This window comes from Megasphaera vaginalis (ex Srinivasan et al. 2021) (assembly GCF_000478965.1).
GTDB lineage: Bacteria > Bacillota > Negativicutes > Veillonellales > Megasphaeraceae > Megasphaera > Megasphaera vaginalis.
In genome coordinates this window covers 1-57,671 of record NZ_AWXA01000062.1, presented here as the reverse complement: position 1 = coordinate 57,671, position 57,671 = coordinate 1, and the positions used below count along the sequence as shown (strand labels likewise).

Sequence of the window (57,671 nt, the reverse complement as noted above, 5' to 3'; positions counted from 1 at the left end):
TTGATAGACTTCCGTATTCGGATATGGTTCGGCTTTATCGACCCCTTTGTAGTACGGACGAACGGTAGCCCAGTAACGGGACATTTCTTCCATGGCATCGACATTCATAACCGGCTGCCGGTCTTTGCCGCTCAAAGCATAATACAGCGTGCTCATGCTCGGCTGGCTCGTGCCGCCGGCAAAGGCGGAATAGGCGACATCGACAATATCAACGCCGGCGTCGACGGCGCGGCAATAGGTCGTAATGGCATTGCCAGAGCCATCGTGCGTATGCAGGTGAATCGGCAATGTAACCGCGTCTTTCAAGGCGGATACAAGGCGGTACGCGGCTTCCGGCTTCAAAAGGCCGGCCATATCTTTAATCGCGATAATATTGGCGCCGGCATGTTGCAACTCCTTGGCCATCTTCACATAGTAGTCCAAGTTGTATTTGGAACGGGATGCGTCAAGGATATCCCCTGTATAACAGAGCGCCACTTCGGCAATCTTACCTGTTTCGCGAACAGCCTGAACGGTACCGTACATATTGTCAAGACTGTTTAAACTGTCAAAGACCCGGAAGACATCGACACCGTTCTTCGCCGAAAGGTCGACAAAGTTTTTGACGACGTTATCCGGATAACTCGTATACCCGACTGCATTAGCTCCGCGAATCAGCATCTGCAAAAGGATATTCGGCGCTTTTTTGCGCATCTGACGGAGGCGTTCCCACGGATCTTCGTACAGGAATCGATAGGCTACATCAAAAGTTGCGCCGCCCCAGCATTCATAGGAGAAGAAATTCGGCAGTTTTTTCGATGCGCTTTCCAACACCCGCAGCATGTCTATCGTGCGCACGCGCGTCGCCATCAGCGACTGGTGAGCGTCACGCATCGTCGTATCGGTAAAAAGGACCTGCTTCTGAGCCAATATCCACTGTGAAAACTTTTCCGGTCCCATGGAATCGAAGAGCTGCTTTGTCCCGGACGGAAAATCACCTTTTACTGCAGACGGCAATTCAAGGGGGTCAAATTCCGGTTTTTCCTGATGACCTAACCCGCTGTACCCGTTGATCGTCGTATCGCCGATGTATTTCAAAAGCTTCGTGCCGCGGTCCTGAATAACCGGTAAATGAAACAGTTCCGGATGTTCGTCGATAAAATTGACATCGTAATCACCGCTGACAAAAAGCGGATTACTCAAAACGTTAATCAAGAATCCGATATTAGTCTTGACGCCGCGAATTCGGAATTCTTTTAATGTACGCAGCATCTTCTGAACTGCTCCGGCATGTGTCAGACTATATGTCGTAGCTTTCACGAGCAAGGAATCATAATACGGCGTAATGATCGAGCCCGTATAAGCATTGCCGCTGTCAAGGCGAACGCCGAAGCCGCCGCCGCTACGATAGACCATGATCTTACCGGAATCAGGCATGAAATTGTTCATCGGATCTTCCGTCGTAATACGGCATTGGATGGCGTTACCCTGGCAACGTACCGATTCCTGCGATGGAATCGCAATTTCATCACTCGTCAGCGCGTATCCTTCGGCGATCTTGATTTGCGTTTGAACGATATCGATGCCTGTAACCATTTCCGTTACCGTATGTTCAACTTGGACACGGGGATTTACTTCTATAAAATAGAACTGATGATCCGGCGTTACCAGAAACTCAACGGTACCGGCATTGACATAGCCGACGTTTTTCATCAGCTTCAAGGCAGCGTTGCAAATATCGCGACGCAGTGATTCGGGCAGCGAAAAAGCCGGCGCTATTTCGACTACCTTCTGATGACGGCGCTGAATAGAACAGTCCCGTTCAAAAAGATGCATGACATTGCCGTGTTCATCACCGATAATCTGTACTTCAATATGTTTCGGATTAATGATGCACTTTTCCAAATAAATCTCATCGCTGCCGAAAGCCAATTTGGCTTCCGATTTGGCGCGATCGTAAGCTTCCCGCAAGTCCGCCATATGATCGACCATGCGCATCCCGCGGCCGCCGCCGCCGTTGACAGCCTTAAGCATAATCGGGAAGCCGACTTCTCTGGCAAATTTTTCGACCTCTTCATAATTCATGACCGGGCCGTCACTGCCGGGAATATACTGGATATCGGCCTTTTTGGCTTGAATGCGGGCATTGATCTTATCGCCGAACATGATCAGGTGTTCAACGTGAGGGCCAATAAAAATAATGCCTTCTTCGGCACAACGCTTCGCCAAATCGGCATTTTCCGACAAAAAGCCATATCCGGGATGAATGGCATCAACATCATGTTCATGAGCAATGCGGATAATATCTTCAATATCTAAGTAAGCATCAACCGGTTTTTTTCCCGCTCCGACCAGGTAAGATTCATCGGCACGGAAACGGTGCAACGAGAGTGAATCTTCCTTTGCATAGACAGCAACGGTGCGAATCCCCAGTTCATTGCAGGCGCGAAAGACGCGAATAGCAATTTCGCCGCGGTTGGCAACTAAAACCGAATTTATTTTTTTCATACAATAACCCCCTACAAAAATGTTAGGAACCATACCAATCTGTCAGCACAATAGCTGACACACTGTACTTTTATATTATATCAAAAAGCCGCATGAATACAAGGATATCCGCTCTCGGAAAGGCATAAATACTGTATACAATTTATTTTTGTATAAGCCATTTGACCAACACAATACTGATCTCATAAAGGAGAATCATGGGTACGGCAATCATGCATTGTGTAAAAATATCCGTCGTCGGGGATACGACAGCGGCAAAAACGAAGGCGAAAACGATAAGGAGCCGTCGCTTTTGCCGCAACATTGCCGCCGAAACAATCCCCATTCTGGCCAGAAAAAGAAGCAACAACGGCAACTCAAAGACGATACCAAAGGGTAATACCAACGCGACGAAGAAAGATAAATAGGATTCAAGGGAAAACATAGGCTGCAACGTTTCCGTCGCAAACCCCATAAAAAAACGTACCGCCGCCGGCAGAACCAAAAAATAGGAAAAAAGGAGACCGCCATAAAACAAAAAGACGCCTGCCGGCAACAGTCTGCAAAGCAATTTCCGCTCAGCAGCACGAAGTCCGGGACGTACAAACGCCCAGAGTTCATAGAAAATAAAGGGAAATGCCGTCAGCACACCGGTGAACACGGCCACTTCAAGATAAGAGAAAAAGACTTCCGCCGGGTTCATAAAATAGAGCTTTCCTGCCGGCTCCGAAAGCAAGGCGATCAGTTCGTCGACATAAGCGTAAGCAATGGCGCTTGTTACGGCAACGACGGCCAGACAAGCCAGGAGCCGGCGTCGGAATTCCTGCAGATGATCGACTAAAGGCATCTCATCATTTACCGTATTTTTCATCATGGCTCCCTTCTTTCTGCGCGCTTCCCGCGATACGTTCCTTCTCCTCCGTCATGATTTCAGCATCAATCGTGATCGCTTCTTTAGCCGTATGCTTCGTTTCGTCTGCCATATCCTGCATTTTTTCGGTAGCCTCCATCACTTCCCGTCCGGCACGGCGAAATTCCGTAAAACTCTTTCCTAAAATTTTGGCTATTTCCGGCAGCCGCTGCGGACCGAAAACCAGTAATGCCACAATCAATACAACGACCATTTCACTCATTCCGATATTAAACATGATATCCTCTCATTTCCGCTGATCAGCAAAAATGACTCCTGCCGGAAACAGGAGCCACCATTATATCCGTTTTCATACATAGTGAACGCGGGAAGCGTCGTAGCGGTCTTCACCGCCGCGACCGTCTTTATTATCGTTGGCATACCCGAAGGAGACGATGGCAAACGCCGTATATCCCTGAGGCAACATGATGGCACGCCGCACATTGGCTTCACGGGCCTTATACGGTGTGACCCCGAGCCAAACGGCGCCTAAGCCCTGATATACCGCTTCAATGAGTATATTTTCCACACAAGCGCTCAGATCCAATCCGATAAACGCCGGAAAACGAAGATTTTCATCACGGCTGCAGACGACGATCGCAGCCGGCGCTTTCGCTGCGCAACCCGCATACGGACTGATATGAGATAAAGTCTGTAAAACGCGCTTGTCACGTACGACATAAAATTCCCACGGCTGCTGATTTCCCGCAGAAGGGGCTGCCATACCGGCGCGAAGCAAGGCTTCAATTTTCGCATCTTCCACCGGAGTCGGTAAAAATTTCCGCACGCTCCGTCTTTCAAAAATTTCCTTCATTTCTGATCGACTCCCTCCACATACACTATATGTTATTATTATATCACAATGGGTGCCTGATAAAAAAGTAGCGGCGTCCATCTCGTCTGCGGAAAACACCGCAGTCCGGCCATTCAACTTGCCGCCGCATCACTTTCCTAATCACTCGGAAAAATCACCGACAGTTCTGGCATCTTTTTCCTCTATGATCTATAATGTAATATATTTTACACATCCGTACCGGACCGTCCACGTGCCTGGCGGCATACCCGTATATGTGGGAGGAATAATATTGGCTCTGTTGACTTTACTTTTATTCTGCAGCGGACTCCTGCTCTGTTTGCATTTTGATCTGTCCATTCTCTACGCACTGTCATTCGGATATATCATCTTTTTTCTCTATGGTCTCCATTACGGTTGCCGTATCCGGCAACTGCTGTCCATGACTGTAGAAAGCCTGCTGACCGTGCGCACTGTCTTGACGGTATTCGTCTTAATCGGCATGATCACCGTATCATGGCGGGCATGCGGTACGATTCCTTACATCGTTTCTCTCGCCGGGGATATGATAAGACCCGACCTTTTCCTTATCGCCGCTTTTCTCCTCAACGCATTGCTGTCCGTATTGATCGGAACTTCTTTCGGCACGGCGGCAACGATGGGCGTTATTTGCATGTCCGTCGGCCATGTGCTGGGAGTTTCGCCACTCTTTACAGGCGGGGCCGTCTTCAGCGGTATTTTTTTGGGAGACCGCTGTTCGCCGCTGTCAACGAGCGCCCTCGTCGTTTCCTCCATTACGGGAACCGTTTTTTATCATAATCTTCGTCTCATGGCTCGCAGCGCTGTCATCCCTTTTTTCGTGACCGCCGCACTGTATTTGCTGCTGGGACGATACGCCAATACGGATGCGTCCGTCACCTTACAAACGTCATCGCTGTTTGAAGATTCATTTGCCCTGCATAGTATGACGTTGCTGCCGGCTGCCGCCGTCATCCTTCTTTCCTTCTTACGGATTGATGTTCGTGTAACGATGACGGTCAGCATCGTAATCAGTCTGTGTCTCTGCGCGCTGCTGCAACATGAAGCGCTTCTCACGATCATCCCGATGCTGTTATGGGGCTATGCCGCACCGACAGCGCAGTTGGCCCCGATGATGAACGGCGGCGGTATAATTGCCATGGCAAAACCCGCCGCCCTGGTGGCCTTATCCTGTTCGTATGCCGGTATTTTTCGGCATACCGATCTGCTCCGTGGGATAAAGAAATACATCCGCAAAAGAGCCGCACTGGTATCGGCCTACGGCTGTACTGTAATCGTTTCGATCCTGACTGCCATGATCGCCTGCAACCAGACCCTCTCCTCTATCCTGACAAAGCAACTGTGCGAAGAGATTATTCCCGATAAAACACGAATGATGCTGACCTTGGAAGACACGATCATCGTAATTGCCGCCCTCATCCCCTGGAGCATCGCTGCCGCCGTACCGCTGGCAACGCTGGATGCTCCTGCTGCCTGCCTGTACTTCGCTTTTTATTTATATCTGCAGCCCCTATGCGGTTTGATACAAGATCGGTACCGCAATATACACGGTTAACGATCTGTTCCTTCATACGAACCCCCCCACCTTGCGACATCTCTCCCGATGAAGATTGTCCCATTCGTCTATGCGCAAGTATTTTCGTAAAAAATCTGTAAAAAATAAGCACCCTCTACGGGTGCTTATTGATGAATCGATCATGGTGCCGGGGGTGGGACTTGAACCCACACGGTGTTACCCGCCTGATTTTGAGTCAGGTGCGTCTGCCATTCCGCCACTCCGGCATAGTCTAAGAGTTCTTCAAGACAAGATTTATTATATCATATTATCATCAGCAGTCAAGCAATAAGTTTTCCATTCGTCCATGTCCTATCATTCGGAATGGATTACAACGAGAATCTGTCCATCCGAATATATTTTCTGCCATCAATGACGGCCCCGCGCTCCCTGCCTCGTAAAAACGGAATGCCCGCCTCAGCCGAAACTTTTTATGTCTTCTTAATCAATGGCCGTCAACGGGATCGACAAGTATATTTTCTTCTTGTTCTTCCTCTTTTACCTGCGCAAGATATGCCTTGGTCTCGGCAACGACAACACCGCTCAGCCCGATGAGTGCAATCAGGTTCGGAATAGCCATCAACCCGTTCACGATATCAGCCAAGACCCAAATAACTTCCAGTTTTAAAAATGCCCCGCAGGCAACAAGAATAATGAAGGTAATACGATAAGGCATAATTCCCTTGACGCCGGCCAAATACTCAACGCATCGTTCACCATAGTAGTTCCAGCCGAGAATGGTCGTAAACGCAAATAGCGTTAACCCGATACAGAGAATAATACTGCCTGTATTCGGAAAGGCCTGCAAGAACGCAACGTTCGTCAGTGCGGCTCCGTTCAGCTCCCCCATCCAAGCGCCGCTGATAACCAGCACCAGCCCGGTAAGCGTACAAATGATAATCGTATCAATAAACGTGCCCGTCATGGAAATCAAGCCTTGTTCCGCAGGCCATTTCGTTTTTGCCGCGGCAGCGACAATCGGAGCGCTGCCCAACCCGGATTCATTGGAAAAAACGCCGCGGGCCACACCGTTGCGCATGGCAACCAGAACTGTCGCGCCGAGGAACCCGCCTGCCGCAGCTGTCGGATTGAATGCATCATGAATGATTTCGGCAACGGCCGCCGGAATCTGTTCATAAAAAACACCTAAAAAAGCAAGGGTGGAAAGCACGTAAATAACTGCCATGGCCGGTACGATCTTTGAAGCCGCTCTGGCAATGGACTGCAGGCCTCCAATCGTTACGGCAGCTACGACAATGGTCAGTACGACGGCCGTATAGGTGACGGGAACGTCGGCCGCAAGCTGTGTGATCTCAACGATGGCATTGACCTGGGCAAAAGTACCGATACCGAAAAAAGCGACGAGTACGCCGAAAAAAGCAAAAAGCGTAGCAAGGGGTTTGTATTTTTTCCCGAGACCATTTTCAATATAATACATAGGGCCGCCGGAAATTTCCCCGTTTTTATCGATCGTTCTGTATTTGACGGCCAGACAGCCTTCCGCGTATTTAGTGGCCATACCGATCAACGCGGCCATCCACATCCAGAATACGGCGCCGGGGCCGCCGGCATGAACAGCCGTGGCAACACCGACAATATTACCGGTACCGACAGTAGCAGCCAACGCTGTGCATAAGGCTTTAAAACTGTCGATATCCCCTTCGCCTTGATTTTTCGCCGTAAAAATCAACTTCAAGGCACGCGGCAACTGCGTGATCTGTAACCCGCGAAGCCGGAACGTAAGCATAATGCCCGTGCCGATAAGCAGAAAAAGCAACGGCGGTCCCCAAACAAAGCTGTCAATCGCATTCAACATGTCCAAATTCATAAGTGCATTCTCCTTTAACTATAAATTAAAAACCCTATCATCAGCATGACGCTCTGAAGATAGGTTGAGAAAACACGCGCATAAAAACAAGGAGCATGTTTATCGCTGTCTCTGTCCTTTTGCCTGAGAGATAAGGAATCACAGATTCCGTGCACCTTCGGCGCCCAATGGGACTCTCCAGAGTTGTGTCCGTATACGGTCCCGTCTTGCGACACCTGAGAGTTTAACTCCTTCGGTAGACTGTAAAGCCTTCTCCCGTATATTTCATTCACTCGCTATGTGATTATATTATCATTATAGACTTTTCATTCGCAAATTGCAAGAGGTCGAAAAATCGTTTCTTCCGACCTTTCAGGAAATATATTCTCTGATCGTATCCATAACGGCAAAAGCCGTCTGCTGCCACCGCAACGGCGTAAGAGCCACATGACCTTGGCGGATACAAGCCACATCGGTATTTTCCGGAGCCGTCTCCATGTCGATGTCACCGACAATGCGATAACAAGCGCTGCCGTCGATATCCTCTTTTTCCGCAATGATATTATGATATATCTGTACCGTTTGCGGTACAACGCGGGCATTCTTCAAGGAAATTTCTCCTGAAGGGGGAATATTTACGTTGAGAACGCCGGGAAAATTCCCCTTTACAAAGACGGATTCAATGACCGCAATAACCAGACGAGCCGTCTGCGTACAACGCTCATCCGTCATATCCCGCATGGAAACCGCCATTGCCGGCACCTGGTAATAGGGTCCTTCCATCGCTGCCGAAACAGTTCCCGAATAAAGGACGTCACTGCCCAGATTATACCCGTCATTGATGCCGGAAATAATCAGATTCGGGTGCTTGTCGACTAAAAAATACTCCATCGCCATCTTTACGCAATCGACGGGCGTGCCGCTGACTGCGATTTCGCGCACATGCGGCAGCGTCTGCTCTGCTTCCCGACAGTACAAATCCCTATTGATGGTCATCGAATGAGATGCCGCACTGCGCTGCCCCGTCGGCGCCACCACAGTGATTTGTTCGGCAAAAGCCGCCAACTCCCGTTTCAGGACTTGCAACCCCCTGGCCTGCAGGCCGTCATCATTTGTCAAAAGAATATGCATGAATTACTCCTATCTCTTGTTCTCTTTTCGCAACAACGCCGCCGAGTCATAGGAAACGGCGCGCGTATGAAGCGTATGGCTCCATTGCATTTTGTGCCGGTCGATGAAGCCCAAAAAATTAACAGGAATCCAACTGTACATGAATAATGGATATACGATCAAATAAAGCCACGATTTTAACGGTACTTTAATCTGCAATAACACAATAACGGGAATAAGATACTGCCCTATTGCCAAGATAGTCCAAATTTGTACCGGTACAAGTTGGTTCAAAATGTTGGTGTAAAAAGGGATGTATGCCGCATTAATATAGGCCAGACAGGCATATATTGTCGACATCATCATAAAAAACGGCTGTGATAAGGTAATAATGCCATCCAACATCCGAATGTTCCCCGTACGGATGCCGCGGGCAAACAGCTTCGGTATAAACCGTTCACCGCAGTCACACTGCCCTTGGGCCCAGCGCTTCCGCTGTCTGCAGGACTGCATAAAACCAAGGGCCTTTTCATCATAAATAATAGCGTCATGGGCCCAACAAGTACGTACGCCTTCAAGCAGAATCTTCATGGAAAACTCCATGTCTTCCGTCAGACAGTCGCAGCCCCAGCCGTATTTACGCACAATATCGGTAGCAATGCACATGCCGGTACCGCCGAGCGCCGTGGAAAGGCCGACATTATATTTTGCCAGATGCCACATATGATTGATCAGCCAAAATGCAATGGAAAAAGTTCCGGCAATCCACGTATCCGTAGGATTCTTCGAATCCATATATCCCTGAATAACCTGTTCCCCTTTGCAGAGATGATTGTTCATTTCGCGCAAAAACTCGGGATGAACCAAGTTGTCGGCATCAAAAACAACAAACGCATCATATTGCTTTTCCTGTGCCAACAGTCGGTTAAACATCCAATCCATAGCATATCCCTTGCCGACTTCTTCCTTGTTGACACGAGTCATCACCGTTGCGCCGTGCTCTTTGCAGATGGCTGCAGTGTGATCGGTACAATTATCGGCAACGACATAAATGTCATACATCTGACGGGGATAGTGAAGTTCCTGCAAATTATCGATAAGCTGCCAGACGACCTTTTCTTCGTTATGAGCGCAAATAACGGCGGCAAACGTATGCCGCGGCGCTGCCGTAATATGCTCTTGCCGCTTCATCAGGCCAAAAACAGCCAAAACAAAGTAATATAGGGTGTAGAAAACAATAATCACTTGTATGGGTACCATGATGATATCCAGAAAATGTTCCATACGTTACGTTCTCCTCGGCAATACTATCTAGCCGGTGAAACTGCATTCATCGCCGTATTGACTAAACCGAAAACAATATACAGTGCGAAAGGCATACAAATAACCAAGCGCCAATCAACAAAATAAAGCGCCGCAGCGCCCAACACGAGTGCTACTACAAGAGCCGGCACGTGCAACACATCGGCGCTTTGCCCTTTAAAGTCGGGATGATGGATCTCGCTGACCAGATCATACCCCACAAGCAGCACGATAATAGCAGCCAGAACAGGCGAAATGTGAACACCGGACATGACAAAAGTAGCAAAAAGACAACCACCGTTCGGAATCGGCATCCCCATAAAGTAACCGTGCACAACAGTCGTATTCAAATTGAACCGGGCCAGACGCAGACCACCCAAAGCAGCATAAAGAGCCGCCGGAACGACCCCGATCCAGCCCAAATCCTGCAGCGCATAGGAATAGATCAAAAAGGCCGAAGCGGCACCGAAAGAAACACAGTCCGACAGGGAGTCCAATTCCTTGCCGAATTCACCGCTGACCCCCAGATAACGCGCGCTTCTGCCGTCGCAGGCATCGCAGAGCGTAGCTAATAAAATACAAACGCCGCCCCAGAAAAAATTCCCCTGCGCCGTCAGCACGATAGAGATAAATCCAAAAATCAAATTTCCCGATGTAAAGCAGCATGGGATTACTTTTTTCATTCTACAATCCTCCCTATGATCGTTTCTCCGCCACGAACAAAATCGCCCTTTTTGACATAGATGTCGACGTTATCTTCTACAAAAACTTCAATGCAGGAACCGAATTTGATCATGCCGTAAAGTTGACCGTGAAGCAGCGTATCGCCCAATGTGACCCAGGAAACGACGCGCCGCGCCAAAACGCCGGCAATAAGGGTAACCAAAATGCGGGTTCGTTCATTTTCGATGCCGAGAGAATACCGTTCATTCTCAAACCCGACGCCATCCTTATAAGCAGGCCGAAAACGGCCGCACGTATATTGCTGGAACTTGATGGTTCCGGCCAAAGGCGTCCGATTGACATGAGCGTCAAAAATGGAAAGAAATATGACTATTTTCCGGCATCGCGCATTTAAATACAGGTCGTCCTCCACCTCTTCCACGCTCATCACCTTGCCATCTGCCGGCGACACCAGCGCCGACTCGTCACGAGGAACGCACCGCTTCGGATTGCGAAAAAAATAGGTGAAATAGACGGCAAGAAGCGCCGGTACCGCCGCGACATAGAGATTCAGAAACATACCGGCCAATACCGCCAGAATCAGGGGAACTGCAATAAAGACATAGCCGTCTTCAATAATATAGGGCTTCGTCATACTACCCCCTCCCTTCAGGACCGCCGCTGCGCTTTGACGGCTGCCACGAAACGCGGCAGTGCCAACATCCGTTTAAAGCGAGTCGGTTCCTTGTACAGCCGGAAAAACCATTCCAGACGGTGCTCTTGCATCCATTTCGGAGCTCTCAGCGCCTTGCCGGCCAACACATCGAGGGAACCGCCGACGCCGATACAGACGCAAGGCCCCAATTCATACAAGTGCTGCGCTATCCATTTCTCCTGTTTCGGCACGCCAAGCGCTACCAGCAGTATCTGCGCGCCTGTATCGCAAATCTCACGGATAATGTCCGTCTCGTTTTCGGGAGAAAAAAATCCCGAATGAACGCCGGCAACGGAGATGGGACCATACATTGCAGCAACCTTTTGAGCCGCCGCCGCCGCAATCCCTTCCGCGCCGCCAAAAAAGTAGACTTTCGTACCGCGTACCGCCGCCTCCTGTAAGAGACGGCACGACAAGTCAAGGCCGGCGACCCGTTCTTTGAACTTTTTCCCCTGCTGCTCTGCCGCCCAAAGAACGCCGGCTCCGTCAGGAACGACCAAATCCGCATGCCGCAAAATATTCGCCAATTCCTCATCTTCCTTCGCCCGCATCAGCATTTCCGCATTTGCCGTGGCAATGGAAGCCGCTTTCCCCTCTTCAATCCACTGAAAGACGAGATCTTTCGCTTCTTCCAGTGTCAGGTTCCATATGGGAACAGACAATATGTCAATTTTACTTTCCACAGTACTCCTCCGACGTAATACTTAGTTCACACTGTAATTGGGCGCTTCTTTCGTAATACTGATGTCATGAGGATGGCTTTCGCGCAAACCTGCACTGGTGATCTGGATAAATTGCGTATTTTCAATCATATCCCTGATAGTCCGACAACCGCAATATCCCATGCTGGCGCGGAGACCGCCAACCATTTGGAAGATCGTATCGGCAGCAGCGCCTTTATACGGTACGCGCCCTTCAATGCCTTCAGGTACCAGTTTTTTCGCATCTTCCTGGAAATAGCGGTCCTTGCTTCCCTTATCCATAGCGCCGAGAGAGCCCATGCCGCGATATACTTTGTAGCTTCTGCCTTGATAAATGATCGTTTCGCCCGGACTTTCTTCCGTACCGGCCAGGAGATTCCCCATCATGACGACGTTACCTCCGGCAGCAATAGCTTTCGCCATATCGCCGGAATATTTAATACCGCCGTCGGCAATAATGGGAATACCGAAACGCTGCGCCGCCTGCGCACATTCGTAAACAGCCGTGATCTGCGGCACACCGATACCGGCAATGATCCGAGTCGTACAGATTGAGCCGGGTCCGATACCGACCTTGACAGCGTCAACGCCGCATTCGATCAACGCTTCCGTAGCAGCGGCAGTAGCCACATTACCGGCAATAACCGGCAAGTTCGGATAGGCCTTCTTAATATCTTTCAGCGTATTCAGTACGCCCAACGAATGGCCGTGAGCCGTATCGATGACGACAACGTCCACCTTAGCGGCAACCAAGGCGTCCAGACGATCGATCATGTCATGCGTTACGCCTACGGCAGCGGCAACGAGCAGACGTCCGTTGTCGTCTTTGGCCGAATTCGGATATTTTGTAGCTTTTTCAATATCTTTGATCGTAATCAGCCCTTGCAGATTGCCTTCTTTATCGATTAACGGCAATTTTTCAATGCGGTGTTGGCGCAAGATTTCCTTAGCCTCGGCAAGCGAGGTGCCCACAGGCGCCGTTACCAGATGTTCCTGCGTCATGATGTCGCCGATACGCCGGCTCATATCTTCTTCAAAACGCATGTCACGATTGGTGATAATCCCGACAAGCTTGCCGTCAACAGTGATCGGCACTCCGGAAATGCGGTATTTTCCCATCAACTCATTGGCATCGGCCAAAAGATTATCGGGGTGCAAAAAAATCGGATCAATAATGATGCCGTGTTCGGAACGCTTTACTTTGTCGACTTCACGAGCCTGCGCCGCAATGGACATATTCTTATGAATGACGCCGATACCGCCTTCACGGGCAACGGCAATCGCCATCGGCGCTTCCGTGACCGTGTCCATACCGGAGCTCATGATCGGAATATTCAGCTTGATATCGCGCGTCAGATTGGTCGTTACATCGACATCTTTCGGCAAAACATCGGACTTCGCCGGCACCAGCAATACATCATCAAAGGTCAGCCCTTGCATACCAAATTTATCAGATCTCATATTTGCACCTCTTGTAAAAAAATATAAGAATGAAGAAAGTATCTCCAACAGATTTAACCCTTATTATAACGGAATTTCTTATTTATGTACACACAGAAAGGTAATTTTATCGACCGACGCCTGCTCCAGTCCGGCGCCTTACACTGCGCGAAAGATAAATCGTTTTAGCTATCTTAATTTTGCAACAATCCCTCAAAGCTTCGTGCAAAACGCACATTCAACTGCCGCAACACAGTGTCTCGCGAAAATCCGCTTTGCCCGATATAGCGTACCGCTTCATCCCGAGCCCGGGTCAGCAAATGAATATCGGCAACGATATCGGCAACTTTCAGATCGGGAAGACCATGCTGCATCAGCCCGAAAAGGTGTCCGGATCCGCGCAGCAGCAGATCTTTTTCAGCCAGGAGAAACCCGTCATGAATCGTTTCCATCCATTGCAGCCGCTGTCTGGTATCGTCATTTCCGCCTTTGGCCAAAAGGATACAATAAGCCTGCATATTGCCGCGTCCGACGCGGCCGCGCAGTTGATGCAGCTGTGCCAGGCCGAAACGCTCGGCGCCATCAATAACCATGACCGTGGCATTGGGCACATTGACGCCTACTTCGATAACGCTCGTCGACACCAAAAGCCGGATCTCACCGGACTGGAACGCCTCCATCACCGCTTCTTTGTCTTTTCCCGCCATTCTGCCGTGAACCAAACCGCAACGGTATGAAGGGAAAACGGTGGTACAAAGTTCTTCGTACAGCGCTGTCGCCGCCTGCAAGTCGCTCTTTTCCGACTCTTCCACCAGCGGACAGACGATATAGCACTGCTGTCCCTGCGCCATCGTCTTCGCCAAAAAACGATAGATGCGTTGTCTCATGCCTTCTCCGACAGCGTACGTCTTGATCTCCTTTCTGCCTGGCGGCAGCTCGTGAATGGAAGAAACATCCAGATCGCCGTATACGGACAGCGTCAACGTCCTCGGAATCGGCGTTGCCGTCATAAAAAGCGCATGGGGAGAACTGCCTTTCTCCTGCAACGCAGCCCGCTGCTGTACGCCGAAACGATGCTGCTCGTCAGTCACGACCAACGCCAGGGAACGGAAGACGACATCGCGCTGAATCAAGGCGTGCGTCCCAATCAGGATATCAATGGAACCGTCGGCCAGGTCTTCCAGTATGACCCGCCGTTCTTTCACGCCTGTCCGGCCCGTCAACAAGGCGATACGAACAGGCAATCCGTCAAAAAAGGCACGAAACGCCTCCGCATGTTGTGCCGCCAAAATTCCCGTAGGCACCATCAAAGCGCCCTGATATCCGTTCTCGACGATTTTCGCCAGAGCCATTGCTGCAACGACAGTTTTACCGGAACCGACGTCGCCTTGAATCAGGCGTTGCATCGGCGTCTCTCCTTCCAAATCGCCGGCGATGTCCAAAAAAGCCCGGATCTGCCCTTTCGTTAACGCAAAGGGCAATCGTTCGATAAACCGTTTCAGCAACCTGCCGTTGGGGCTGCATTTAATGCCTTGCGCCCGCTTGACATACTGGCGCCGCAAAAGCAACCCCAGTTGCATGGCAAAAAGCTCGTCAAAAGCAAGAAGTGTTCTCGCCTCCTGCTGCAGTGCCAGATTATCGGGAAAGTGCATCGCCTTATATACAGATAGTAATCGTGTGGAATCCGCAGCCGCCAACTGCGGCGATAATGCGACAGGCAGCAAAGACCGCTCCGCTCCGGCTGCAGCAAGAGCCTGACAGACGGCATGACGCACATCAGTCTGATAAAGTCCGTCCGTAAGGGCATAGACCGGTACGAATCCGTCGGCTTCAACGTGGCCGGCCTCCGTTTCCGGGTTATTCATTTGCCTGTGGCCGTAAGCCCACTCCATTTTGCCGAACGCCGTCACGGTCATATCTTTTTTAAACTGCTTTCTTTTGAACGGCTGATTGAACCAAACCAGTTCCACGGCGCCGCTGCCGTCGGTCAGAACGACTTTCAGGATCGTCATCCCGCGACGCGGCCTGATCTCTTGAACGGACAACACCGAACCGGACACCAGTACCGGATCTTCCTTCGCCGTATCGGTCTGTCCGATCGGGACAATCGTACTGCGATCTTCGTAAAAACGCGGAAAAAATTGCAGTAAGTCGCCTATAGTATAGATGTTCAGCCGGTTGAAAAGGATTTCCTTTCTGGACCCGATTCCCTTTAGTTGTCGAATGGACTGGCTCATGCTCATGCTCCTTGTTGCTGTATCTCTTTCTTTTTTATTATACCATACTCGTTTTCCGCCGCTTAAAAGCTGACACACACATGCAAAGCTTGAGGTCCAAGGCCCGGCACACCGATTCATGGTCCCTCGGCCAGGCATTCGATAACCATTCACCTGCCGAATCCGTTCGCCAGTGTCTCATTCGGAAAAAGGAAATGAGTTTTTCAGTAGAGCGCCCTGCGCATCCTTTTCTCGAAAACCCTGACAGTCATGAACAGCGCGGGCATCTCCCGAAAATCCGGTTCCATGGCAAAGTCTGCTTGTACGAGCAGAAAAGGATTCCCGAAATAAACCTTGCTTTACCGCTTTTTTTGTGCTATTATTTTTATGTTGTACTGTGGCAGTATGCAAGGAGGTGTATGTCATGGCAAATTATTGTGAAGTGTGCGGCAAAGGTACAGTTACCGGCATGAATGTCAGCCATTCCCATTTGAAAACGAAAAGAACCTGGAAGCCGAATATCCAAAGAGTACGTGCAGTTGTAGACGGCGAAGTGAAACGCATCAACGTTTGCACTCGTTGCCTTCGTTCCGGCAAAGTACAGCGTGATGTTTAATCCCCCATAAAAAGAGATGATTCTCATGAGTCATCTCTTTTTATGGTTTATACCCGTCCTTTCTATGACAACCAAAAGGACCGATCAACTGATCGGTCCTTTTTATATTATTCATCTTCATACAGATCGGCATTGCGTTTGACTATATCCATTATCAGATTCGCCGTTTCCTCAATGGCCTTTGAAGAGACATCGATAACCGGACAATGTAACCTGCGCATAACGCCTCGCGCATACTCCAGTTCCTCATTGATACGTTCGACATTGGCATAGCTGGCGTTCGGCTCCAATCCCATGGCCCGCAGCCGTTCGGAGCGAATAAAATTCAGCTTGAAAGGATCAATAACGAGGCCGACGATTTTCCGGGCCGGGATTTCAAACAATTCCTGCGGCAAGGCTACTTCCGGGACCAACGGCAAGTTGGCGGCTTTGATCCGTTTATGCGCCAAATACATGGAAAGCGGCGTTTTTGACGTACGCGACACGCCAATGATAACGACGTCGGCCTTCAAAAATCCGAGGGGATTCTTACCGTCGTCGAATTTAACGGCAAATTCAATGGCATCGACGCGACGAAAATATTCTTTATCGAGTTGGTGAATCATTCCGGCACGCAACGTCGGTTCCGTTCCGGCAATACTGCCGACACCGGCTAACATCGGCCCGATGATATCAATAACGGGAATATCCAAATTGGCCGTCATATCCTGCAACTTGCGACGCAATGTCGGGGAAATAACGGTATAACAAATCATGGCATGCGCTGTCGCAGCCTTTTTGACCAGTTCTTCGATTTGCTGTTCCGACCGGATATAAGGAACTCGTATGATATTGAATTTCTCCTGGTCATATTGACTGGCCGCCGCTCTGGCAACACGTTCGGCCGTATCGCCGAGCGAATCGGAGCAGGCGTAAATAATCGGTAATGGCAATTTAAGCTCTCCTTCCCATACCGCAGTCCACAAACAGACGGGTAATGTTCGTTTTGGAAATCCGCCCGATGATCTGCAGATCTTTTTTCTTTCCTTCGGTACTGGGCAGCACCCGCACGACAGGCAGACAATCAATTTCATATTCGATCATGCGTTGCGCCGCAAAGAGCGCCTTGTCATCGCCTTCGACATAAATTAATTTGCTTACAGGCGTCATGACCATGCGCACAGGCAAAGATTGCAGATCGTTATTTCCCATTGCCGTTTTCAACAGATCCTTACGGGATACGACGCCGAGCAACATGTTCTCATTGCCGACAAAAACAGTGCCCACATCCTCCGTAAACATGGCGATAATAGCATCATAAGCACTTGTATGCTCGCCGACGATAACGGGCTGTGACAAACAGGTACTGACGCGAATGTCCGTGATAACACGAGAGAGCAGATCTTTTTCTTTATTTCCCGTAAAAAAATACCCCAATTTAGGTCTGGCATCAATCAGCCCCAGCATCGTCAATATTGCCAGATCCGACCGCAGCGCCGCCCTGGTCACGTGGAGCCTGTCGGCAATATGCTGTCCCGTAATCGGGCTGTTTTCTCTGACGATCTGCAATATCGTCTCTTGACGTTCCGATAACATTATTTCCTTGTCACCTCCTGTTTTTCGCAGATTTCCACCAAGCATATTTTATACTATTATAAACAGTATACACAATATACAGGAAAAAGGCGAACCGAAAAGGGAAACCCCTTTCGGCATCGCCTTTTTTCCGCAACAGATTACCACGTATAATCTTCTGTATCGACGCGACCCCTTCCGGTTAAGGAATCCATCAAAATCCGCTGTTCAATCTGCGCGACGCTCTTGCGCGTAGAGATGACGGCATCGGGATTGACCGAAACCGAATCGATGCCGCTCTTGACCAGAAATTCCGTAAAATCAGGATATACGCTGGGAGCCTGCCCGCAGATGGAGACAGTCTTGCCGTCTTTATGAGCGACGGAAATCAAATGTCTGATGGCACGCTTCACAGCGAGATTTCGTTCGTCGAAGAGAGGAGCCACCGTATCATTATCGCGGTCGCAGCCCATGATCAGCATCGTCAAATCATTGGAGCCGATGGAATAGCCGTCAACGAACCGGTTAAACTGATCTGCCAAGATGATATTGGAGGGAATTTCAGCCATGAGCCATACTTTAAAATCCGGCCCGCGATGCAATCCTTCTGCTGCCATGAGCGCGACGATTTTTTCCATTTCATCGACGCGGCGGCAGAAAGGAATCATGACATTGAGATTTTTGAAGCCATATTCTTCACGAACTTTTTTAACGGCTTTCAGTTCCAATTTGAAAGCTTCCGTATATTTCGGGTCGTAGTAGCGGGAAGCGCCGCGCCAGCCCAAAAGCGCGCTGCTTTCCTGCGGCTCATACTTATCCCCGCCCTTAAGATTACGATATTCGCTCGATTTAAAATCGCTGAAGCGAAGCGTTACGGGGCGCGGAGCCAGCGCCTGGCATACCTTGCGCATACCATCGGCCAGCTGATCGACAACGCGTTCGGGATGGCCGATTTCAATCAAATACAACGGATGTTCATGAATGAATGTCGTCCAGATAAACTCTTCACGCATCAAGCCGATACCGTCACACGGCAGCTTCCCGTGTTTTTCAGCCAGATCCGGATTGCCCAGATTCATATATATTTTCGTTCCCGTAACGGGCACCGGTTCGGCTGCGACGACAGTTGCCGCAGCGCCGCTCGCAGCGACCGGTTTGACGATATCCGCCACGATCCCTTCATAGACGATGCCGTTCGTAGCATCTACCGTAATATCCATGCCGTCAGCAATCGTCGTCGTCGCTTCTACACTGCGGCTCTTCGTTCCGACAATACACGGAATCCCCAATTCACGGCTGACAATGGAAGCATGGCAGGTCATCCCGCCGGCATCGGTAACGATGGCTTTTGCTTTTTTCATGGCCGGAACCCAATCCGGCGCCGTCATGGTCGTAACAAGTATTTCTCCGTCTTTAAATTCGCCGATCTGTGCCGGATCCAAAATGACATGCGCTTTGCCGGCTGCGTTGCCGGGGCTGGCGGGGAGTCCCTTCACAATGACGACACGATTCGACGTTACGGCGGAAGCATCCGATGCGCCCTTCTTTTCACTGTTCTTTTTCGACCAGACCGTTTCCGGCCGTGCCTGAAGCAACCATACCTTGCCGTCCCGTTCATCGACGCCCCATTCCATATCCATATAGCAGCCGTAATGGGCTTCAATCGCTTTTGCGTACGATGCCAGTTCCTTAATCTGTTCTTCCGTAATGACCTGTTCTTTCTGCTGTTCCCTCGGCACGACCACTTCTTCGCAATCGCCGCCTTCTTTACGAACCAGCATAACCGGCTTCGTATTGACCATTTTTGATAAAATGGTCAAATCATCTTTCTTCACTTTAAAATTATCCGGCGTAACCGTGCCCTGTACGACATATTCACCAAGGCCCCAGGCTCCTTCAATAGTGATCGTCGAATCATCGCCCGTAACCAAATCGACAGTAAACATAACGCCGGCGGCTTTAGAGAACACCATCATCTGTACGGCCGCGCTGAGGGCAACTTCCAGGTGGTCAAACCCCTTCTTTGTCCGGTAATACGTCGCGCGATCGGTAAAAGTGGAAGCATAGCATTCTTTTACTTTTTGAATGACCATGTCGGCGCCTTTAACATTCAGATACGTATCTTGCTGACCGGCAAAACTGGCATCCGGCAAATCTTCCGCCGTCGCACTGGAACGAACGGCAACATACGGGTCCGCCTGCCCAACCTTTTCCCCCAATTCAATATAGCTCTGGCGAATCGAATCGGCCAAATCACGCGGCATATCCGCATCACAGACGGCTTTCCGGATAGCTGCCGTAACATCGCGGAGTTGTACCGGATCTTCCACATCCGTAAGGCCTGTCAGGAGTTCTTTGATCTTGCCGTTAAGGCCTGTGGCTTCCATAAAATGCCTGTAGCCGGCAGCCGTCGTGGCATAACCGTACGGAACGGGAACCTTCGTTTGCGATGTCAATTCGCCTAACGAGGACGACTTTCCTCCTACCAGATCAACATCTGAACGCCGTAATTCATCAAACCACAGTACAAAAGCCGTATTTCTATCCATCCCCATACCTCCTGATGATAAACTGCATATACTAAATTAAATATATTTGCCATTATAGTACATCATTAATCCTAAGTTGTCAACAAAATATCCCGACTTGTCTCGGTTATATTGTGATATTTATTTTACATATAACATACGCTATTAAACAAATCCCGCTGCAAGCAGTGCCTGCTGTTTTCCTCTCGTACGGACTTGCTCTTCCTTCGTTTTTTATGAGTATGACCTGCCCGGCAGGCACTCATTTTCCTCTCATAATTTTATGACTTTTTATATGTGACGATGCATTTAATTGTGATATAATAAACAATAGTAATTATAATTCATGATACCGCAAAAGGTATAAACAACTAACGGAGAGGCACCAACGCAGCCCCACACAGGAGGATTTATGTATACACCAAGACGCCGGGCAAAACACGTGAAGAAACGCAGTTCAACCCATTTCTTACGCGTCCTCGTAGCGCTATGTATCGTCATTGCTGCCGGTATCGGCTTCGGTTATATTTTCGCAGCCTATCAAAGTCTTCCGGCTGTCGGAAATAATATGAGACCTGCCGTTTCGTCACAAGTATTCGACAACAAAGGACGCCTGATCACTACGCTGCACTCCGATCAGAACCGCTTGCCTATTGATATCAACAAAGTTCCTCAGAATTTGCAGAATGCCTTTATTGCCGCTGAAGATAACCGCTTTTATGACCATATCGGCATTGACCCCATCGGCATCGTTCGTGCCGTCATTACCAATGTGACCAACAGAGGCATCGCCCAGGGCGGCAGCACGATAACGCAGCAGCTGGCAAAAAACGCTTTCCTGTCGCAGGAGCAGACGTTGAAGAGAAAAATACAGGAAGCCATGCTCGCGTTGGAAATCGAACGGAAATACAGCAAAAAAGAAATCCTCGAAATGTATATGAATCAGATTTATTTCGGGCAAGGTGCTTACGGTATCCAAACGGCGGCACAGACGTATTTCGGCAAAGATGTAACGGAATTGAATTTGACGCAATGCGCTATGCTTGCAGGTCTGCCGAAAAGCCCGAATTATTATTCGCCGCTGACAAATCTGAATGAAGGGATCGCCAGAAGGAATGTCGTTCTCAGCCAGATGGTAAAATACGGCTACATCAGCGAAAGCGAAGCAACGAAAGCAAAAGACGCCGATCTGGAACTGGTTAAGAAAAAATCAACAGTTGCCAACAACGAGACTGCTGCTTTCATTGATTACGTATCCCAGGAAATTGCGAAGAAATACGGCGACGACGCTTTGTATAAAGAAGGGTTGAAAATTTACACGACTTTGGACACGGAAAAACAGCACGCCGCCGTAAAAGCCTTGGCAGACCTTCCCGATAATTACGAAGATGCCAACGGCTTGACGCAACCGCAGTGCGCGATTGTATCTCTAGACCCTCATACCGGCTATATTCTCGCCATGGTCGGCGGCCGCAACCAGGACAGCTTCAACCGCGCCACGATGGCCGTTCGCCAACCCGGTTCCGCCTTCAAGCCTTTTGTTTACGCTACGGCGCTGCAACATGACATGAGTCCCTCTACACACATAAATGATGAAGAAATATCATACGGCAATTGGCATCCGCAAAACGCCGACAGGCAATATCGCGGTTCCGTTTCCTTGCGTACGGCATTAACGCTTTCGATTAATACCGTTGCCGTTCAAGTTGCCGATAAAGTCGGCACGGATAATATTATCTCCAACGCCCGCAAGATGGGCATTACCACGCTGGAAAACGGCGACTCCAACCTGGCCATGGCCCTCGGCGGCCTGACGCACGGCGTAACGCCGCTCGAAATAGCCGGCGCTTACGGCACCTTTGCCAACAAAGGCGTATTCATAAAGCCGACGGGAATCGTCAAAATCCTCGACCGCAACGGCAATGTTATTGAAGACAATTCCCTCGAAAGCGAACGGACAAAAACACAAGTCCTTACGGAAAAAGAAGCCTATATGATGACTGATATGCTTTCTGACGTCATGACCTCCGGCACGGGCACAACAGCCGCCATCGGCAGACCTGCCGCCGGCAAGACCGGTACGACGGACGACAATAAAGACGCCTGGTTCGTCGGATATACGCCGAATATCGTTACGGCAGTCTGGATCGGCGATGATACCGGCTCGGAAACGCTGGGTGAAGTGTACGGCGGCACAATACCGGCTCAAATCTGGCATGACTATATGTCTGCCGCTGTCGCCGACGAATCGGTGAAAGACTTCGACGTGCCTGCCGGCATGGCGCCTATCCGGGAAGAACCGGAAGAAGACAACACTGCGACAGAAAAGAGCAAAACCGATAAGAAAGCCGACAAGAAAAACGTAAAAACGGATAAAGGAAAAACCGACAGCGAACAAAGCGACACGACCAAAGACCGCACACGTAATACGGACGACGAATCGGACCAATCGAAAGAATCGCCGTCTCGAAACAATAAACGAGAATAATAACCTACTAAAAAATGCAGCGTCTGTACCGCTGCATTTTTTATATCGTAAGCTGTAAAGGAGACCGTATTACCATGCATAATCGCAGACTCTTCTTTCGTAATATCGCCGTCTTAACGGCAATCGGTTCCGCTGCCGCCTGGCTGATGTACGGCACCGCATTTCCCGGCGTATCCTCCGTTCTGTTCTTATGGCTGTTTCTGGCTTTATCCGCAGCTTTTGCCGTCTCTCACAACGCGATGGACAACCTGCCCGTGCTGCCAATAAAAATTCTCGCTTGGATCGGCGGCTACTGGTTGATTTTCAGTCTCTATTCGTTTCTCCTTTTTCTCCTGTTCACCGTTTCCTTTCTCCTTTCCTTCCTGTCGGGCATGCTTCCGCAATGGCGGGAATGGCTTCCCTCTTTCGGCATCTGCAGCCTTACGGCCATCGTGTGCCTGCTTCTCTACGGCACGTATCTGGCGCTGCAGATCAAAATAAAAAACGTCATCATCCCCTCTGCCGTTATTACAGCGGACATAAAGCTTATCTTCGCGACGGACATTCATCTCGGTCCGCTTCTCAGCAAAAAATATAGCCGCCGCCTCGTACAGCAATTGAACAGCCTGCATGGCGACATCATCATTTTCGGCGGCGACATGATCGACGGAAATCTCGATTTTGTTTTACGTGATAAAAGTTATGCCGCCTTTCGACGCCTGGAAGCGCCTCTCGGAATATACGCCGTCTATGGCAACCACGATTATTTCTTCAGTGATATACAGGAAGAAGCCGACGCTTTTTCCCCGATTCGTTTCCTTCGAAACGAACAACTTTCCGTCAGGGAAGATATTTCGCTGACCGGCATGGATGACTATCTGCACAGCCGCGCCAAGGCCGTCATGGCTGCCGCAAAAACGCCGCTGAATATCCTTATTGATCATGAACCGCTGCGTATCGAAGAAGCATATCGCCGAGGATACGATCTGTATTTGGCCGGCCACACTCACGGCGGCCAATTTTTCCCGGCCACCTGTGTGACAAACCGATTATATACATTGAACTACGGCTGTAGAACATTCGGCCCCATGACGGCCGTCGTTTCCTGCGGCTGCGGCTTTTGGGGCATGCCGTTCCGCCTCGGAACAAGAGCGGAAATCCTCTGTATAACGATAAAGGCGCAGAAAGATTGATGCCAAATCCGTCTCATTTCTTATGCAGTTGTCAGCAGAACGGCTGTCGGGACGTACATATTTTTCCTATTTTTTACATTATTCGATAAAAACACTCTCTATAAGACGGTAAAATTTGCTAAAATAATTAGATAAACCATGTATTTCAGATCGGCGGCAAGGAGGAAAGAACATGACAGAAGACAATGGACGGCAATACTATTTAAACCACTTATATGATCGTTTATATGCGCTGCGTCACGATGTGCTCAGCGACGGTCTGGACCTGTTCAAAACCTGGCGACCGTATATTTACAGAAAAACATTTCTCTACAGTGCTTTAAATTTGGCCTTTTATTTGGCTTTACGCAGCCGTGATCTGCAAGATCTGCAAAGTAATCTCCTTTCCCTTGGCCTCTCCTCACTCGGCAGAAGTGAAGCCAGAACGATCGTCAATCTCGACGCCGTCATGGCCTCTTTAGGGCGTATCTGCGGCAAAAGCGATCAGGAGTTAATCGACTATCCGCCGCAAAAAATGTTTTTTCACGGTGAAAAACTGCTGCGCCATAATACCTCCGCCCTTTTCGGCGGCAGCCAAGGCGAACCGTATACACATATCATGGTAACACTGCCGACAGAAGCCGCCGACGACTATACGCTGATTGACGACCTCATCCGCTCGGGCATGAACACGGCCCGTATCAACTGCGCTCATGATGACAAGGAAATCTGGCAGCGCATGATCGACAACGTCCGCCGCGCCGCCGCGGAAAACCGGCGCCCCTGCAAGATTTACATGGATCTGTCGGGGCCGAAAATACGTATTGACGAAATTCTCATCAAAGGGTTGGACACCAAACTGTTTATTGGCGATACAGTATTTCTCGCCGCCCATTCCATTGACAGCTATCCTGCTGACTATGCAGGCGACATCGTCATTACCTGCAAAATTCCCGAAATCTTTAAAACCTTGAAGATCGGCGATCCCGTCTTAATCGATGAAGGAAAAGTACAAGGCCGCATCAGTGAAATTACGCCGCAGGGGGCATACATACGCCTGACCTATGCTAGGCCGACGGGAAGTAAACTGAAAAATCAAAAGAGTCTGAATTTCCCGGAAACGCCGCTGCCGATTTCTCCGTTGACGGAAAAAGATCTGGACGACCTGGATTTCATCGCCGCCCGCGCCAACCTTGTCGGCTATTCCTTCGTAAAATCGGCCGCCGATGTCCGTCTCCTCCAACAGGAACTGCAAAAACGCCGCGGCGACGACGCGCGCAAGATCGGAATCATTGCCAAAGTGGAAACAAAAGAGTCGGTCCAGCACTTGCCTGAGATTATCGTGCAGGTAGCTTCAAGCCATCCGTTCGGCGTTATGATCGCCCGCGGCGATCTGGCGGTGGAAGTCGGCTACCACCGCCTTTCGGAATTGCAGGAAGAGATTCTCTGGATCTGCGAAGCCGCCCACGTCCCCGTTATTTGGGCCACGCAAGTATTGGAAAATATGGTCAAGACCGGTTTGCCGTCACGGGCGGAAATCACCGACGCGGCCATGGGTGAACGGGCGGAATGCGTCATGCTCAATAAAGGGCCCTACATCGTGGAAGCCGTCACCTCCCTGGGAGACATCCTGCGCCGTATGGAGTCGCATATGTATAAAAAAGCTCCTCGCCTGAAAGCCCTTCACATTGCAATGAATGCGCTTTCTTCGAGAAGCTTTAAAAAATAATTTTATCGCCGCAGCGCCTTGTGGCATGCTGCGCTGACAGCCATAATGATGATGACGACAGGAAATGTTATGCCCAACGGCGTTTCCACGTCAAGGAAAAAACGGTAAAGAAAGAATCCGCCTGCCCAGAGAACGAGATTCAGCCAATTCACAGCCGAAGCCCCGTGATCTTCTTTGAGAAGAAAATAATCGGTCAGCAATATGGCCGTCATCGGAGCAAAGACCGATCCGATGAGGTAAAGAAAATCCTGAAACCGTTCTGCATCAGCCAAAATGGCCAAGACCACGCCGGCAACACAAGCGATCAAGGCCAACCCCTTTTCCGAAAACTGCGGCAGCAATCGCCGGCCGCTGACACCGGCGGAAAAGGCATCCAGAAAAGTCGTCGTAACCGTCGACAGCAAAACGATCAAAATCCCCGCCGCACCTAATCCGGCTTCAACCATGACTGCGGCAATATCCTCCTGTCCGGTGTATAAAGCCGCACCCATACCGATCAGAAACATCCAGCAACTGGCAACAAAATATGCGCCGCAGCTTGCCGCCGTAGCTAGCTGCGGCCGTTTTGCCGTCCGCGTATAATCGGAAATGACCGGCAGCCATGAAAGCGGCATGGCAACAGCCAGCTCGACGGCGCCTCCAAACGTCATATCACCTGCAGACGGCGACACATCGCCATGAAAAACGACACCACTCAAAACGATCGTGAGCAACAATAAAGCGGCCATGACCACCCCGTTGAGTTTTCCCAGGTTCTTCAAACCCAAAAGAATCCACAAAGCGATGAACGCGCCGATGATCACACTCCAAAACGAAGTTCCCGTGCCGGCGATTGTATTCGCGGCAACGGCGGCACTGGCCACCATGACGGCAGTCCAGCCGACAAGCTGAATGACATTGAGTCCGGCAAAAAGAAGCGCCCCCTTTTGCCCGAAGGAAATTTGCACCGTTTCCATCGCACTTTTGCCGGTACGTGCACCGATAAGTCCGGCATAATACATAACGGCGCCGCCGATAACATGTCCAATCAAAATTGCCGCGCTCCCTTCAGCAAACCCTAAAGGAGCCAACAGCATTCCCGTTAATATTTCGGCAATGGAAATACCGGCGCCGAACCATAAGAGCCCATTATTCCAAACTGAAGTCTTTTCTGTTTCCATGACACATGTTCTCCTTCACAAAAAAAGAGCATCACAGAGATGCTCTCACTAAGTATACTTACTGTTCCTACGGCGGCATTATCCGCATCAGGTTCTAGGGTCGAAGTTCGTCTTCCTCTCAGCAGTGATCGCGCTCCCCTTAATCGTCACTCACAGTATAAACCGACTGATATTCATTGTCAAATAGATGTCTATGCTTTAAAAATACATCTTTCATGTACAGTGACCGTACAAAAAAAACAACCTCGTAAGCTTATACGAGGTTGTTTTTCATATTATTTACAGGTCCTGTTACGTCAGGCAAAAAACGCCGCTGCGGCAGCCGTATTCCCCGCGCATGGCAACACCACGAGCAGCACGATGGCGACGTTTTCATCATACCTCTTTTTCATGATTAACGATGGTTTCAATCTTATCCTTCGGCATCGCATCTGTTTCCCGTCATTTTGTTACAGTTTGTTGTAAATATCCGCTCCGACGCCTGTCGAATCTTTCACGCCTGCCCGATTCATGGTATACTGAGTTGCAACTGCGAATTCTTTAAGATTCGCGTTATATCCATACTCAATTACAACATAAAACGATCAGGTGATGACATGACAGTAAACAGTAAAGTGAAAATGGCGATTGCCGCCATTATCATCGCGGCGTGCGCCTTCGGCGGCTATGAATACTACCAGGCAAAAGAAGCGGCAAGCCAGGCTTCGGCAGTGGAGACGGCCGAGGTATCCCGCATGAATTTGAAATCCACCGTTTCCGCCACCGGTACGATCAGCCCCGTAAATTCCGTCGAAGTATCCCCGAAAATCACGGCTCGCATCAGTTCCGTTCTGGTTAAAGAAAACGATACCGTAACCAAAGGCGAAACGGTCGCCACTTTGGACGGCAAGGATTATGAAGCAAAACGCGACCAGGCGCAGTATAAGGTAACTAACACGCAATTAGCATATGAACGGGCCAAATCCCTTTACGAAGCCGGCGCCGGCGCCAAGCAGGATCTGGATAACGCTGCTTATGACTACGATACGGCTGTCAGCAGTTTAACGGCCGCTGAATCGGATGTCGCCGAAACGGTTATTACGGCGCCCATGGACGGCGTTGTCGTCGGCGAACCGAAATCGGCAGGCACGATGGCCGTCCAGGGCAACAGCAGCCCGACAGTCATCATGCGTATTGCCGATACTTCGCAAAAACAGATCCTCGCGAAAATAGATGAAACCGATATCGGCAATATCAAAGTCGGCCAGACGGCAACCTTTACGGTTGATACGTATACAGGCCGCACCTTCACGGCCCGCGTTTCAAAAATATCGAAGACGGACACGAGCAACACCTGGGATACGACATCCAGTTCCTCTTCGTCCTCTTCATCCTCTTCAACGGCCAGCGTCATCTACTATTATGTCACGCTGGACGTCGACGACCCGAACGATGAATTGCGGCTCGGCATGACGGCCCGTGTCGACATCAACACGTCAGAAAAAGAAAATGCGCTGGCCATCCCCATTGCCGCCTTAAAAACCAACAATGACGGTTCCTACGTATTGCGCGTCAATGCTGCCGGACAAACAGAGCAAGTCCCCGTCAAGACGGGCATATACAGTGATGAATACGTCGAAATTACCAGCGGTTTGGAAGATGGCGATAAGGTTTCCATTTCGTACACGGCTTCCAAATCATCATCATCTTCTTCGTCTTCATCAAAGAGCAGCAGGCAAGGGCCTCCGCCAATGTAGGTAAGGAGCGGACTTATATGGATCAAGCAATGATAAAGCTTACAAATATACGGAAAATATATCACATCGGCAGCGAAGACTTTGCCGCGTTGGCCGGCATTTCGTTGGAAATCAAAGAAGGCGAATTCGCCGCGCTGATGGGACCGTCCGGCTCCGGCAAGTCGACATTGATGAACATCCTCGGCTGTCTCGACAGACCGACGGAGGGTTCGTATGTACTGGGCGGTCAGGAAGTCGCTCATCTGACTGATGATAAATTGGCCGAAACAAGAAACAAACGAATCGGCTTCGTTTTTCAAAATTTTAACCTCTTAGGCCGCATATCTGCCCTTGAAAATGTTGCGCTTCCCCTGGTGTATGCCGGTGTCGGTCATAAAGAACGAACGCAGCGGGCCAAAGCCAAGCTGGAAGCCGTCGGTCTCGGTACTTGGGCCGATCACAAGCCGAATGAATTATCCGGCGGACAGCGGCAGCGCGTCGCCATTGCCAGAGCGCTGGTCAACAACCCGCATATTATCATGGCCGACGAACCGACGGGTAATCTCGACACCAAATCGACGCGGGATATTATGGGCCTTTTCGAAGAGCTCCACAAAGATAAAAAGACGGTCATCCTGGTTACGCACGAACCGGAAATAGCAGCTTGCGCCAGCCGTCAGCTGTTGCTTGCCGACGGTCTGATCACGAAAGATGCCGGAAAAGGGGTGGTCATGGATGTTGTTTAGTGAAAGCATACGCATTGCCATTTCCGCCCTGCTCTCGAACAAACTTCGCTCCATTCTCACCATGTTGGGTATCATTATCGGCGTCGGCGCCGTTATCGTCATGATTTCCATCGGCATGGGCGTCAAGCAGAATGTAACCAACTCCATTGCCAGCTTAGGCAGCAATATGCTGATCATCATCCCCGGCGCCACAAATTCCGGCGGCGTCCGCACGGCCGCCGGGTCCGGCGAAAAACTCAAACTGGATGACGCCGATGCCATTAAGAAAAAAATCAAGGACATCGACTACGTCTCTCCGACAGTCAATAAATCCTACCAAATCGTCTACGGCAATGAAAACTGGAATACGACGGTCTACGGCGTCACGCCGGAATACCTCAATATTCGTTCACTTTCCGTCACCTCCGGTTCCTTCGTCAGTCAAGCCGACCTGGATTCGCGCAACCGCGTCGCCGTCATCGGCCCGACCGTCGCCGGCAATCTTTTCGACAGCGTCAATCCCGTCGGCCGTTCGATCCGCATCAACAATCAACCGTACCGCGTTATCGGCGTCCTGGAATCGAAAGGCCAGTCGTCAATGGGGCAGGATCAGGACGACGTCGTCATCGTTCCCTTGACGACGGCGCAAGAACGACTGCTCGGTATTACCTACGTTAAGACCATTAATGTGCAGGTTTCCAGCGCCGATAAAATCGAAAGTGTCCAGAGCCAGATCGAAACGTTGCTGCGTCAGCGTCACCACATTATCGGCACCAAGGAAGATGATTTCACCGTTCGCAACCTGACGAGCCTCATGGAGACCATGACCAGCACGACGACGATGCTGACGCTCTTCTTAGGCAGCATTGCCGCCATATCGCTGCTCGTCGGCGGCATCGGCATTATGAATATCATGATGGTTTCCGTTACGGAACGAACTCGTGAAATCGGTATCCGCAAAGCGCTGGGCGCCACCTTCCGCACGATCATGCTGCAATTTCTGATCGAATCCGTCGTCATCGGCGTCATCGGCGGTCTGCTCGGCGTCGCCATGGGCGTCGGTCTCGCCGAAGCGATCCGCATGAGCGGCAAATTTACGCCCGTCGTCACAGCCGCTCCGATCATCGTCTCCTTCTGTTTTTCCGTCGGTATCGGCCTCTTCTTCGGCATTTACCCCGCCCGGAAAGCAGCCCGGCTCGATCCGATCGAAGCGCTCCGCTACGAATAACAACGGAAATAAAAAAAACGTTCTTTCCAACACTCCCGAAAAAGGGGGATCGGAAAGAACGTTTTTTTCATTTATTCCCGGTATAGCCAGTGCCGGATATCACTCTCGGCGTCACCGACAGTCGTACCGAAAAGAGCCAGCCCCTCTTCCAGTCGGCACGACGGGCAAAGGGCCAAGATGTCTTGAAGGCTCGTACCGAAGCCGCTGCCTTCATGCGTGCAAAACGGTTTGATCGTCATGCCGGAGAAATCATGACTTTCCAAAAAGGCGGCGACAGCCATCGGAATCGTGCCGCACCAATTGGGATACCCGAGAAAGAGAAGATCGTAATCCGCCACATCAAGGTCGTTATGGCGCAGCGCCGGACGGGCCTGCGTCTTTTTCTCCTCTTTGGCCGCCGCTACCGTTTCCCTGTACTCATAGGGATATTCCGCTTCCGTTTCGATGCGAAATGCCGTACCGCCGGTCAACTGTACAATGATTTCCGCAGCCCGTTCCGTATTACCGCGCTGCAGATCGACAATCTTACCGCTCATATAATTCATGCCCCGATGAGAGAAATAGGCAACCAGACATTTTTTCGCCGTATATTCGTTCATAATATCTACCTTTCTGCAATGATAATTCGTGTGATCCTTGGCATCCAAAAGACGCCGGACGATTACCTCAGCCAAGTGAACAGGCTTGCACCATGTCCCGCGCAAATTGCCGCGCGTGGTCCGCTTTTTTTTCATCCATAAACACCGTGTTGTAGCCTAAATGGCGCTCTGCAAACAAGCCGACATAGGTGAGCTTGGAATGGTTGCAGTAACGGCGCATCCCTGCAACGAACAGGTCGGCTCCATGTTCCGGCTTATACCCGCACGTCGTAAAAACGGCCAGACGTTTTCCGGCCCACAGCGACGGCCCCACTTCCTCGCCATAATACTTGTTCAGTCCATAGACCAAACGGTCAAGCATTGCCTTCATCGGCGCCGTACAGTACCATGAGTAAATCGGTGTCGCCAAGACGATCAGGTCGCTGTCCATAACCTGGACGGCAATATCCTGCATATCGTCGGCAATCACGCAGTTAAACCCGGACCAGTCCTTTTGACAGCCGCGACAGGCGATACAAGGAGAAATAGTTTTATCGTAAAGCCAGGTCACCGTATATGCGGCGCCGCTGCGAGACAATTCTTCACAAAAAGGCGTAAGACATTGTGCCGTATTCCCCTTTTTCCGCGGGCTCCCCATGAAAATTGCTGCTTTCATCTGCGCGTCCTCCTCTATAAACAGCTTTTCGAATGATTATTATTTTATTTTATCATAACCAGGGACGAAAGGGAAAACTTTGCAATACGGTCCCCTTGTAGTACAATAAAAGTTGTTACTTACACAAAACGGTATGTGAATTTAAGGAGGGCATTGCATGGCTCATGTAAATGAACATTATCTAAAACTCCCCGGCAATTATCTCTTTGCTACAATTGCCAAAAAAGTGGACGCCTTTTCCAAGGCACATCCCGACGCTTCCATCATTCGCCTCGGTATCGGCGATGTCACGCGCCCTCTGGCGCCGGCAATCATTGAAGCGATGCATAAAGCTGTCGACGAAATGGGCCAAGCGGAAACGTTCCGCGGTTATGGTCCCGAGCAGGGTTACGATTTTCTCCGTCAGGCCATCATCAAGGGAGATTACGAAAAACGCGGCGTTACGCTCGATCCCGATGAAGTGTTTGTCGGCGACGGCGCCAAAACGGACGTTGCCTGTATTCAGGAAATTTTCGGCAATGATATGCGGTTCGCCGTAGCGGACCCCGTCTATCCCGTTTATCTCGATTCCAATGTCATGCTCGGCCACACGGGCGCTTTTGACGCCGACAAAGGCATTTACAACGGCGTCGTCTATTTGCCCTGCACGCCGGAAAACGGCTTTAAAGCCCAGCCGCCTGCCGAAAAAGTTGATATCATTTATCTCTGCAATCCCAGCAATCCGACGGGAACGGCAATGTCGAGAAAAGAACTGGAAACCTGGATTGCCTATGCCAAAGAAAATAAAGTCGTTCTGATTTACGATTCCGCTTACGAAACCTATATAACGGAAAAGGATGTGCCCCACAGCATTTATGAAGTGGCCGGCGCGAAAGAAGTCGCCATCGAACTCCGCTCCTATTCCAAGTGTGCCGGTTTTACGGGCACGCGCTGTTCCTATGTCGTCGTTCCGAAAGCCTGCATGGCTTATCGGACAGACGGTACGCCTGTCGAACTGAACCCCATGTGGAACCGCCGTCAATGCACCTTTTTCAACGGCACGCCGTACATCATCCAACGCGCCGCGGAAGCTTATTATTCCGAAGCCGGCCAACGGCAATGCCTCTCCGATGTCGACTATTACATGAACAACGCGCACATTATTCGTGACGGCTTACAGGCTGCCGGCTATACCGTCTATGGCGCCACGAATTCGCCTTACGCCTGGGTTCAGACCCCAAACGGCATGAAGAGCTGGGATTTCTTTGATTTGCTGCTCGAAAAAGCGCATGTCGTCACAACGCCGGGATCCGGATTCGGCCCCCATGGCGAAGGGTATCTCCGCCTGACGGCTTTCGGCACGAAAGAAAATACGGAAGAAGCGATACGCCGCATTGCAGCATTGCATTTATTAGCATAAAGGTGGTTGAACAGTGAGCACCAATCTTGAAGTAGGCATTGTCGGCTTGCCGAATGTCGGCAAGAGTACCCTTTTCAATGCCATCACCAAGGCCGGAGCAGAAGCGGCCAATTATCCGTTCTGCACAATTGAACCGAATGTCGGCGTCGTAGAAGTTCCGGATAAACGGATTCAGATTCTGACCGACATGTATGCGCCGAAAAAAACGATTCCCGCCGTCATGCGTTTTGTCGACATTGCCGGGCTCGTCGCCGGCGCGTCAAAAGGAGAAGGCCTGGGTAATAAATTTTTGAGCCATATCCGTGAAACCGACGCCATTGCCGAAGTCGTCCGCTGCTTTGAAGATTCCAATATTACCCATGTGGACGGCTCCATCGATCCGCTCCGCGATATAGAAACAATCAATACGGAGCTCTGTCTCGCCGACCTGGAAACTACGCAAAAACGGGCCGACAGGATCACCAAGATCGCCCAATGCGGCGATAAGAACGCCAAAGCGGAGCTGGCCGTCGTGCAAAAAGTCCTGACGGCACTGGAAAACGGAGAACCTGCCCGCAAAGCGGCCTTGACCAAAGACGAACTGCCGTTGATCAAGGAACTCAATCTGCTGACATTAAAGCCGGTCCTCTACATCGCCAATGTCGCCGAAGAGGAAGTGGCAACGGCCGCTGAAAATCCGTTTGTCCAAAAGGTAGTCGCCTTCGCCAAAGCGGAAGGAGCTCAAGTCGTTGCCGTTTCCGCTAAAATCGAATCGGAAATTGCCGAACTGCCTGCCGACGAAGCGGCCATGTTCTTGGAAGAACTGGGGCTGCCCGAAGCGGGACTGGACAAATTGATCAAAGCAGCCTACGCGCTCCTCGGGCTGATCAATTTCTTTACCGCCGGCGCCGATGAAGTCCGCGCCTGGACCATCACCGACGGTACGAAAGCGCAGAAAGCGGCAGGCAAGATTCACACTGATATTGAACGCGGGTTTATCCGCGCCGAAATCGTCTCCTACGAAGATCTCATTGCCTACGGCAGCGAACAGGCCGCCAAAGAGAAAGGCCTTGTCCGTCTCGAAGGAAAGGACTACGTCATGCAAGATGGCGATGTCACGTATTTCCGTTTCAACGTCTGATCAAAAAAAGGACTGTCAATGACAGTCCTTTTTATATCTTTCAGACCCTATCCGCCAAGGCGGCGAAAAGCCGTTATCTCTATTTCCCGACAGTCTGTGCGAGCCCTCAGGCACGCCGACGCAATCGGAGACATTTAAATAAACAACGTCATGTTCCCCTCTTCCGAGGCGCCCAAGAAGGTCCCGACGCCGACCGTTTCCACCCCGTCGAGCAGTTCCTCCCGCCGCAGTCCCATCGCGTCCATCGACATCTGACAAGCCAGAATACGGACCCCCTGTGCCTGCGCACCGGCAATGAGCTCTTCCAATGACGTAATGTTTTTATCGGCCATGATCTTGCGCATCAGTTTGGTGCCGATTCCCAACATATTCATGTTCGACAGTTTCAGGTTGCGACTGCCGCGCGGCATCATCCATTCAAACATCGTTTCCAGCAATTTTTTTCTGATTCCCGTCCGTTGAGGCTTGCGGATCGCATTAAGCCCCCAAAAGGTAAAGAACATGGTTACCTTTTTGCCCATCGCCAACGCTCCGTTGGCAATGACGAAAGCGGCCATCACCTTGTCGAAATCACCGCTGAAAACGATAATCGTCTTATCGTCTTTCACTCCGGGCAGTGCAGCAGCCGTCATCGGACTCACGTCCTGCACTGCCTCTCTTACTCCCCCTTGCGCACCCAGACCTTGACCTGGCCGTTGCTCTTTTCCCTGTGGACCACCGTATTTCCCGTTGACCGGCACCAAGCCTCGCTGTCTTGCCAGAACCCCGGATCAGAAGCGGTAAATCGACCGACTTCGCCATCAGGCAACATATCCATGGCCTCTTTGAGCTTCAGCATCGGTCCCGGGCAGGAGATTCCCGTCACGTCAAAGTCCCGGTCGAAGGGAACGGCGCCATCAGTTGCAACGACTGCACAGCGCTCCTGCCCGGCCGGCGCGGCGGAGGGACTGGCGGTAAAACGCTGGTCCATAATATTCATCAGGCCGCCTTGCAGGCTTTTCACGCGGAAACCGTGCTGACGCAAAAGTCGTTCGCCGTAATACGCATTCTGTCCGACTTTACAAGTCGTGATATATTCCTTACGCCGATCCAGTTCGGCCAGCCGTTCCCGCAGCTGCGCCAGCGGTATATGCAGCGGCTGCCCGATCGGAGCGGGTACATAGCCTTCATCAGGACGAACATCGAGGAGAACGGCCCCATTGGCGACGGCAGCCTGCATTTCCTGGTACGTAACGGTCTGCGTCAATCGGTCCAACACGTTTTCCGCCGCAAAGCCGGCCATATTGACGGCATCTTTGGCGGAGCCGAAAGGCGGTGCATAGGCCAGTTCCAATTCGGCCAGATCACGTACGGTACCGCCTTGACGCAGCAACGTAGCCAAAACGTCAATGCGCTTATCGACACCGTCAGCGCCATAGATCTGCGCCCCCAAGACGACGCCCGTATCCGGCGCAAACAGTAACTTGATGGCGATCTTAACGGAGCCGGGATAATAGCCGGCATGATTATCAGCGTAAACCCGCACGGAACGGTACGCCTGTCCTCGCGCCTGCAGAGCCCGTTCATTTTCACCGGTAGCGGCAAAAGCCAGGTCAAAGACGTTAACGATCGACGTTCCCTGCGCTCCCTGATAACGTTCGGCATGGCCGGCAAGGTTATTGGCGGCAATACGCCCCTGGTGATTAGCCGGCCCCGCTAACGCCACCGTCAACGGCATTTCGGAATGAAGGCGGCGCACCTGAACGGCGTCACCGACGGCGTAAACGTCAGCAGCATTCGTTGCCATCGTCTCATCAACAATAATATATCCCCGCTCATTCAAGGCGATACCGCTGTCGCGGAGAAACGCCGTATCCGGACGAATACCGATAGACGCGACGACAAAATCGACGGACAGGCGCCGCCCGCTCTGCGTCGTAATAACCACTTTACCGCCGTCTTCGGCAAAGGACTGCACGCCGTCCTGCAAAAGCAAACCGACGCCATGCTCATTTAATTCCCGTTCAGCCCGCAAAACCATATCGGTATCAAACGGCGCCAAAATATGCGGAGCCGCTTCAATCACCGTCGTTTCCATACCGCGCCGCCTCAAGTTCTCCGCCATTTCTATGCCGATAAAACCGCCGCCGATAATGGCTGCGCTGCCCGTTCCGGCAAAACGGTCAGCCATCGCGCGTACCTTATCGATGTCGGGAATCGTACGTACCATAAGAATCTTTTCGCTGTCAATACCGGGAATCGGCGGTTTCAACGGCACTGCGCCCGGAGACAGGATCAGCCCGTCATACGGTTCTTCATAGACAGTGCCGTTGTGCGAAATCGACACAGTCCGCTTCGCCGTATGAACGGCGACGACAGTGCTTTCCGTCCGCACGTCGATGTTAAAACGACCATGTACGGACGCAACGGTCTGGACCAGCAGACGGGAACGGTCCTTGATGACGTCGCCTGCATAATAAGGCAACTCGCAATTGGCGAACGAAATATAGGGGCCCCGTTCCACCAAAATGATCTGCGCGTCTTCATCCAATCGGCGCAGTCTCGCCGCTGCCGACGCACCTCCGGCCACACCGCCGACAATAATATACCGTTTCATATTCAGTCATCTCCTTTTTTTGGCGCTTCTCCTTGAAATAGGATAGACAATACCTGCTTGATCACCGGATCGGCCAGGGCGTACGTAATTTCCACGCCGTGCCGCTCTGCCGTTACAATCCCGGCCAAACGCAACTTCTGCAGATGTTGTGAAATCGTTGACTGCGGCTCCTGCAAACAGGACTGCATATGCGATACGTTGCAGCGCCCGTTGCGCCACAGACCATGCACAATGCAAAGCCGCACAGGATGTGCAATAACCTTCAACAATTCCGCCGTCTCTTTAACCATGGCCTGGTTTTTCATTTCCATCATAATTTCTCCTCTTACTTATCACTTTATTCGAATATTTTATTATTTTAATATTCTTATATTTGAATAATAAAATATATTAATCGTCTTGTCAAGCTTCTTTTGAAAATTTTCGGATGCCTTCCTTGCCTAATCAAATATGGTATAATAAAAGTTATTGACAGAAAAACAAGAAAGGAACAACAATGGGCAGCATAAAAGTACAGAAACTCGCCAAGGCCTTCGGCGTGCATACGATTTTTTCCGACGTCTCTTTTGAACTCCGGCGCGGTGAACGTCTCGGCTTGATCGGCGCCAACGGCGCCGGGAAGTCGACGCTTTTAAAATGTCTCATCGGAGAAGAGGACTATGACGGCGGCGCTTTGATTACTTCCGACGGCGAGAGTATCGGTTACTTGCAACAAGATATTTCTTTCCACGAGTCCGTAACGTTGCAGCAGATTGTCGACGCCGCGTGGAAGGACGTTCATCATCTTGAAGAACAGTTAAAACGGACGGAACGGGCGATGCAGAAAATGCCGGACAACACGGAGCTCATCAATCGCTATGCCCGTCTTCAGGATCGATTCGAATGGCTCGGCGGCTTCGCTTACGAAGCCATGACGCGAAAAATCATCTACGGACTCGGCTTTACGGAACAAGACATGACCAGACCGGTACAAGGCTTTTCAGGCGGGCAAAAGACACGAATCAATCTCGCCAAAGCCCTTGTTCGCCGACCGGACTACCTGTTTCTCGATGAGCCGACGAATCATCTTGACATGGCCATGCTCGAATGGTTGGAATCTTATCTCCTGTCCTATGGCGGCGGGATTCTGATCGTCTCGCACGACCGCTATTTCCTCGACAAAGTCACGACAGGCATATTGGAACTGGATCAGGGGACGGTTACCAAATATAAAGGCAATTACTCGCGTTACGTTTCGCAACGGCAGGAACGGCGCAAAACATTGGAAAGCGCCTATAAAAAACAACAGGAACACATCAAGGAGACGGAAGAATATATCCGCAAGTACAAAGCCGGCATCAAGGCGAAACAAGCCCGCGGCAGACAATCCCAGCTAGAGCGGCTGGAGCGGATCGAACTGACCGCTGCAACGACCACTCTCCAGTTTTCCTTCGCTCCCGTTGAAGAATGCGGCCAAAAGGTACTCGTCTTCGACAACATCTGCGGCGGCTACGGCGAAAATGAACTCTTCAGCCATCTGTCGCTGCTTCTGCGCCGTGGTGAAGCCGCCGCCCTGATCGGCCCTAACGGTGCAGGCAAGACGACGCTGGTCAGGATGATTTTAGGTGAAAAAACGGCAACACAAGGACACATTACATTAGGCAGCCGCGTGCATATCGGCTATTTCGCACAAGAGCATACGGATCTTCACGGTCCTTGGTCCGTCTTGGAAGAACTCATGCAGTCCTTTAGTTACGGTGAAGAGGAAGCTCGTTCCCTGTTGGGCAGATTCCTCTTCCGCGGCGACGACGTCTTTAAAACCGTCGACAGTCTCAGCGGCGGCGAGCAGGCCCGCCTGGCTCTCTTGAAACTGTTCCTGCAAGGACCGAATTTTCTCATTCTCGATGAACCGACAAATCATCTCGACATCCCGACACGGGAAATACTGGAACAAGCGCTCCTCGAATTCGGCGGCACGTACTTGATTATTTCCCATGATCGCTATTTTCTCGATAAAATAACGACACGCACCTTGGTACTTGAAGATAAAAGGCTGAAAGACTATCTCGGCAATTACACGTATTACCGGGAAAAAGAGCAGGAAGCGGTTGAACTGTCTGAAAAAAAGCGGACAGAAGAACCGGCGAAAGAAGTAAAAAAGATCTCACCGCCCGCCATGGCGGCCCCTCGAAACGCAGCGGCGAAAACGCCATCATACGGCACGGCACAACAAATTGACAAACTGGAAATGAAAATCGCCGAATGGGAAGCAACGTTGAAAATGTACGAATTCCAGATGAACCAGCCGGAAATGCAACTAAATCCGAACGAGTTGAATGCTATCAACAATGAATACATGAAGGTCCAGGACGAATTGGAAGCAGCCTATGAAAAATGGGAAGCCCTATGCGATAAACAGTAATATGACCTTTCTGTGAAATAAAGGATACTCCATCCCGACAGATGGCAAAAAACTTCTTGCAAAGTTCTCCGTTTCATGCTATTATACGTTTATCGGCGTTATGCATGATACATGGGGGTATAGCTCAGCTGGGAGAGCGCTTGAATGGCATTCAAGAGGTCAGCGGTTCGATCCCGCTTATCTCCACCATTAAGGAAAGAAGGTCTTCTCGTAAAACGGGAAGACCTTCTTTCCTTTTTATGAAATTTTCATAGCCGTCTGTTTTTTACTCTTTGTATCCCCATACTTTCCGCCTTTCGCAATATGCACGTAAAGCAGCACCGGCAACCTGTGCTTTTTTCTTATAAGGCATTTTTGTCCATCTGTTGATGAAACCCGTCATTCCAACAGGACCTGCCGTTTTTTTCCGCTGTGCAAAAGAAGTGACAGCAAAACGCCTCATTCGGTATGGTTAGTGTTTTACTGGCTATTCCGCACAAAACCTGCGCGCCCCTTTAATCATAAACGGATCGGTAAACCATGCGCCAGCACCAAAACGCATTGAGCAGGAGCAGTCCTGCCGTTACGAAGAAAAGATGCCGAATTCCGATAAGCGCTGCCAATTGACCGCCACAAACGGCGCCGGCGAACATACCTAAGAACTGGGCTGATTGGTTAAATCCGTAAATTCGCCCCAAACAAAGTGCCGGCGTATATTGGCGAATTAAATTATTCACCGAAGGCAGCATGCCGGCCAGGGCGATTCCCAACAGGAAGCGTAAAATGCCAAGTTCTAAAGGATTTTCGGCGACTCCTTGCAAAATGAAAGATAGTCCCGCCAAAAACAGGGAAAACAGGAGAACCTTTTGAGAGCCTGCGCGATCAGCTATACCGCCAATATGAGAAGCCGTAAGCATACTGGCAAAGCCCGCCGCCGAGAAAACGGCGCCGGCAATCAGCGCCAAATGATCCGTATCCCCAATCAGTTGATGGATATACACCGTAATAATCGGTTGAATCGACATCGTTGCGAATTGCATCACCAACGTTGTAACAAACAGACCGATAATAAGTTGCAGCTGTGGTAACTGGCGAAATGTTTCCCGTAATGTCCGTGCCTTTTCCGCAACTTGCGGCCGCACCGTTTCATGAATCCGAAAGAGCGCTAAGAAACCGAGAAAGCAAAAAAATCCAATGAAGAAAAACGTATGGCGAATCCCGATAATTTCCGAGAGCCACCCGCCCAACAAGGGTCCCAAAAGATTGCCGCTGACTTGACAGGTAAAAAACATCCCCAGAGCCCAGCCGGAATGCTCTTTCGGAGATTCCTGCGCAATAAGCGGAATCACGGCGGCTTGAAACCCGCTCATCGCGCCTTGTGCCAACCGCAGCGCCGCCAACTGGTATACCGATTGCGCCAATCCCATTCCCGCCATGATGAAGGAAAGCCATAAGCTGGCGCGCATAACCATCGGTTTACGGCCATATCGATCTGATAAACGCCCCCAAATCGGCGAAAAAACGGCTAAACTAATAAAATTACAACCGTAAATAATACCGGACCAACGTTCAATATCGTCTGTCGCCGTCACCCCCATCGTTGAAATATAAAGCGGCAACATCGGCGCCAATTGACTCATCCCGATAGAAACGATAAAACCTGCACCGCAACAAATCCATAAATTTTGTTTCCATTTTTCCATATCTATGACCTATCCATCTTCCTCGTGTCGTTTCCTGAGCCACTGCCGCAACTCGTTTTCTTGCACATAATGATGACTATTATTATACGCCCTTTTATCCGTGAATAAAGAACAATAAGGAGAATACAGCGAGTACGCCCGCCGCTTCCGCTTATCGCCGCCACGCCCAACCAAAAGGACCGCTCCCTGAGAAGCGGTCCTTTTGGTTGGTAAACAGGACAACCTTTTTCGGCATGTACGGCCGTCTTCCGTTCCGTCCGAAAGCTAAAAACACCCTTATACAGCCCGCCCTTCAACGCCATTGCCAACGCGGACAGCAGCCGTTCTTTTCCCGGCTGCCCTCCCGGACAATGCGGTCTGCAAGAAAAGGCAAACCTCAATTCCCTGCACGGGCGAAGGCGGATTTTCTTCACCTCTTGCTTTTTCCTTACCGTGACGAGGCTCGTTTTGTAAATCGTTCCTGCAAGCCATGAAGCCACACATAGAAGACCGGCGTCACATAAAGGGTAAGCAGCTGTGACACCAGCAGGCCGCCAACGACGGCGACGCCCATCGGCTGCCGGGCTTCCCCTCCGGTTCCCAGACCCAAGGCGATGGGCAAAGCTCCGAGAATCGCCGCCGACGTAGTCATCATAATCGGCCTGAACCGCGTTTGACAGGCTTCGCAAATCGCCTCCCGCGCCGATAAGTGCTCCCGCTTTTGCGCCGACAAGGCGAAATCGATCATCATGATGCCGTTCTTTTTGACCAGGCCGACGAGCATGATAATACCGACATACGAGTAGATATCCAATTCCATATGAAAGAGCATCAGGAAGATCAACGCGCCCGCCCCTGCCAACGGCAACGCCGACAGGATGGTAATCGGATGGATGAAGCTTTCATAAAGGATCCCCAAGACGACATAAATGATGAAGATCGTCACCAGCAACAGAAATCCCATATTGGCAAAGGAAGCCGCGTAGGCAGAAGCGCTGCCTTCAAAGTAGCCGGTTACCCCTGCCGGCAAAGCCGTGGCGGCGATTTTCTGAATATCGGCAGCGGCGCTGCCGATGGAATATCCCGGCTGAAGATTGAACTGCAAGGTTACTGCCGGCATCTGGCCGCTATGGCTGACCGATAGAGAGCTGGTTTTCTCCGTAAAATGGCCTAACGAAGACAGCGGCACCAAACCGCTGCTTGCCGTATTACCCAAATTGGCGCTGAGACTCGTATCTCCTGAAGACGCCGAAGTCGTGGTTGAAGTCGTACCGGAAGCCGTATTGGTCGATTTACCGGCACTGCTTTTACCGCTTGAGGAACTGGAGGCGGTTCCCGGTTTGATGTACAACCGTTGAAGCATAGATGGATCGGACTGGTATTGTTTCCCCAGATCCAACCAGACATTATACGTATTGCTGGCCGTAGAAATCGTGCTGACCTGCCTGTCGGCAAAGGACGAATACAACGCATCCTGAATCTGATTCGCCGAGATGCCCAGCATAGCGGCTTTGTCGCGGTCAATTTCAAAATACAGCGTAGGCACGCTGATCTGCATGGATGAATTGACATCAAGAATACCGGGCAGCGCGGCAAGTTTTTCTTCCATATCCGCGGCAGCCTTGTATAACAAGTCCGGATCGGAACTCGTCAGCGTATACTGCCCTGTTCCGGAACTCTGCTTGCTGCCTGTATTAATGGCAGGCGGATTGGACATCGACACTTTTATGCCCGGAATCGCCGCCAGTTTGGGGCGCAGCTCACTGATAATCTGGCTGACCGATTCCTGCCGGCTCCCCTTATCTACCAGACTGACATTGATGGACGCGGCGTTGGATGTAGGCGATCCCACATTCGTCAGCGCTCCCCGCAATCCCGGAATCTGTTGCACGATTTTGTCGACTTGCGCCTCGTGATCGACCATATAGTCAAACGACGCCGCGTCAGCTCCCTGCACTTTTATATTGAAATTGTTCATATCCTGACTGGGAATGAACCCCTTATCGATCTGCGTATATAAAAAAGCGGCCAAAACAAAAATCATGCCCGTCGCAGCGAAGACTTTCACAGGATGATTCAGCGCTGCGGCTAAAGTCTTGGCGTATGTTCCTTTCAGCCGGTCGAAACCGATATTAAACAAACGAAGATACCCTTTTTTATCGCCATCCCGCTGCCGGCTGACCAGATGATAGCACATCAACGGGGTCAGCGTCAGGGAAACAAACCCGGAGAATAAAATGGCGATGCCGATACTGACGGCAAATTCCCGAAAAAGGCGGCCGACAATGCCGTTCATAAAGAGGATGGGAATAAAGACGGCTACCAGCGAAAGCGTCATGGACAACACGGTAAAGCCGATTTCTTTGGAACCCGTAAACGCCGCGGACTTGGGATCTTCCCCTGCTTCCACGCGCCGCACAATATTTTCCATAACGACGACGGCGTCGTCTACGACAAAGCCGACGGCCAGAGACAGGGCCATCAACGAAATATTATTTAAAGAAAACCCGCACAGCTTCATGACCATAAAACTGCCGATAAGCGCTAACGGGACCGTAATACCGGGAATGATCGTGCTCTTCCAGTTGCCGAGGAAAAAGAAAACGACACCGATGACCAGCAGAATCGTCAATGCCAGCGTCCATTGCACATCCCGCACAGAATCCTTAATATAATTGGTCTTGTTATACAATTCGGAGACGGTCAGACTTTGAGGCAGCGAATCGCCGACATCTTTCATTTTATCCGCTACCAGTTGAGCTACTTCTACCGCATTGGACCCCGGTTGTTTATAAACGGAAATGAACACGCCTTGCGCCGTATCATCCGGCGTGATAAAGGTCCGTAAGCTTTTTTCATTATCATTACTGTCTACGGCCTGTCCTATATCTCGAATGCGTACGGGATTATTATCTTTATAAGCGATAATCAGGTCATTATATTCTGCCGCCTTGAACAGCTGCCCGGACGAATTGATGTTATAGCTGGTAGATCCGTTGGCAATCGTACCGCCCGGCATATTGACGTTGGCCTGACTGATGGCGCTGCTGATTTCGTTGATACCGATCCCCAGCGACGCCAGTTTATCCGAATTGATGCGCACCCGGACGGCATACTGCGCGGAACCCAGTACCTGTACCTGCGCGACGCCGTTAATCCCGGAAAGGGCGGGGATGAGCCGCTCCTGCACATAATTCTCTATATCTGCAGGTTTCATGGTCTTCGAAGAAATAACGTACCGCATGATCGGCTGGTCGGCCGGATTGACCTTCGAAAATGTCGGCGGCGAAGACATATTGGCCGGAAGTTTTTTGCTCGCCGCCGAAATCGCCGCGCTGACATCATTTGCCGCACCGTCAATATCCCGATCCAGCGAAAAAGTCATATTGATCGTCGTCTTCCCCGTGTAGCTGACAGAAGACATGGATTCCACACCGGCTATCGTCGACAGTTGTTTTTCCAGCGGCTGCGCCACGGCAGACGCCATCGTTTCCGGACTGGCTCCCGATAAGGACGCCGAAATCTGAATCCCCGGATAATCGACGTTCGGCAGATCATTGACCGGCAACTGCTGATAGCTGACCAGCCCGAAAAAGAAGATCGTGATCATCACCAAGATCGTCATGACCGGACGTCTGATCCATAATGCCGATAAATTCATGCTCCATCCCCCTCTGACGGGCTTGCCGAAACGGCAGGTTTTACAGATACGGCGCTGCCGTCCTTCAGGTTCAATTGCCCGTCTGTAACAACCGTATCTCCTATGGATACGCCTTTACTGATCACTGCCAGATCACCCGACACGCCGGAAACCTCAACGGGCCGTATCGCGACGGTATGATCATCTTGAACGATAAATACATATTTCCCCTTCTGTCCGTCCATGACGGCGGCAGCGGGAATGACAAGGCGCTTTTTCGGCTCACCAAGTTGCAGCAGCACCTGCAAAAACTGACCTGGCCACAATTTCAGCCCGTCATTCGAAAACTCCGCTTTCAACCCGATCGTTCCGGATGTCCGATCAATCGTATTATCGATAAAGGTCACCTTGCCGACTGCCAGGACATTTCCCTTCTCCGCTTCCCTGACCGTCGCCTGAATCGGCTGCGCCGCCTGAGCGGCGCTGACCTGCGGCAGACTGGCCTCGGGAATCGTGAACTGCACATAGATCGGATTCATTTGATTGATTACGACGATCTGCGTCTGATTGGCCGTAACCATAGCTCCCACATTCGCTCCGATCGCCCCTGTGCGACCGGAAACCGGCGCCGTTATCTGCGCATGATTCAAACTGATTCTGGCATTCTCCATAGCCGCTTCCAATTGCCGGACCGTTGCATCCTGAACCCCGGCGGTGCTGGACTGTTGCTCATATTCCTGTCGGGAAACGGCTCCCTGCTGATACAACTCGCCGTACCTTGCAGCCGTATCCGTGTTGTACGTATCATTGCGCCGTGCCGCCTCCAATTGGGCTTCGGCCTGATTCAGTTGTTGCTGAAAAGGAGCCGGATCGATTTGCGCCAACACCTGCCCGGCCTCCACCTCCTGCCCCGGCTCATAGTATACTGCCGTAATCCGCCCCGTAACCTGCGGAATAACGGTTACCGAATTGACCGGCTGCGCCGTGCCGACTGCATCCAGCGTCAGCGGCACCATCTTTTCCGCCGCCTTTTGCACGGACACGGCCACTGCCTTATTCCCCTGCACCTTCGCCGCAGGCTGCCCGTAGCTGCGTATGCCGGCGATGCCTAAAAACACGATGGCAACGATCGCCACGTACTTGTATTTCCCCAAATTCCTCATGTTCATCTTCTCTTATTGCGCCCCTCGCATAAACTGACGATCAACGACTCGCTTCATGTGTAACAATTTACCCGGGCCGGCATAAAACAACAACGTCATGACAGCCTCATATTTGAATTATACTGACCGGATGATGGTTCCGCAACTAAAACACCTTCAGCCGATCTCTTTATTTAAAAATTATTTAACTCTCGAAACGCCTTTCCCGCAGTACCGGTTGCGTCACTGTTCACAAAAAAATGCTTCCCCCTACGGAGGAAGCGTTTTTGCCTGCAGTAACCAAACGAAAAGGTTCGCCGTCGGTCACGTCGCCGGTCTTTAGCGAATAAAATTAGTGTACAACTTGGCTTCGGCGGTCGGAATTGCAACGCCCGCTCTCCTGCCGGCGCCCAGGCATTGCAGAACCCAAGCCATATTCCGTCCCAAAACACGCATGATCTGCAGCCCTTCGACGTCTTGCTTTACTTCTTCCGGCGTATTGCCGTGTACCATATTCCAGTAGTTCGACGAAACGATCAGCGTTTCATGGTAGGCCAGGTACTTATACAACACATCGAGCGTCGCCGTCGTGCCGGCGCGTCGCGCCGAAGCAATGGCAGCCGCCGGCTTATGGGCCATATACTTGCCCCCGACAGCGGCCAGCTTATCCATAAAGGTAACGATTTCTCCGGACGGTGACGCCCAGTAAACAGGAGAGCCGATGACCAGCCCGTCGGCTGCCTGCAGTTTTTCCGCCGTCTCCCGGACAATGGCGTCCGTAGGCACGGCATGAATAATCTCCGTGCCGATCCCCTGCTCCGTCAACGGAGCGGCAACTTCTTGCAGCGCCGTGTACGTACAGCCCTTTTCACGGCGGCTGCCGTTCAATAAGATTACGTTCATCTCTATCACCCCTTCTTAAGTTATACGGAAACAGTACCATATATATCTTTTTTTGGCAAGAGTCGCTCAAAAGGTAACGGTAAAGGTGATCATACGGTCACGATACGACACCTGCAGTTTGCCGCGCAGGATTTTGGCGAATTCCTCAGCCATGGACAAGCCGATGCCGTACCCCGATTTCTTGCTGTTATGCGACGTATCGCCGCGATAGAACCGTTCAAAAAAGCGCGTATAATCAGCCGTTTCCCCGCCGACATACGTATTGGCCACGGCAAAAACGGCGCCTTTCCCTTTTTTGCGACGCCGCAGCGTCACGGCAACCGTACCGCCGTCATCACAATACTTTACGGCATTATCAACGAGAATATTGATCATTTCATAGAGAAATTTTTCCTGTGACGGAATCGATACATCTGCCTCCACCGTCGTTACCAAATTCTTGCCGCTGTCAACGAGAACTTGCCGGAACGAATCGGCGACGGCGTTCACGGCAGCCGTAACATCGACCGCTTCAAAGGGGATCTCCGCCTGCGCCTCTTCATCCATCTTCGCCAGAAGAATCAGGTCATTAATCAGATTGGACAGACGTCTTACCTGTTTCAGGATACTCGTCGTCCACTCGCTTTTGCCGTTAATAAGTTCCATCGTTTCCGTGTTGGCCGAAATAATGGCTACCGGCGTCTTCAGTTCATGACCGGCGTTGGTAATAAAGCGCTTCTGCTTTTCCATGTTCTCCACAAACGGACGAACGGCTGCCTTCGACATGGCGGCGACGATCAGCACGTAAAGCAGAATGCAGATGATTCCCAACAGCACGGACGAGCGGATGAAGGTGTCGACAGCCGCCATATCTCGCGTACAGTCCATAATCACGATCAGGTGATCGCCGTTTGCCCGGACCGTAATCCAGTAGGCGTACGTGGCCAAATTTTTTTTAAAAAACCCCTTCTCCTGTCCCGCATCCAGTGTCGTCTGCGCATACTGGACCGCTTCCGCTTCCGTAAATGATGCGATGTGATCGACATTGACCCGCTTGACGATGCCGTCTTTATCGGCGAGAATGCTGAAATAGCGGATTTGATAGGCAAATTCCGGCGTATCGTCGGACCAGTTCAGATTAAACCAGGCGTTGTCATCGGGCGCCGGCGCATGATGCAGTACGCCGTCATTGTCGGAGATACGCTGCATAATCGTCTCGACTTGTCCTTTTTCCTGCAAATAAACGGCCGCATCAATCAGTCCCAAAGCGACGAAAATGATGATGACAACGGCGATGGTCGCGACAAAAATGAACTTTCGGCGCAAACGCTGAATGACATTCATGAGGCACTCCTTTCCGCCTACATCTCACGCAGGACGAAGGACCCGTTCTTTTCCCCGACGATTTCCACCGTCGCCGCAACGGCTTCCAATTTCTGCCGCAAATAGGAAATATAGACCCAGACGATATCTGCCGTCACGTCCGTTTCATCATCCCAAATCCGCGCAAAAAGCTGTTCCGTCGAAAAATCCTTGCCGCCATTCAACAACAGAAGCTGCATCAGCTTCGTTTCTTTATTGGCCAGCCGGATGGAATTGTCGCCCTGCAATTCCTGCTCTTCCACATTCAGTGTAACGTTGCCCAAGGTCAGCAGCCGCGGTGTAAAGGAGCCGGAACGCCGTGTCAGCGAACGCAGCCGGGCCAGCAGTTCTCCCATAGCAAAGGGCTTCGTCAGGTAATCGTCAGCGCCGGCATCAAGGCCGTCAATACGATCGCCGACTTCAGCCTTCGCCGTCAGCAACAAAACGGGCGTCACGTTGCCGCTGCCGCGGATTTGACGCAAAGCGCCGATACCGTCGAGACGGGGCATCATGACATCGAAGACCAGACAATCGTACACGTTCTCCGCCGCCTTTGCGACAGCTGCGGCTCCGTCGTAAACCGTATCGACGGCATATCCCGAATGTGTCAGCACGGCGGCAACAGCCGCCGCCATGTCCCTTTCATCTTCAGCAAGCAAAATCTTCATCGTCATCACCCTTCCGCCTTCCCTTCATCGCGAATCAATCTGCGGATCGTTTGCATGGACACGTCGCAGGCAGCCAATTCGTCGGCGCAGCGTTTCAGTTCACGGCAGATGAGAGCGGCGTTTTTTATTTCTCGCTTATACTTCATTTCGTGTTCCAGACTGGCCCAAGAATCCATGGCGATCGTACGCAACTGGACTTCGGCATAGAACAATCCCGGATTACGGCCGAGCGCATCCGGATAGGGACGCTCCAATTGCAAAATCAGATGATAACTGCGGTAGCCGTTCGGCTTGACGTTCTTGATATAATCTTTCTCCGCTACAATCGTACACCCTTCAAGAGCGCGCAGATAACCGATATTCATGTAAATATCTTCCATAAAGCGACAGACGATGCGGATGCCGATGGCATCGCGGATCTCATGCAGCGCCGACACGGCCGTCGGCGGCAGCCCTTTGCGCCGGCATTTTTCAGCCATGCTCGCCTCTCCTTTGATGCGGTAAATCAGATGCTCATAAGCAGCTTCCCCGCTTTTTTCTTTTTCCTGCGCATTATACGTCTCAATCGCCGCCGTCAAATCGTCCAGCACTTGCTGCAACACCGGTTTGAAAGCGCCGTAAACAGTCCTCTCTTCATCCATCGGACTCACATCCTTATCCTATACTGTCTTAACATTATACACCTTTCCGCAACAGGTTTTCATCATGCCGGCGACGCAGCCATGCACGCCGAAGCCGCTTGGCCCGCAATTTCCGGGCAGCGGCCCGGACAAAACAAAAAAGGAACCGCTTCGGCCGGAGTCGGCAGGACTCATGCCGTGCAGTTCCTTTGCGGTCTTTCCCGATCAGCGCCGTTCCAGGATGATATTGTTGCGGAAGGCCTCCAGCAACGCCTTCAAGTCGCTGATCATCTGCAAAATTTTCTTTCCGTTATCCGTATCGCCGATCATCACCCGTTTCGGTTCCAGTTCCACCTGCATCGATTCGGAATCGATATCCGTATTATTGACCAACACGTCGTGTACATCTTTAAAGGGATAATGCGCCTTGATGCGAATGCCGTGGGAATTGAAGATCAACGTATACCCGGCAATTCCCGTCGAGCCCTGATACGCTTTACAGAAGCCGCCGTCGATACAGATCGCCTTGCCCTCAGCCCGCACCGGCGTATCGCCTTTTTTCACCTTAACCGGCGTATGGCCGTTGATAATATGGCCTTGCGGCGAATCGATACCGAACTCATGCAGCAGTTTGACACAGAAGTCTTTATCCCGATTCAGCCGATAATACGCATTTTGCGGCTCTTTCCATGTCGACTCGTCTCGGATATAACTGCGTTCAAAGGTTTTGACGACGCGTCCCGACATAGGCGAGTTCATGCCGCACCAGAGATACCACATATAGTCCAGGCTGTATTCATCGCGCCGTTCAAAGGCGCGCCGCGCCAAAAGATCGGTTTTATCCATGAACGCCTTTCCGCTGTACGCCTTGCCTTCCAGGACGATCTCCGTAAAGGAACCGTCCTGATTGACCGGCAGTCCGCCGTGGAAAAGCAGATTGCCATTGCAGCAGCGGTAGACGGAACCGTGGCTATAAAAGAAACGCATATGGCGCTGGAGCCGCTCGCTTTCCAAAAATTCCGTCCGCAGCTCGGCCATGATCCGCTGCTCTTCCGGCGACAGCGTATACGGATCGCTCCAATCAACGGTCGGAAAATCTGTCGTCAACAATTCATAAACCGTACCGCCCAGCGTGATCGTCCCTGCCGCCGCATTGATTTTGTGAAACAGCAATCGACTGGCCATATCGTATTCCGGGTGACGCCGTATGACCTGCCCTTCCAACTTGGAAAGAATGACATTAATCGCCTTGACCATCGGTTCAATGCCGTCTCTCGCCGTGTACGTGCGCAGGGAGAACAAGGCGAACTCGCGCAGGCTGATGCCGTATCCGCTTTCCAGTATTTCCAGATTATGATAGCGGATATTATTGCGCAGCACATTGGCAATGCACGCCAGGCTGCCTGCCGCCGCGCCCATCCAGAGAACATCGTGATTGCCCCACTGCAGATCGAGACAATGATGCTGCATAAGATTATCGATAATCTTGTCGGCATGGGCCCCGCGGTCATACATATCACCGATAATATGGAGATGATCTACGGCAAGCCGCTTGATCAGATCGGCCAGAGCATAAATAAACTGCCGCGTACTGACCGTTTCCAAAATGGAGTCAATAATCTTGGAATGATATACGCTGCGATTCTTATCTTCGTCAGCCTGCGCGTGAAGCAGCTCATCGATAACGAAGCGAAACTCCTTCGGCATCGCTTTACGCACCTTGGAGCGCGTATACTTGGAAGAAAGCAGCTTGGCGACGAGCAACAGCTGGTGCAGCGTCGTCCGCGCCCACTTGGCGTTGACCTTATGCTGTCGTTCCAACAAATCCAGTTTTTCTTTCGGATAATAAATCAGCGTCAGCAACTCGTCCCGTTCATGCCGGCTGAGGGACTCCGAAAAAAGGAGCTCCACCTTTTCGCGAATAACGCCGGAACAGTTGTTCAAGATGTGATAGAAGGCCTCAAACTCACCGTGCAGGTCGCTCATAAAATGTTCCGTTCCCTTAGGCAGATTGACAATGGCCTGCAAATTGATAATTTCCGTAAACGTTGCTTCCTGCGTAGGATACTCTTTTGCCAGAAGCTCCAAATAACGCACGTATTCCGGGGTATACAATTCGTATGATTCCATAGTAAAACAGCTCTCTTTTCTTAAAATAAGACACACTGAAAATCATCTGGCTTTTATTTTATTTTACAATAGAATCATATATATGGCTAGTTGATTATATTTTATACGACATTGGTATACCAAAAGAGATATAGTATACCACATATAATTCAAAGAGGCGGCTTCTGCCGGCGAGAAAAAACGTACTTGGCAAACTGCCTCTGCCGGTTCTATTCGGCGTCTTTTGCTGCAACAACACAAAGGCGCCCGCCGCTGCCGCGCACGCTGTGAACAGTCGAAAACCCGGCTGCCTGCAGGTGCCGGGTCAATTCCTCTCCCGTATAGATTACCAACCCATCAATCCGATCAGACCAGAAGGTATGATCCGGCCTGCTTTCTTCGCAAGCGATCAGAAAGGTCCCACCAGGTTGCAGCACACGCAGAACTTCACGAAACGCGCCGTCGATATCCGGCCAAAAATAAATCGTTTCAAAAGCGGTAACAAGCTGAAACAGATCATTTTCATACGGCAGTGACTCTGCGCTCCCGACGGTAAGCGTATATACCGACCCCAACTCCTTCTCTACCGTCTTTGCGGCAAAGGCAATGCTCTCTTCCGAAATATCAAGGCCGCACACCTTACTTTCCGGATACATCGCATGAAGCCGAACCATGGCAGCCCCGCCGCCGCAACCGATATCAAGAATCAGGGAATAAGACAAACCGTCAAGATGGGTCAATGCCCACGCCGTCACGGCAGCATGTCCGCTATTCATCCCTTTTAAAAGGAGCCGCCCCCAAAATCCCCGGGGATGACGGAAATTACTCAAGAACCCTTTCATCTTACCGCTCCTCCCGCAAACGAAGATGAATAATTTGATCATTCATATGATGGTTCCACCACGGAATGCAGGAAAAGATCCCCATCCATCCCCAACGATCGCGATATCCTTCATACAAGGTCCAACGGCGTTCGACACAAATTGCGCCGTTTAAAGTCTCCAGCTCGTCGATTCCGTTGATCCCCCAACGGAAAGGAGTCTTCTTCGTATCGACCGAATCATGCCGATGCTGCAAACGGATTAAAGTCTTTGTCATAACTTCAAGAAACATATGCGCACCAGTAAATCGATTGGCAAGAAGAGCGAAAAAAACCTTCATCTCCTCTTCCGAAAAATACATGGAAGCACCTTCCATGAGGATAAGGACAGGGCGGCCTTCCGTAATGACATCATCAGGCCACGACGGATCAAGGAGAGACTTACCGATACTGTGCAGACGTGACGAATCATCGGGAAGCAACTGATACCGCAACTCCATCACTTCAGGCAAATCGAGATTATACCAATCGAGAAATCCCGTGTCGATACGATAAAAACGCGTATCCAAGCCGCATGCCAAGTTGATGCAGACGGCGTTGGCATGTTCCTTGACAAAGGCCTTCACCTCGCGATCCAGAATAGCGCTGCGTACAGCAACACCGACCTGTGATTTTTTCGCCGCCGCAAATTTATCAAAATCATAGTGAAGACAATGCACCAAAGTCACTGCTTTCGGATCTTCAACCAAATGTTCCCCGGATTTTATCGTCTCATATGCTCTGGCCCAAAGGGGAATGAATAATGTTTCCGCCACATTTGTCAAGGATATATCCATCATCATGCCTCCTTTTTGTTGATTTTGATATTCTTTATCATTTTAACACAAGTTATGTTTTTTGTCACCTTTTTAGTATCGTTACATACAAAAGGCATGAAACGATACTCTCCCCTCACTTCATGCCTTTCCCAAAACAAGTTACGGCCGCATCCGCTTCATGACAGCCTGCATTTCCTCTGCCGTCATGGACCGCATGGCTTCCGCCATCTCCTGCATAGCCGCCATACGGCTGCCGCCATTTTCCTTCATTTCTTTCATGACCTTTACGATCGCCTCGGCCTTGGCGTCAATACGCCCTTGCTTTCCCGTATCCTGCGCTGCCACTCCTTGTATCTGGAGCTGTTTCTTTCCCGTTACTAAATATTCCATACACTCTAACGTAGATTGGGCAATGTTGACCTGCCAGAATTCACCGGCTTCGGTCAGTTCGTAACAAACACCGTTATCGCGCAATAAGCCCCGTTCCTGCCACAAATCGAAAAGCCATTTCAACTCCTTCAGCCGCTCCTGATAGGAAACCAGCTGCCGGAGGTCAATATACCGCTGCTCCAACTGTTTCAGCAACGCATTAACCAAAGGCTGTTGCGCCGATTGCTTCAGCAGCGCCATAAACGGCTTTTCTCCCTGATCCACCGCCATTTCGTACGGCTCCAAAGCCCGGTGCAGCATCGTACTGTAGCCGTCAAGGTTGCCGCCGGCGCCACTGCCGAACGGGAACATCGGTACGCCTTGTCGTGTCAGTGAGTTATAGAGACTTCTTTCGCGGTTCGTATTGCTCCAATGACAAATATTGACACGTCTGTAATTGCGTTTTTTCAAATAATCCCTGGCAAAGGCAAACATTTCGGCCTGCTCTGCCGTCGTCGCCGCCGGCGGCAAGGTCCCGTCGGCAATTCGTCTTTGCAGATCGCTGTCTTCAAAAACATTGAGCTGATATAAATCGGCGCCGTCAATATCATAGGCAGATAAAATGCGCAGATCCTCTTGCCAAACCGCCATCGACTGCCCCGGCAGCCCATAGATCAGATCGATCACGACAACGCATTGGTTATAGGCTTTCAAGGCGGCCAGCCGTTTCAAAACCGTTTCCGTATCATCAAGACGGCCGACATTACGACGCACTGCCGTATGAAAAGACTGTACGCCGAGAGAGATACGGTTTACACCGTTTGCCAGCCAAACTTCCATCTTTTCAGGTACCAGATCATGAATTCGTCCCTCCAAGGTCAGCTCATAATCATTAGCCAACGGCAAATACGCGCGAATTGCCTGCAGCAGACGTTTGACGTTAGGAACGGATAAACTCGTCGGCGTGCCGCCGCCGATAAAGACGGAATGAATCAGGCTGTCGCGCAACCGGGGTTGCGCCGCATCCCTTCTGATATCTTCCAAGAGGCAATCTATGTATCGGTTTTCAGCCTGCTGATTTTCGCCATTTTGAAAAAAACCGCAATACAGGCACTTTGTTTTGCAAAAAGGAATATGAATATAAGCGGACTGCGTAGGCTGCGACTGCGGCGGCTGCGCCAACAGTCCTTTCCATATCTGCTGGGCCTCAGCAGGCGCCACGACAGTTCCTTCCAAACCGGCGTGAACGACTCGTTTGTGCGGGAAGGCCGCCGTCAACGCATCAACGCCTTCACAGCCGAACAGAAACGCCCGTTCTGCCGGCGACTGCCTGTCATATAACTCCTGTAACAACATCTATGCCTCTGCCACTCCTTTCAACACCTCTGCCGCAAAGGCTTTGGCCTTGGCAAAATCCTCTTCATTCGGATGTTTTGCCGCCTCGGCATGCATGGCGTCCCGTTCGGGACTCTTGCCATGGGGAGAACCGGCAGGAAACTTCTGATACATCATTTCAATCAGCTTGGGATCAACGGCTCCTTGGCAAATAAAACGACCGGCCGGCGCCTTTCCCGACGGCAGCAACGCCGCCGCATTGTCCAATGCAGTCAGGGCATGCACCGAATCAGGCGGTGCGCCGAGTGTCGCAAAAACAGCAACATGCTTATTCTGCAACCCGGATAAAACGTTTTTCGCTTCCTCATTGACAGTACCGCGATCTACCCAGAAGCCGAGGAATACGCAATCGTATTCTTCCAGATCAGCCGGCGCTTCGCCGACCGGCAAGCAGGGAGTGCCCGCCGGCAAGACGGAAGCGATCGCTTCAGCCACCTTTTTCGTATTCCCAGTGCGTGATGAGTACAAGACAACCGTTTTCAAATATATCCTCTCCTTTATACCGTTAATATGATAACTGCCTTATTTCACACCTTACTCATTAAGTCCGAAATGAACCGACGTCTGAACTGTAACGGTTCTGCCGCTCGCATTTGGAAACGGGCACGCCGCGTATGCGGCCTTGACAGCCGCATTATCGAGGATATCGTGCCCCGAAGACGCGGCGACAGAAACACCGAGGCAGTTCCCCCCGCCGTCCAGTGTCGTCATAATTATGACGGTTCCCTCCAAATGACGTTTGATAGCCATTGGTGGATATTGCTTATTGCCGTTAACAGCGCCCCAGAATCCTTCCACGTCAAAAGGTTGCGTACCGGTTCCGGAAACATTGCCGTCACCGCTCCCCTGTCCGCTGCCGCTGCCTTCTCCGTACCCCTGGCCGTTGCCCTGGCCGTCTCCACTGCCGTTGCCCTGACCGGCACCCAAGCCGCTGCCCTCTCCACTGCCGGCGCCGCTACCCTCTCCGTGCGCTTCAGAGGCAGCCGGCGTTTGCTGTGAACCGGTCGCCGTCTCCGGCACCGCCGGCGGTGCCGGAGACGGCGCAACAGGCTGCGTCTTTTCCACTTCGGCCAAACGTTTTTCCACATCCTCCGCTTTCAGCGGTTCCGGGAAATCGACGGCGCTGCCGCCACCGCCGCCGGCATGGCCGCTGCCCTGACTGATTACCTCGCCAGTCTGCAAATCAATGACATACAGCTGCTCCTTTTCCATCACCGTACCGGAAAAAACAACAACACCGATGCCGATCAACAGGAGATGAAGAATCACGGAAGCAGTATAGGCCTTCATCCATGATAAATTCTTCACATTCCTATCCTTTCTGCTCTGCAGCAATGGCCAGCCGCTTAACCCCGGCTCCCTTCAACATATCCATGACGGCGACGACCTGTCCGTGCGCCGTACGCTTATCAGCCTGCAAAATAACGGAAGCATGATTGTTTTCCGACATATGCTGCTTCATGATCTGATCCGCTTCATGCAAGCTGACCGGTTTATTATCAACTGTAATGTGCCCTTCGGCATCCAACGTCAGAATAATCGGCAGCTGCGCCGGCGCCGAAGCGCTCTGTGCCTGCGGCAGTTGTACGGACAAGGCTTTCTGCGCCACCGTCTGCAAGCTGTTCATCATAAAAAAGACGAGAAGAAAGAAAATGATATCGATCATGGGAATGATCATAAATTGCGGCTTCCTCTTCATCCGATGGCGATTAAACATTGTCCTTCCCCACTTTTTCTTTTTTCCGTTCAAAACGGAAACGCAGAGACTTTCCGTATCGCTAATGATCGTGTCCAGCTGATGACTGAAATAGGTATACACGCAAAACGCGATGATCGCGACACAAAGCCCGGTTGCCGTAGCGACCAGCGCTTCGCCGACACCGCCCGTCATGGCCATGGCGCCGGCGCCGTTATCCAGCACGCTGAAAGTATTGATCATTCCTGTTACCGTACCGAGCAGTCCCAGAAGCGGCGCAATGGTAACGATAGCGCTGAGGTAATCGAGATAACGGCGGAAGCCGACAGCTTCAGCCGCCATCGTTTCGGCAAACGCATCCTTCATCGCTATCTCCGAAGCATCATTTGCCAAACCTGCCGCAATAATTCGGCTGATGGACGTCGGAAACTCCTTGCAAAGCTGCTCCGCCGCCGACCAATTATCGGTTTTGGCAGCGTGATAAACGCCGTGAAAAAACTTCTTCGAGCCGCTGCGGTTCGTCTGATAATAAAATCCCCGTTCCACTGCAATTGCCACCGTGATGACGGACAAGAGCAAGAGCGGATACATAACGATACCGCCGCTGTGAAACAAATGAATACAATACGAAAATCCTTCCATGTCGACACTCTCCTATTATCCTTCAACTATATACCTGATCGCATCAATAAAACACGACACACACCTGCAGCGTACCGTTACATTTTGCCGAACCCGCCTCCTTCTGTTCAGTCATTAATTGAGAGTAATTATTACATTCAAATATTAACAAAGTATTTCCATCCTGTCTACTCCAATCAGTTCTAAAAAGCTCCATTTGGATACCGACTTTATGATTATATCCATAAAAGGATCAAAATACGGCAAGCTATCTCAATCGCTTCCGTTTACAGTATACCACGCAGCCATTCCACACGAAAAACAGCTCTGCCGCAATTTGCAACAGAGCCGTTCAGAAAAAATTCCGCGCACTGCAAAAGCGGAATAAAAATGCATTCTTGCAGTCAGAATCTGTACGTCGCCTGAATGCGCGTGTAATCGCCGAGCGTGAAGTTTTCACTGCCGTAGAGCGTATCCCGCTTGCCGA

At 51.0% G+C, this 57,671-nt stretch carries 46 protein-coding genes, 2 tRNA genes, 1 pseudogene and 2 riboswitches (1 of these 51 running past the window's edge); of the genes and pseudogenes, 12 read left to right on the top strand and 37 right to left on the bottom strand.

Features of this window, described 5'->3' with window-relative positions; genetic code table 11:
* From HMPREF1250_RS10410 to HMPREF1250_RS10395, 4 genes are all read right to left on the bottom strand, one after another.
* Positions 1-2,487: the 5' portion of a pyruvate carboxylase gene (locus HMPREF1250_RS10410; RefSeq protein WP_023054664.1), read on the bottom strand. The gene continues 948 nt to the left of window position 1, outside the view; only the first 2,487 of its 3,435 coding nucleotides appear in the window; its start codon is at positions 2,485-2,487; its stop codon lies off the left edge, out of view.
* Positions 2,488-2,629: 142 nt separating this feature from the next.
* On the bottom strand, positions 2,630-3,340 hold the full coding sequence (gene tatC / locus HMPREF1250_RS10405) for a twin-arginine translocase subunit TatC (protein ID WP_023054673.1): 711 nt from the start codon (positions 3,338-3,340) through the stop codon (positions 2,630-2,632).
* The gene (locus HMPREF1250_RS10400) at positions 3,318-3,614 is read right to left on the bottom strand and encodes a twin-arginine translocase TatA/TatE family subunit (RefSeq protein WP_023054671.1); all 297 of its coding nucleotides are present in this window, start codon (positions 3,612-3,614) and stop codon (positions 3,318-3,320) included. Before HMPREF1250_RS10400 ends, tatC begins: the two co-directional genes overlap by 23 nt.
* A 72-nt stretch (positions 3,615-3,686) precedes the next feature.
* On the bottom strand, positions 3,687-4,190 hold the full coding sequence (locus tag HMPREF1250_RS10395; RefSeq protein WP_023054616.1) for a nitroreductase family protein: 504 nt from the start codon (positions 4,188-4,190) through the stop codon (positions 3,687-3,689).
* 271 nt (positions 4,191-4,461) lie between these two features.
* Between HMPREF1250_RS10395 and HMPREF1250_RS10390 the strand changes: the two genes are divergently transcribed.
* Positions 4,462-5,763, top strand: a complete 1,302-nt coding sequence (locus tag HMPREF1250_RS10390; protein WP_023054598.1) for a Na+/H+ antiporter NhaC family protein — start codon at positions 4,462-4,464, stop codon at positions 5,761-5,763.
* A gap of 143 nt (positions 5,764-5,906) precedes the next feature.
* Here the strand turns inward: HMPREF1250_RS10390 and HMPREF1250_RS10385 are convergent.
* From HMPREF1250_RS10385 to recG, 9 genes are all read right to left on the bottom strand, one after another.
* Positions 5,907-5,990 (bottom strand) — tRNA-Leu (locus HMPREF1250_RS10385).
* Positions 5,991-6,208: 218 nt separating this feature from the next.
* Entirely contained in the window at positions 6,209-7,591 is a 1,383-nt protein-coding gene (locus HMPREF1250_RS10380) for an alanine/glycine:cation symporter family protein (protein WP_023054594.1), read from the bottom strand.
* Between the two features lie 101 nt (positions 7,592-7,692).
* A riboswitch (glycine riboswitch) is annotated at positions 7,693-7,782 on the bottom strand.
* Positions 7,783-7,942: 160 nt separating this feature from the next.
* Complete coding sequence (gene surE, locus HMPREF1250_RS10375; RefSeq protein WP_023054596.1) at positions 7,943-8,701, bottom strand: 5'/3'-nucleotidase SurE; 759 nt, start codon at positions 8,699-8,701, stop codon at positions 7,943-7,945.
* A 9-nt stretch (positions 8,702-8,710) separates the two neighbouring features.
* Positions 8,711-9,964: a glycosyltransferase family 2 protein gene (locus tag HMPREF1250_RS10370; RefSeq protein ID WP_023054691.1), complete on the bottom strand. Its 1,254-nt coding sequence runs from the start codon at positions 9,962-9,964 to the stop codon at positions 8,711-8,713.
* A gap of 23 nt (positions 9,965-9,987) precedes the next feature.
* A complete protein-coding gene (gene pssA, locus HMPREF1250_RS10365; RefSeq protein ID WP_023054688.1) occupies positions 9,988-10,665 on the bottom strand; it encodes a CDP-diacylglycerol--serine O-phosphatidyltransferase in 678 nt (225 codons plus the stop codon).
* Positions 10,662-11,300 (bottom strand): phosphatidylserine decarboxylase, encoded by a 639-nt coding sequence (locus tag HMPREF1250_RS10360; RefSeq protein WP_023054614.1) that lies wholly within the window; start codon positions 11,298-11,300, stop codon positions 10,662-10,664. The genes pssA and HMPREF1250_RS10360 overlap by 4 nt, the downstream gene beginning before the upstream one ends.
* Before the next feature lie 14 nt (positions 11,301-11,314).
* The gene (locus HMPREF1250_RS10355) at positions 11,315-12,043 is read right to left on the bottom strand and encodes a WecB/TagA/CpsF family glycosyltransferase (RefSeq protein ID WP_023054607.1); all 729 of its coding nucleotides are present in this window, start codon (positions 12,041-12,043) and stop codon (positions 11,315-11,317) included.
* Between the two features lie 21 nt (positions 12,044-12,064).
* The gene (gene guaB, locus HMPREF1250_RS10350) at positions 12,065-13,522 is read right to left on the bottom strand and encodes an IMP dehydrogenase (protein ID WP_023054597.1); all 1,458 of its coding nucleotides are present in this window, start codon (positions 13,520-13,522) and stop codon (positions 12,065-12,067) included.
* Between the two features lie 173 nt (positions 13,523-13,695).
* Positions 13,696-15,738 carry an ATP-dependent DNA helicase RecG gene (gene recG / locus HMPREF1250_RS10345; protein ID WP_036243337.1) on the bottom strand — a complete coding sequence of 681 codons (2,043 nt, stop codon included), beginning with the start codon at positions 15,736-15,738 and terminating at the stop codon, positions 13,696-13,698.
* Positions 15,739-16,141: 403 nt separating this feature from the next.
* Between recG and rpmB the strand changes: the two genes are divergently transcribed.
* The gene (rpmB, locus tag HMPREF1250_RS10340) at positions 16,142-16,333 is read left to right on the top strand and encodes a 50S ribosomal protein L28 (RefSeq protein WP_023054654.1); all 192 of its coding nucleotides are present in this window, start codon (positions 16,142-16,144) and stop codon (positions 16,331-16,333) included.
* A gap of 107 nt (positions 16,334-16,440) precedes the next feature.
* On the opposite strand, the gene HMPREF1250_RS10335 is transcribed toward rpmB, so the two are convergent.
* The 3 genes from HMPREF1250_RS10335 to ppsA form a co-directional block, all read right to left on the bottom strand.
* Entirely contained in the window at positions 16,441-17,265 is an 825-nt protein-coding gene (locus HMPREF1250_RS10335; protein ID WP_023054626.1) for a pyruvate, water dikinase regulatory protein, read from the bottom strand.
* Position 17,266: 1 nt separating this feature from the next.
* Positions 17,267-17,908 carry a helix-turn-helix transcriptional regulator gene (locus HMPREF1250_RS10330; protein WP_023054684.1) on the bottom strand — a complete coding sequence of 214 codons (642 nt, stop codon included), beginning with the start codon at positions 17,906-17,908 and terminating at the stop codon, positions 17,267-17,269.
* A 140-nt stretch (positions 17,909-18,048) separates the two neighbouring features.
* Positions 18,049-20,436 (bottom strand): phosphoenolpyruvate synthase, encoded by a 2,388-nt coding sequence (gene ppsA, locus HMPREF1250_RS10325; protein ID WP_023054636.1) that lies wholly within the window; start codon positions 20,434-20,436, stop codon positions 18,049-18,051.
* A gap of 391 nt (positions 20,437-20,827) precedes the next feature.
* Here ppsA and HMPREF1250_RS10320 point away from each other — a divergent pair, with 391 nt between their 5' ends.
* The 3 genes from HMPREF1250_RS10320 (at position 20,828) to HMPREF1250_RS10310 (ending at position 25,783) form a co-directional block, all read left to right on the top strand.
* Positions 20,828-22,903, top strand: coding sequence for a transglycosylase domain-containing protein (locus HMPREF1250_RS10320; RefSeq protein ID WP_023054645.1), 2,076 nt, complete (start codon positions 20,828-20,830; stop codon positions 22,901-22,903).
* Between the two features lie 74 nt (positions 22,904-22,977).
* A complete protein-coding gene (locus tag HMPREF1250_RS10315; protein WP_023054677.1) occupies positions 22,978-24,075 on the top strand; it encodes a metallophosphoesterase in 1,098 nt (365 codons plus the stop codon).
* Positions 24,076-24,247: 172 nt separating this feature from the next.
* The gene (locus HMPREF1250_RS10310; RefSeq protein ID WP_023054683.1) at positions 24,248-25,783 is read left to right on the top strand and encodes a pyruvate kinase; all 1,536 of its coding nucleotides are present in this window, start codon (positions 24,248-24,250) and stop codon (positions 25,781-25,783) included.
* 2 nt (positions 25,784-25,785) lie between these two features.
* On the opposite strand, the gene cytX is transcribed toward HMPREF1250_RS10310, so the two are convergent.
* Positions 25,786-26,943, bottom strand: a complete 1,158-nt coding sequence (cytX, locus tag HMPREF1250_RS10305; RefSeq protein ID WP_023054692.1) for a putative hydroxymethylpyrimidine transporter CytX — start codon at positions 26,941-26,943, stop codon at positions 25,786-25,788.
* 47 nt (positions 26,944-26,990) lie between these two features.
* Positions 26,991-27,093, bottom strand: a riboswitch (TPP riboswitch).
* A gap of 446 nt (positions 27,094-27,539) precedes the next feature.
* Between cytX and HMPREF1250_RS10300 the strand changes: the two genes are divergently transcribed.
* Genes HMPREF1250_RS10300 through HMPREF1250_RS10290 form a run of 3 tightly spaced genes read left to right on the top strand, consistent with a single transcriptional unit; the run spans position 27,540 to position 30,611 of the window.
* Positions 27,540-28,679: an efflux RND transporter periplasmic adaptor subunit gene (locus HMPREF1250_RS10300; RefSeq protein WP_023054687.1), complete on the top strand. Its 1,140-nt coding sequence runs from the start codon at positions 27,540-27,542 to the stop codon at positions 28,677-28,679.
* Between the two features lie 17 nt (positions 28,680-28,696).
* Positions 28,697-29,404 carry an ABC transporter ATP-binding protein gene (locus HMPREF1250_RS10295; RefSeq protein ID WP_023054601.1) on the top strand — a complete coding sequence of 236 codons (708 nt, stop codon included), beginning with the start codon at positions 28,697-28,699 and terminating at the stop codon, positions 29,402-29,404.
* The gene (locus HMPREF1250_RS10290; RefSeq protein ID WP_023054619.1) at positions 29,394-30,611 is read left to right on the top strand and encodes an ABC transporter permease; all 1,218 of its coding nucleotides are present in this window, start codon (positions 29,394-29,396) and stop codon (positions 30,609-30,611) included. The genes HMPREF1250_RS10295 and HMPREF1250_RS10290 overlap by 11 nt, the downstream gene beginning before the upstream one ends.
* A gap of 71 nt (positions 30,612-30,682) precedes the next feature.
* Here the strand turns inward: HMPREF1250_RS10290 and HMPREF1250_RS10285 are convergent, their stop codons facing one another.
* Both HMPREF1250_RS10285 and HMPREF1250_RS10280 read right to left on the bottom strand, forming a co-directional pair.
* Complete coding sequence (locus tag HMPREF1250_RS10285) at positions 30,683-31,345, bottom strand: flavodoxin (RefSeq protein ID WP_231391321.1); 663 nt, start codon at positions 31,343-31,345, stop codon at positions 30,683-30,685.
* On the bottom strand, positions 31,278-31,865 hold the full coding sequence (locus HMPREF1250_RS10280) for a flavodoxin family protein (RefSeq protein WP_023054702.1): 588 nt from the start codon (positions 31,863-31,865) through the stop codon (positions 31,278-31,280). The genes HMPREF1250_RS10285 and HMPREF1250_RS10280 overlap by 68 nt, the downstream gene beginning before the upstream one ends.
* A gap of 157 nt (positions 31,866-32,022) precedes the next feature.
* Between HMPREF1250_RS10280 and HMPREF1250_RS10275 the strand changes: the two genes are divergently transcribed.
* Positions 32,023-33,264 (top strand): LL-diaminopimelate aminotransferase, encoded by a 1,242-nt coding sequence (locus HMPREF1250_RS10275; RefSeq protein WP_023054644.1) that lies wholly within the window; start codon positions 32,023-32,025, stop codon positions 33,262-33,264.
* A gap of 13 nt (positions 33,265-33,277) precedes the next feature.
* Positions 33,278-34,384 carry a redox-regulated ATPase YchF gene (gene ychF / locus HMPREF1250_RS10270; protein ID WP_023054608.1) on the top strand — a complete coding sequence of 369 codons (1,107 nt, stop codon included), beginning with the start codon at positions 33,278-33,280 and terminating at the stop codon, positions 34,382-34,384.
* A 134-nt stretch (positions 34,385-34,518) separates the two neighbouring features.
* On the opposite strand, the gene HMPREF1250_RS11925 is transcribed toward ychF, so the two are convergent.
* The 3 genes from HMPREF1250_RS11925 to HMPREF1250_RS10260 are packed head-to-tail and all read right to left on the bottom strand — an operon-like array spanning position 34,519 to position 37,294.
* Positions 34,519-35,016: a DsrE/DsrF/DrsH-like family protein gene (locus HMPREF1250_RS11925; protein ID WP_023054676.1), complete on the bottom strand. Its 498-nt coding sequence runs from the start codon at positions 35,014-35,016 to the stop codon at positions 34,519-34,521.
* Between the two features lie 26 nt (positions 35,017-35,042).
* Positions 35,043-36,980: a bifunctional coenzyme A disulfide reductase/sulfurtransferase TusA gene (locus HMPREF1250_RS10265; RefSeq protein ID WP_023054693.1), complete on the bottom strand. Its 1,938-nt coding sequence runs from the start codon at positions 36,978-36,980 to the stop codon at positions 35,043-35,045.
* A 2-nt stretch (positions 36,981-36,982) separates the two neighbouring features.
* Complete coding sequence (locus tag HMPREF1250_RS10260) at positions 36,983-37,294, bottom strand: ArsR/SmtB family transcription factor (protein ID WP_023054638.1); 312 nt, start codon at positions 37,292-37,294, stop codon at positions 36,983-36,985.
* 182 nt (positions 37,295-37,476) lie between these two features.
* Here HMPREF1250_RS10260 and HMPREF1250_RS10255 point away from each other — a divergent pair, with 182 nt between their 5' ends.
* Positions 37,477-39,381 carry an ABC-F family ATP-binding cassette domain-containing protein gene (locus HMPREF1250_RS10255; RefSeq protein ID WP_023054643.1) on the top strand — a complete coding sequence of 635 codons (1,905 nt, stop codon included), beginning with the start codon at positions 37,477-37,479 and terminating at the stop codon, positions 39,379-39,381.
* A gap of 113 nt (positions 39,382-39,494) precedes the next feature.
* Positions 39,495-39,570 (top strand) — tRNA-Ala (locus tag HMPREF1250_RS10250).
* 305 nt (positions 39,571-39,875) lie between these two features.
* Here the strand turns inward: HMPREF1250_RS10250 and HMPREF1250_RS10245 are convergent.
* The 15 genes and pseudogenes from HMPREF1250_RS10245 to HMPREF1250_RS10175 all read right to left on the bottom strand — a co-directional run.
* Positions 39,876-41,063, bottom strand: a complete 1,188-nt coding sequence (locus HMPREF1250_RS10245) for an MFS transporter (protein ID WP_023054617.1) — start codon at positions 41,061-41,063, stop codon at positions 39,876-39,878.
* Between the two features lie 427 nt (positions 41,064-41,490).
* Positions 41,491-44,703, bottom strand: coding sequence for an efflux RND transporter permease subunit (locus HMPREF1250_RS10235; RefSeq protein ID WP_023054653.1), 3,213 nt, complete (start codon positions 44,701-44,703; stop codon positions 41,491-41,493).
* On the bottom strand, positions 44,700-45,851 hold the full coding sequence (locus HMPREF1250_RS10230) for an efflux RND transporter periplasmic adaptor subunit (protein ID WP_081696540.1): 1,152 nt from the start codon (positions 45,849-45,851) through the stop codon (positions 44,700-44,702). Before HMPREF1250_RS10230 ends, HMPREF1250_RS10235 begins: the two co-directional genes overlap by 4 nt.
* 312 nt (positions 45,852-46,163) lie before the next feature.
* Positions 46,164-46,727 (bottom strand): flavodoxin family protein, encoded by a 564-nt coding sequence (locus HMPREF1250_RS10225; RefSeq protein ID WP_023054637.1) that lies wholly within the window; start codon positions 46,725-46,727, stop codon positions 46,164-46,166.
* Positions 46,728-46,793: 66 nt separating this feature from the next.
* Positions 46,794-48,050, bottom strand: coding sequence for a sensor histidine kinase (locus HMPREF1250_RS10220; RefSeq protein WP_023054663.1), 1,257 nt, complete (start codon positions 48,048-48,050; stop codon positions 46,794-46,796).
* Positions 48,051-48,067: 17 nt separating this feature from the next.
* Positions 48,068-48,742, bottom strand: a complete 675-nt coding sequence (locus tag HMPREF1250_RS10215; RefSeq protein WP_023054690.1) for a response regulator transcription factor — start codon at positions 48,740-48,742, stop codon at positions 48,068-48,070.
* Positions 48,742-49,377: a GTP pyrophosphokinase gene (locus tag HMPREF1250_RS10210; RefSeq protein ID WP_023054656.1), complete on the bottom strand. Its 636-nt coding sequence runs from the start codon at positions 49,375-49,377 to the stop codon at positions 48,742-48,744. Before HMPREF1250_RS10210 ends, HMPREF1250_RS10215 begins: the two co-directional genes overlap by 1 nt.
* A 204-nt stretch (positions 49,378-49,581) precedes the next feature.
* Entirely contained in the window at positions 49,582-51,486 is a 1,905-nt protein-coding gene (locus HMPREF1250_RS10205; protein ID WP_023054698.1) for a fructose-bisphosphatase class III, read from the bottom strand.
* Between the two features lie 209 nt (positions 51,487-51,695).
* Positions 51,696-52,307, bottom strand: a complete 612-nt coding sequence (locus HMPREF1250_RS10200) for a class I SAM-dependent methyltransferase (RefSeq protein WP_023054599.1) — start codon at positions 52,305-52,307, stop codon at positions 51,696-51,698.
* A 1-nt stretch (position 52,308) separates the two neighbouring features.
* Positions 52,309-53,127 (bottom strand): class I SAM-dependent methyltransferase, encoded by an 819-nt coding sequence (locus HMPREF1250_RS10195; protein WP_231391320.1) that lies wholly within the window; start codon positions 53,125-53,127, stop codon positions 52,309-52,311.
* A gap of 135 nt (positions 53,128-53,262) precedes the next feature.
* On the bottom strand, positions 53,263-54,828 hold the full coding sequence (hutW, locus tag HMPREF1250_RS10190) for a heme anaerobic degradation radical SAM methyltransferase ChuW/HutW (RefSeq protein ID WP_023054604.1): 1,566 nt from the start codon (positions 54,826-54,828) through the stop codon (positions 53,263-53,265).
* Positions 54,829-55,350: a flavodoxin family protein gene (locus HMPREF1250_RS10185; protein ID WP_023054632.1), complete on the bottom strand. Its 522-nt coding sequence runs from the start codon at positions 55,348-55,350 to the stop codon at positions 54,829-54,831.
* A 51-nt stretch (positions 55,351-55,401) separates the two neighbouring features.
* The gene (locus tag HMPREF1250_RS10180; protein ID WP_023054642.1) at positions 55,402-56,175 is read right to left on the bottom strand and encodes a TonB family protein; all 774 of its coding nucleotides are present in this window, start codon (positions 56,173-56,175) and stop codon (positions 55,402-55,404) included.
* Positions 56,176-56,179: 4 nt separating this feature from the next.
* Entirely contained in the window at positions 56,180-56,584 is a 405-nt protein-coding gene (locus HMPREF1250_RS11280; RefSeq protein ID WP_081696548.1) for an ExbD/TolR family protein, read from the bottom strand.
* Between the two features lie 9 nt (positions 56,585-56,593).
* Positions 56,594-57,205: pseudogene (locus HMPREF1250_RS10175) on the bottom strand (MotA/TolQ/ExbB proton channel family protein); the annotation flags it as partial.
* Between the last annotated feature and the right edge of the window lie 466 nt (positions 57,206-57,671).

Excerpts from the sequence above, each read along its gene's own strand:
- tatC (WP_023054673.1), bottom strand. The coding sequence starts at position 3,340 with ATGATGAAAAATACGGTAAATGATGAGATGCCTTTAGTCGATCATCTG.
- HMPREF1250_RS10400 (WP_023054671.1), bottom strand. The coding sequence starts at position 3,614 with ATGTTTAATATCGGAATGAGTGAAATGGTCGTTGTATTGATTGTGGCA.
- HMPREF1250_RS10395 (WP_023054616.1), bottom strand. The coding sequence starts at position 4,190 with ATGAAGGAAATTTTTGAAAGACGGAGCGTGCGGAAATTTTTACCGACT.
- HMPREF1250_RS10380 (WP_023054594.1), bottom strand. The coding sequence starts at position 7,591 with ATGAATTTGGACATGTTGAATGCGATTGACAGCTTTGTTTGGGGACCG.
- surE (WP_023054596.1), bottom strand. The coding sequence starts at position 8,701 with ATGCATATTCTTTTGACAAATGATGACGGCCTGCAGGCCAGGGGGTTG.
- HMPREF1250_RS10370 (WP_023054691.1), bottom strand. The coding sequence starts at position 9,964 with ATGGAACATTTTCTGGATATCATCATGGTACCCATACAAGTGATTATT.
- pssA (WP_023054688.1), bottom strand. The coding sequence starts at position 10,665 with ATGAAAAAAGTAATCCCATGCTGCTTTACATCGGGAAATTTGATTTTT.
- HMPREF1250_RS10360 (WP_023054614.1), bottom strand. The coding sequence starts at position 11,300 with ATGACGAAGCCCTATATTATTGAAGACGGCTATGTCTTTATTGCAGTT.
- guaB (WP_023054597.1), bottom strand. The coding sequence starts at position 13,522 with ATGAGATCTGATAAATTTGGTATGCAAGGGCTGACCTTTGATGATGTA.
- recG (WP_036243337.1), bottom strand. The coding sequence starts at position 15,738 with ATGAGCCAGTCCATTCGACAACTAAAGGGAATCGGGTCCAGAAAGGAA.
- rpmB (WP_023054654.1), top strand. The coding sequence starts at position 16,142 with ATGGCAAATTATTGTGAAGTGTGCGGCAAAGGTACAGTTACCGGCATG.
- HMPREF1250_RS10330 (WP_023054684.1), bottom strand. The coding sequence starts at position 17,908 with ATGTTATCGGAACGTCAAGAGACGATATTGCAGATCGTCAGAGAAAAC.
- ppsA (WP_023054636.1), bottom strand. The coding sequence starts at position 20,436 with ATGGATAGAAATACGGCTTTTGTACTGTGGTTTGATGAATTACGGCGT.
- HMPREF1250_RS10320 (WP_023054645.1), top strand. The coding sequence starts at position 20,828 with ATGTATACACCAAGACGCCGGGCAAAACACGTGAAGAAACGCAGTTCA.
- HMPREF1250_RS10315 (WP_023054677.1), top strand. The coding sequence starts at position 22,978 with ATGCATAATCGCAGACTCTTCTTTCGTAATATCGCCGTCTTAACGGCA.
- HMPREF1250_RS10310 (WP_023054683.1), top strand. The coding sequence starts at position 24,248 with ATGACAGAAGACAATGGACGGCAATACTATTTAAACCACTTATATGAT.
- cytX (WP_023054692.1), bottom strand. The coding sequence starts at position 26,943 with ATGGAAACAGAAAAGACTTCAGTTTGGAATAATGGGCTCTTATGGTTC.
- HMPREF1250_RS10300 (WP_023054687.1), top strand. The coding sequence starts at position 27,540 with ATGACAGTAAACAGTAAAGTGAAAATGGCGATTGCCGCCATTATCATC.
- HMPREF1250_RS10295 (WP_023054601.1), top strand. The coding sequence starts at position 28,697 with ATGGATCAAGCAATGATAAAGCTTACAAATATACGGAAAATATATCAC.
- HMPREF1250_RS10290 (WP_023054619.1), top strand. The coding sequence starts at position 29,394 with ATGTTGTTTAGTGAAAGCATACGCATTGCCATTTCCGCCCTGCTCTCG.
- HMPREF1250_RS10285 (WP_231391321.1), bottom strand. The coding sequence starts at position 31,345 with ATGAAAAAAAAGCGGACCACGCGCGGCAATTTGCGCGGGACATGGTGC.
- HMPREF1250_RS10280 (WP_023054702.1), bottom strand. The coding sequence starts at position 31,865 with ATGAAAGCAGCAATTTTCATGGGGAGCCCGCGGAAAAAGGGGAATACG.
- HMPREF1250_RS10275 (WP_023054644.1), top strand. The coding sequence starts at position 32,023 with ATGGCTCATGTAAATGAACATTATCTAAAACTCCCCGGCAATTATCTC.
- HMPREF1250_RS11925 (WP_023054676.1), bottom strand. The coding sequence starts at position 35,016 with ATGACGGCTGCTGCACTGCCCGGAGTGAAAGACGATAAGACGATTATC.
- HMPREF1250_RS10265 (WP_023054693.1), bottom strand. The coding sequence starts at position 36,980 with ATGAAACGGTATATTATTGTCGGCGGTGTGGCCGGAGGTGCGTCGGCA.
- HMPREF1250_RS10260 (WP_023054638.1), bottom strand. The coding sequence starts at position 37,294 with ATGATGGAAATGAAAAACCAGGCCATGGTTAAAGAGACGGCGGAATTG.
- HMPREF1250_RS10255 (WP_023054643.1), top strand. The coding sequence starts at position 37,477 with ATGGGCAGCATAAAAGTACAGAAACTCGCCAAGGCCTTCGGCGTGCAT.
- HMPREF1250_RS10245 (WP_023054617.1), bottom strand. The coding sequence starts at position 41,063 with ATGGAAAAATGGAAACAAAATTTATGGATTTGTTGCGGTGCAGGTTTT.
- HMPREF1250_RS10235 (WP_023054653.1), bottom strand. The coding sequence starts at position 44,703 with ATGAATTTATCGGCATTATGGATCAGACGTCCGGTCATGACGATCTTG.
- HMPREF1250_RS10230 (WP_081696540.1), bottom strand. The coding sequence starts at position 45,851 with ATGAACATGAGGAATTTGGGGAAATACAAGTACGTGGCGATCGTTGCC.
- HMPREF1250_RS10225 (WP_023054637.1), bottom strand. The coding sequence starts at position 46,727 with ATGAACGTAATCTTATTGAACGGCAGCCGCCGTGAAAAGGGCTGTACG.
- HMPREF1250_RS10220 (WP_023054663.1), bottom strand. The coding sequence starts at position 48,050 with ATGAATGTCATTCAGCGTTTGCGCCGAAAGTTCATTTTTGTCGCGACC.
- HMPREF1250_RS10215 (WP_023054690.1), bottom strand. The coding sequence starts at position 48,742 with ATGACGATGAAGATTTTGCTTGCTGAAGATGAAAGGGACATGGCGGCG.
- HMPREF1250_RS10210 (WP_023054656.1), bottom strand. The coding sequence starts at position 49,377 with ATGGATGAAGAGAGGACTGTTTACGGCGCTTTCAAACCGGTGTTGCAG.
- HMPREF1250_RS10205 (WP_023054698.1), bottom strand. The coding sequence starts at position 51,486 with ATGGAATCATACGAATTGTATACCCCGGAATACGTGCGTTATTTGGAG.
- HMPREF1250_RS10200 (WP_023054599.1), bottom strand. The coding sequence starts at position 52,307 with ATGAAAGGGTTCTTGAGTAATTTCCGTCATCCCCGGGGATTTTGGGGG.
- HMPREF1250_RS10195 (WP_231391320.1), bottom strand. The coding sequence starts at position 53,127 with ATGATGATGGATATATCCTTGACAAATGTGGCGGAAACATTATTCATT.
- hutW (WP_023054604.1), bottom strand. The coding sequence starts at position 54,828 with ATGTTGTTACAGGAGTTATATGACAGGCAGTCGCCGGCAGAACGGGCG.
- HMPREF1250_RS11280 (WP_081696548.1), bottom strand. The coding sequence starts at position 56,584 with ATGTTTAATCGCCATCGGATGAAGAGGAAGCCGCAATTTATGATCATT.